This window comes from Dyella sp. AD56 (assembly GCF_002878475.1).
Taxonomy (GTDB): Bacteria; Pseudomonadota; Gammaproteobacteria; order Xanthomonadales; family Rhodanobacteraceae; genus Dyella.
Genome location: NZ_NRDP01000005.1, coordinates 113263 through 170933, shown reverse-complemented (window position 1 = coordinate 170933; position 57671 = coordinate 113263). Strand labels below are relative to the sequence as shown.

The following is a 57671-nucleotide window of genomic DNA, read 5'->3' as shown; positions in this document are numbered from 1 at the left end:
CGGTTGTCCCAGTTCCTCTTCGGGCCACCAGCCGGGCGGGGCGATCACCATCACCTGACCGCGGCACAGCACCCGTTGGCGAAGATTGTGGTGCCCCGTGTCCTGCAGCGTGAGGCCGATGTCGGTTTCGAGCAGCGTCAGCGACTCGCACATCGCCGCCGAATGTTGCGTGGACAATTCAGCCACCACATCGGGAAACGCCTCGCGCAGCAGCATCACCGCCGAAGCCAGTAGCGTCAGCGCCAGCGTCGGCGTGCAGGTGACCCGCAACGGGCAGTTGCCCGGTTGACTCATGTTCTTGGTCAGGTGTTCCAGGTCGTGCACGTCCTGCACGATCTTCTCGATCCTGTCGCGCAGCAGCAGCGCCTGTTGCGTTGGCAACAGGCGTCCCCGCACGCGACTGAACAAGGCAAAGCCGAGCCGGTCTTCGGCGTTCTGCAGCGCCTTGCTGGCCGCAGGCTGCGAGATATCCAACAGCTTGGCCGCACCGGTGATGCTGCCGGTGGTCAACACGGCATGAAAGAGCTCGATATAGCGCAAACGCATGTAGCTTCCGCACCTCTCTCTGTGTCCCGCGATGTCGCCGACCGAATGGCCAACGGCGCGATGGCGTTTCCGCATCATCCGCGTTGCGCATTCACTTTGCAGAATCTTTCGACGTTCCCCTGTCCCCATCCTCTCAAGCTTGCGGGTCTTCGCAAAGGTGCCATTTCTCACAGACGTGCAGCGATGCGTGCGTGGTGTGGTGCCGACTACAACCCTGAGTTATGCCATGTGCGTGTTTTTTCATTGGTGAGCCGCAGGGGCGCGTGGTTATGCTGCCCAAACTGTCTGACGCCGATCAGAAAAGGTGGGAGTCCGGAACGCATGTCTGACCGCAATGAAGCGACCGGCATCCTCCGTTGGGGGCCGCCGTATCTGCTGTATATGGGTGGCGAGGCCGATGACCTGGCCATCAAGACAGCCAGGGGACTGGCCTACTGGCGACCGGAGTGGTGCATCGGACAGTTTCGGCGCAGCAACTGCCCACTGACCCTGGGACTGCCCGACATGAATCCGGTTCAGGCCAAGGCTGCCGGCGCAGACACCATGGTGATCGGCATTGCCAACGTCGGCGGCATGATGGCGCCCGAGGCGGTCGGCGACATCATCGCCGCGCTGGATGCCGGCCTCAATGTGATTGCCGGCCTCCACCAGAAGCTGCGCGACAACAAGGACATTGTCGCGGCAGCCCGCGCCAACGGCAGGGCCTTGTTCGATGCGCGCGACGCCAACCGTGCCATTCCCATCGGCAACGGTCGGCGACGAGCCGGCCGGCGACTGCTGACCGTGGGCACCGATTGCTCCATCGGCAAGATGTACACCACGCTGTCGATCGAACGCAGCATGCGGCGGCGCGGCCTCAGTGCGGACTTTCGCGCCACGGGCCAGACGGGGATGTTCGTCGCCGGCGATGGCATCGCCGTCGATGCCGTCATTGCCGATTTCATCTCAGGCGCCGCCGAAATGCTCTCGCCCGCACGCAACGACGGCGGATGGGATCTCATCGAGGGTCAGGGGTCGCTGTTCCATCCGTTGTACGCCGGCGTATCGCTGGGCCTGCTACACGGCTCCCAACCCGATGCACTGGTGCTGTGCCACGAGCCAACGCGGAAGCACATGCGTGGACTCCCGGATTGCCCGCTCCCGGATCTCAAGCACTGCCTGGAGGCGAATATCACGGCCGCTCGCCTGACCAACCCGGCGGTCAAGGCGGTGGGGGTCGCGCTCAACACGTCAGGCATTGCCGAACACGAAGCGCTCGCCGCATGCAGGGAGATTGAAGACCGACTCGGACTGCCGTGCCAGGATCCGGTCACCATGGGCGTCGAGGCTATCGTGGATCATTTGCTGGCGAGCTGCGTGGACTGAGTGCCACGGGGAAGTTCAGACCGGCATCATCCATGCCGCTGGCACGACGGCACCGATAGGGGAGAACGCATGCGCCGTTTCATCCGATCCACCTTCTGCGCGTCCGCGTTGATGCTGCTCGGGAGCATGGCGCATGCATCTGCGCCTGACACATCCTCTCCAGCGGAGTACGACCGGCTGGTCGACGCCGTGGTGGCCCGCTATCACCTGCCGGGCATCGCGGTCGGGGTTATCGACGATGGCAAAGTGGTTTACACGCGCGCCGAAGGCAAACTTGCGTCCGGCAAGCCCATGGATGCGGACACGCTGTTCGGCATCGCCTCCAACAGCAAGGCCATGACCTCCACCGTGCTCGCGCGACTGGTGGAGAACGGTAAGTTGCGCTGGGACGATCCGGTCACGAAGTACCTGCCGTCGTTTCGCATGTACGACCCGTGGGTCACCGCCAACATGCAGGTAGGCGATCTGCTGGTGCATCACAGCGGCCTGCCTGAAGGTGCCGGTGATCTGATGCTGTGGCCCACGCCCAACCAGTTCACGCCCGACGACGTCGTGGCCGGCCTGCGCTATCTCAAACCTGCCTACAGCTTCCGGGCGGGCTACGCCTACGACAACACTTTGTACATCGTTGCCGGCCAGGTCGCCGCTGCCGCTGGCGGTGCGCCGTATCCCACGCTGCTGCGCCGAGAGGTGTTTCAACCGCTGGGCATGAACCGCTGCCAGATCGGCACATGGAACCGCGATGAGGTGGGCAATGTGGCCGATCCGTACGTTCTGCACGACGGCCACTTCGTTCCGGTACGCGCCGACGGCCCCATCGTGCATCCCGCGACCATGGACGCTGCCGGCGGCGTGCGCTGCAGCCTGAACGATATGCTGACCTGGGCCAGCAACTGGCTGATACCGACCCAGAAGCAACTGGCATGGCTGTCGCCGGAACAGCGCCGCAAGGAATGGACTGCCTATACGCCCATGCCGATCTCGGCACGACGCCACGCCTGGGATGGCACGCTTTTCTTAGGCTATGGCTATGGCTGGCGCATCGCCGATGTCGATGGGCAGATGACCGTGTCGCACACCGGCACGCTGTCGGGCATGTATTCCGCGATGACGCTACTGCCGTTCCGCCGGAGCGGCTTCGTCGTGCTGATCAACGCCGACGCCGAAGACGCACGCAGCGTGTTAATTGAAGTGCTTACCAAGCAGCTCACGGCGCCCGGCAAGGCGCGCAGCGCGGCCAGTTATGCCGAGGAGCTGGAACACGACGCTCAGCAGCAGCGCACGTCCCACGTTCCCGACACCTCGTCCCGGAAGAAGGCGACGCCCACCGAACTCGCCGGCCAACTTGGCGTGTGGCGCGACCCGTGGTTCGGCGAAGTGCAGCTTTGCGCACAAGGCGATACCGTGCGCTTTGCGTCACTGAAGTCGCCATTGCTGACGGGACAGGTCATGCGCGTCGGCGATCACTACCTGGTGCACTGGGATCGCGACGAGATCGAAGCCTGGCTGCGCTTTCCAGAACGCGCTGGCGGTACGCTGCGCATGGCCAAGGTCGATCCCGACGCTGACTTCAGCTCCGACTATGAAGATCTCGCCTTTACCCGCGAACATGCGTGCAAATAAGCAAGTAGCATCCGTAGTGCGAACGAAACGGAACGCCGGAGATACGCATGAATGCGCCGTTTGACGGCCTTGAGCTGGGCTATGACGTACCCGCGTTGCCGGGCATGGATGAGGCGGATATCCAGACGCCCTGCCTGATCCTCGATCTTGATGCGCTAGAGCGAAACATCCGCAAAATGGGCGATTACGCCCGCACGCACGGCATGCGCCACCGCAGCCATGGCAAGATGCACAAGTCGGTGGATGTGCAGAAGCTGCAGGAGCACCTGGGTGGCGCGGTTGGCGTGTGCTGCCAGAAGGTATCCGAAGCGGAAGTGTTCGCGCGTGGCGGTATCCGGGACATCCTGGTTTCCAACGAGGTGCGTGATCCCGCCAAGATCGACCGACTCGCCCGCCTGCCGTCCTGGGGCGCGCGGATCATCGTGTGCGTCGACGACCTGGCGAACGTCTGCGAGCTGTCCGCCGCTGCACAGAAGCACGGCACCACCTTGGAATGCCTCGTCGAGATCGACTGCGGCCAAGGGCGCTGCGGCGTCGACACCCCCGGCGCCGCCACAGCGATCGCACAGGCCATCGCTGCCGCACCGGCCCTGATATTTACGGGCATCCAGGCCTACCAGGGCGGCATGCAGCATCTGGAAAACTATGTGGACCGCAAAGCGAAGCTCGACGAGGCCGTCGTCCGGGTCAAGGCGGTGGTCGAAGATCTGCGCGCCGCCGGGCTCAAGCCTGAGCTCATCTCAGGTGGCGGCACGGGCTCGTACTACTTCGAATCCGGTTCCGGGGTTTACAACGAGCTGCAATGCGGCAGCTATGCCTTTATGGATGCAGATTACGGACGCATCCTCGACAGGCACGGACATCGCATCGACCAGGGCGAATGGGAGAATGCACTTTTCATTCTGACGTCGGTGATGAGCCGTGCGAAGCCCGGTCAGGCTGTCTGCGATGCGGGGCTCAAAGTGCAGTCGGTCGATAGTGGCCTGCCCGTGATTCATGGCCGCGACGATGTGAAGTACGTCAGCGCATCCGACGAGCACGGCGTTATTGAAGATATGCACGATGTCCTGCGCATCAATGAAAAGCTGAAGCTGATCCCCGGGCACTGCGACCCAACCTGCAACCTGCACGACTGGTATGTCGGCGTGCGCAACGGCAGGGTGGAGGTGGTGTGGCCTGTCTCTGCGCGCGGGAAAGCCTATTGACGCGCGCGGCATCCAAGCCGATACGCATTGCCGCGCGATAACGCTGCCTTCTTCAATCCACCAGGACGCCAGCATCACGCAGGCGCTGGCGCAGGGGATCGAGCCGATCACCATATCGCGCACTGCGCGCGGTGTTGCGTAGCAGAGGTTGGCGCACCTGGGCGGCACTCGGCGCGCTACGCACCGCGCGCTGCGTCTTGTGAAAATCGAGGCAGGCGGGGTCGAATGGCAGGCTGCAGAATTCCAGCAAGCGACGGATCACCGTCTCCGGCTCGGCCTGCAAAGCCTCGTATTCAAGATCGAACACTTGTGTGGGATATCGGTCGAGCCACAACCGCGTCAGGCGCAGGAAGTCGATGCAGTAGTCGGCCATTTCATCGAGGTCGCTGCCGAAGCCATTCTTCTCACTGAAGAGTTGGCGGTAGCAGGCCAGACAGGTTTCCACCGGATCGCGCCGAACGATGACCACGCGCGCGGCGGGTAACATGGCCAGCGTGGAGCCGACGAGATACCAGTTGAGTAGATTTTTGTCGGTGAACCGTGGCCTCGCTTCGCGCCAGCGCGCGGTCCGCGCGAGATACTCCTGACCCAGGCGATGCCAATCCTGCGCGGTGGCGTCGGCCGTCCACAAAGGGAACGCAGAGCCACGTCGCTTGGTTTCCGCGTCGATCACCTGGGAAAGATCGCTGATCTCGTTCGCGCCTGTCACCTCCGGATGCGAGGCAAGAATCTGCTCGACCAGGCTTGAACCGGAGCGCGGAATGCTGGTGATCAGAATGACTTCGTGGCCCAGCTTCTCATCCAACGGTGGCGGCATTTCTTTTATGGAGGCCGCGGCGATGGCCTCCACGCGTCTGCGCTCGCCCGCGGCATCCCACGGCGTCCGTTGACGCCTCGAGGTGTTGGCGAGCCGGAAGGCATCAAACGCCCGCGCATAGTCGCCCTGATCTTCCAGCGCCTTGGCGAGGGCAAAACCCAGCAGCTCGCGATGACGCGCTGGCAAGTCACCGCGTACCAGGGCACGCTCAAGGCAGGCTACGTCCAATGCATCGAAGCGCACGGTATTGAGATTCGACAAGCCGAACCATGCTTCGGCGTTGGCGGGCTCGCGTTGCACCACGTCTCTGAAGCCCATGATCGCGGCATCGATGTCACCAAGGCTCGCTTGCGCCTTGGACAGAGACAGTCGCGCGGACACATGTGCCGGATCTATCTCTAGCGCGCGGTGCAAGGCGGCGACCGCTTCCTCGGTGTGCGCCTCCCTCACCAAGGCCTCGCCGAGATTGAACCAAGCCGGCGCCGAGCGAGGCTGCAGTTCACAGGCATGCCGCAGATGCATCAAGGCCTTGCCGATATCGCCACGCTCAAACAGCGCGATACCGAGGCAAACGTGCAGATCGGAGTCGTCAGGCCATACCGCCAGCACGCGCCGAAAGCAGTCGATAGCCCGCACGGCATCACCGCGACGCTGCGCCACCATGCCCAGCATCCGCATTGCTGTCGGCTCATCAGGCGCCAGAGCCAACACGTTGAGTAATGACCGCTCCGCGGCATCGAAGGCACGGTGAGCCCATTCCTCGCGTGCCCTTGCCAACATCCGCTCGGCCATCGGTGGAAGCGTCGGTCGAGGTTCGCTCATGTCGTCACCGGAAGCGGTCGGATCAGCTGACTATACACAAGGCACAAGGGCGAAAAAAAAGCGCCGAGCGAGGCCCGGCGCATGGGGAAATGACGGTGCATCATCAGAAGTCGTAGGCGACGGAGAACCTCACATAGCGGGGCGCCACGGTGTCCTGTACACGTCCGTAGTCTGGATTCGGGCTGGATGTCGTGCCGTAGAAGTCGTTGTAGAACACCGGCGTCTGCTGGTTGAACAGGTTGATGACTGCCAGATTGAAGTCGAGCTTGTGATCTGACCAACCTGGCTTGTAGTCCACGTTGAGGTTGACCTGATGGGTCCATGGCAGACGCCCGAGCGAGCCCGGCGGAACGGGTACGCCACCACACCAGTAATAGGTGTGTGAGCCATGCAGGGCGAGCTGATCCGGGCCGTAGCCACCACGGCAAAGGCGCGGTGTGCCGGATGCCATGTAGATGTTGGCGCCCACCGCCCAGTCTTTGGCGATCTGGTACGCGCCGTAGAACTTGATCTGATGCTTGCGATCGTTGGGCAGGACGCCGGAGGAATACTCCATGCGCTCCGGGAAATCCCACGCGGTGGTGAGTGATTCGTAGGAACCACCCTGCTGCGAATAGGTGCTTACCGGGCCCTCGTCGTTGCCCCAGGTACGGGAGAACATGTAGTCGAACTTGGCAAACCACTTGCCGTCCCACGCGTGTTCCAATGACAGGTCCAGCGAGTAGTAACGGCGTGTCGCTGCCTTCGGAAACCCCTGATCCTTGGCAGTCACCGTCACTGGCACGAGAGCACCACTGGGCGACTGCATCAGTAGCTTGGCGGTCTCCCCCGGATTGACCAGCACCAAACTCTGCGCCCACTGACTGCAGGTATCTGCGGTCATATAGGCATAGCCCTGCGCGCGTCCGGCCGCGCACTCGATCTGGATGTCATCGAAGTCGTCGATGATGCGATCCATGCGCTGATACGTACCAGTGGCACCGAACACCCAGCTCGTTCCCAGCATCTCGAACTGTTGCTGCATGCCCAGCACGTAGTTGTCCGAGAACTCGGCCTTGATGTTTTGCGCGGTGGAAACCCGTGGATCCTTCGCCTGGCCGTACTCGCTATCGATCGATACGCCCGTCGACGGGTTCTGCGGTAGCGGCGTGAAACCGGTCGGCGCGCCCGTGTTCGGATCGATCCCGGTGTAGGTGCCGTACACGCCGGCATTCGTGACCGGAGCGGCGATGGACAGCGCCACCTGTTCCGGCAGCGCGAGGTAATAACGGCCGGCGTTGCCGAACACTTTCAGCGAGGAATCGCCATGCACGTCCCAGCTGAAGCCCAAGCGTGGCGCCCATTGCGGTTTGGTCAACCGGATATAGGGCACGCCGGAAGCGTCGTAGTTGGTGAACTGGTCGTTGCGCACACCCAGGTTCAACAGCAGGTTGGGTGTGACCTGCCAGTTATCCAGCACGTACTGGGCGCGTTGCGCGACACGAACGGAAGCCACACTGATGTCGGTGTGTTGTTGCACGAAATAGCAACGCACTACGCCGGTGGAATCAGGGTGGCACTGCGTCGATGGCGCGACGTAGGGCGGCACATTGGGGCTCACGCCAAAGACGGGCGAGCCTGGGTCGCTCTCCCCATAGATCCATTGATAGCCCGGGCCGGGATCCACGGAACCGTCACTGATGTCGCGAGAGTTGATGTTGTCGATGCCAACCTGAAAATCGTGATCGCCTAGCTTGTAGTCCAGGTTCAGGCGGTAGTTGGTCACCGATTCCTTGTGGTCGGGATCGGCAATCGAGGAGTTGACCTGCGAGTTCGAAATGCCGCCGGGCGGCGAGAATGCCGGATCCTGCTGTGAGTTACTGGCGATGTGCGGCAGCATCGGGTCGTAACCGGGATACCCGGGCTGCCCGGTGTAGTACGTGCCATGCATTTTGCCGACCGTGGCATTCAGGGTCAGGTCGTCGGTGATGTACGAGGTGTAGTTGGCCACCCACACCTTAAAGGTGGTCCGGTTGATCTGGTCAAGGCTGTTGAAGTCACCCTGCTTCAGGGTGTTGTAGTCGAAGTTGTAGATTGTCCCATCAGTCTTGTGGGCGTTCTGCAGGTAGGTCGCGCTCAGGACGTTGCTGTCGTTGATGTTCCAGTTCAGCTTGGTATAGAACTTCGGGTCCTGCACTTTCCACGTTTCAGTGGTGGCGGTGCTGCTGAACTCCGACGTCGTCCGGTAGTTGGTGTTGTCCTGCTCGGCACCCACGAAGAAGAACAGCTTGTCCTTGATCAGCGGACCGCTGATGTAGGCATCGTAGATGTTCTCGCTGCTGCTGTTGTTGTTACGGAAGATGGCCAGATCGCCGGGCTTGTTGCCCGCATTCGTCACCAGCGGATTGGCGTAGTAGAAGTTGTCGGGGTCGGCGCGCATGCTGCCCGGCTGCCACAGGGCACGCACGCCGAAATGCCAGTCGTTATCGCCGCTCTTGCCGATCTGGTTGATCACGCCGCCGATGGAGCGGCCGTATCTGGCGTCATAGCCGCTGGTGAAGGTCTGCTGCTGCTCGATGGCGCCATACGGCAAGGAAATGCCGCCCTGGTTGTTGAGCAACTCAGTGGTGTTCATGCCATCGAGGTAGTAAGCGTTCTCCGCCGTCGACGCACCACCGAACACTAGGTTCGGCGTGCCCAGCGGGCCGCCACCTACCTCAGGCGAGCCCAGGTTGACGCCCGGTGCCAGCAGGGCGATGTTCTCGGCGGTGCGCTGCAGAGGCAGTTGCTGCAACTGCTTGGCGGTGATCGTCGTCACCTGATTGGTGGTGCTCACGTCGATAGGCGGCAAGCTGGTGCCAGTGACGCTGACCGTGCCGAGCGTCTTGGCTCCAGCCGCGGCGGACGATACGGCGAAATCCACCACCACCGAACCCGCCGCCACCGGACTCACGCCGCTGCGTGAGTCCACGACCTTGCCGTCCTGCAGGAGCGACACGGTATAGGTGCCAACCGGAAGGGTGACCGAGTACTTGCCGGATACCCCCACGTCGATGCTGCGATTGAAACCCGAGCCACCGGTGATCTGGATGGTTTCACCCGCAACGGCTGGAACGGTTCCGTAGATGGTGCCGTTCGTCGCCTGTGCCCACGCGGTGCCCGTGATGCCCAGCGTGGCCGAACTGACGGCCAATGCCAGCGCCTTGCGCCGGAGGCCATTCTTTCCATGCAACGAACGCAAGGACGTTACCTTCATGATCTGCTCTCCCCAGACAATGAAACTCAAGTAGCGCTGCCTCGATGAAGTCCTGGCGTGTTGCTTCACGTATCGGCAGACACCCAACGCTTACGGCCATAGCCGCCGCGGCTCCCCAGCCACGGAACGGTATGTCTCCCGAGCATACTCATCGCCCTGAGGAAACCACCAATGAAAAGACCTGCATCCGGCATAGCCTGGAGTTATGGTTATCGTCGTCACGGCGATTCGGAAATAGCCGTCCGTAGTGGTGCCTGGAAAAGGCTATGCGTGCGTCCGTGATGCGCGATGGGTCGGAGACTTGGTGTGCTCTACATGGTGTCAAACGCCATGTACGATGCATGCTCATCGCCAACCGGCGTGCGCCCGTGATCGCACATAGAGCGATGCAGGCATGGAACCCGAGCAGTCCCGTCACGCTGTGCAGAGGGAAGCATGAAACGACTGACACGATGGCTTGGCGTTGTGTTCCTGGCGATATCCGCTCCTTGCATCGCCAAAGCGGGCGACGACGTTCCACCCGGCACCATCGCGTTGACGGTGCGCTTGCCCGATCCCGGCCAGAAACTGCTGTACGTGCACGAGAGCATGCCCGTCAAACCGGGCCCGTTGACGCTCTACTATCCGAAATGGATTCCGGGCGATCACTCGCCTGACGGCCCGATCGAGCAGATCATGGGTCTGGTGTTCACGGCAGGCGGCCAACGCATCGCATGGCAACGCGATGAGCTGGATCGGTTCACCTTCCACCTCACCGTACCGGCTGGCGCGCAGCAGTTGGATATCGACTTCCAATTTCCCGGCACGGAAAGGGTGACGCCAAATCTCATGGGCGTTTCCTGGGATCAGGTGGCGCTGTACCCGGCGGGCCATGCGACCAAGACGCTGATCTATCAACCAACCCTGGTCATTCCTGCCGATTGGCACTACGCCAGTGCGCTGGAAACGGCGACACACGACGATGGGTGGATTGCTTTCAAGCCGGTGCCATTCAACACACTGGTCGATTCGCCAGTGATTGCCGGCAGATACTTTCGGCAAATCGACCTGACGCCGACAGGGTCATCCGTGCACCGCTATCTCGACATGGTGGGCGATAACGCGGCGGCACTCGATCTGTCGGAGCCGCAGATCGCGGGTTTCCGCCAACTGATTGAACAAGCGCAGGCGCTGTTCCATTCCCACCACTACGACAGCTACCACCTATTGCTGACATTGAGCGATTACGTGCCTGTCGGTGGCTTGGAGCATCATCAGTCGAGTGACGATCGTGCACGCAGCGGTTCGAAGATGTTCGCCGATGCCGATCACTTCATGCTCGACGCCTCGTTACTTCCCCACGAATACACCCATTCGTGGAACGGAAAGTTCATGCGCCCAGCGGGGCTGTGGCAGCCTGACTTCGAACAGCCCGAGCGTCCTGGCATGTTGTGGGTCTACGAAGGGCTCACGGTCTACCTGGGCGACGTACTGACCGCGCGCAGCGGTTTGTGGTCGGCCGATACATGGCGCCAGGTACTGGCTTATCGGGCCAGTGACATGGCGTATCGCCCCGGACGCGCGTGGCGGCCTTTGCTGGATACCAGCGTCGCCGTGGATTATTCCGCGCCCACCGCGTGGGGCAACTGGCGACGCGAGAATGACTTCTACCGCGAGGGCGAGCTTCTGTGGCTTGCCGTCGATATGAGGATTCGCGAACTCAGCCACGGCCAGCGTTCCGTCGACGATTTCGCGCAGCTGTTCTTCGACGTCGACGACGGCAGTTTCGTCACCCACACGTACACCTTCGATGACGTCGTCGCCACGCTCAACAAGGTGCAACCATCCGACTGGGCTAGTTTTCTCCACAATTGGACCGAGGGCGTAGGCGAGCAGGTGCCGCTGCTCTCCGGTATCGACGCCAGCGGTTGGCGACTGGCCTATACCGACCAGCCGTCCGCGTACCAGCATGCGATCGAAAACGTCGGGCAGGGCGAACTGGAGATCAAAGGCATCAACGCCATGGCGTCGATCGGCCTGTTCCTCAAAGACGATGGCGACGTCATCGACGTGCTGTGGGATGGACCGGCCTTCAAGGGCGGCCTTGCGCCCGGCATGAAGCTGGTTTCCATCAACGACCGTCACTTCAGCGCATCCGTATTGCACGAAGAACTCGCACGGGCACAGCAGAGCAAGAAGCCGCTGCAACTGCGCATGCAGAACGACGGTGAGAGCGAACTTCACGTAATCCATTACGACGGCGGGCCCAAATATCCCAACCTTGTTCGCACACCTAACAAGGCCGATGTCCTGCAGCAGATCCTCGCGCCAAGGCCGCCCAGCGGCGGTTCGTGAGCGAACACCTGTTCATGACCTGGTCCCGGACGGCGGCCCAGCCGACAAATGCGACGCGCACTTAGACCAGCCGATGCCGGCGAGGTTGAAAACTTAAGCGGAGGAAGCGGGTGTCCCAGGGACCTGGAGACACATGGTGGCTATGGGTGGACTCGAACCACCGACCCCAGCATTATGAGTGCTGTGCTCTAACCGGCTGAGCTACATAGCCTTGGGTGCCGCCTGCAAGGTATGTCGACGTGGCGTCGACCAGGCAGGGCCCGGCAGTTTAGTGGGCTGCGGCTTCCGGTTCAAGTGGTGCGGTTGCCCGGCCTTCCTGGGCTGTGCTTGAATCATCCCGAGCCAGGGCGGATGTGAGTCGTCCGTCGTAACCGCCCGGCTTCAGGAGGCAACATGATCGACGTCGATGGCTATCGTCCGAATGTAGGCATCGTTCTGCTCAATGCAGACGGCCAGCTGTTCTGGGCGCGCCGCGTCAATCGTGATGGCTGGCAGTTCCCCCAGGGCGGCATGCGCAGCGACGAGACGCCGCTGGAAGCCATGTACCGCGAGCTGGAAGAGGAAACCGGCCTGGCCCCGCACCATGTCGAGGTCATTGGCGCCACCCGTGGCTGGCTTCGTTATCGCCTGCCCAGCCGTTATGTCCGCCACCATCAGCACCCGACCTGCATCGGGCAGAAGCAGGTGTGGTTCCTGCTGCGTCTGGTGGGTGCCGAGGAGGACTTGCGCCTCGATGCCTGCGAGAAGCCCGAGTTCGACCACTGGCGCTGGGTGGATTTCTGGTACCCGGCTGCCCACGTGGTCAACTTCAAGCGCCAAGTCTACGAGCGTGCCTTGCGCCACTTTGCGCCCTTGGTGGAAACGCTGTTGAGCGTTGAGCTGGGCGAGCTGCCGCACCCCGACCGTGGCGACGGCTCGCGCAAGGGCAAGGCAGCGGCCTAGACCGGGGCGCCTTCCGGGCGATTTGTGCGCACCCGCTCTTCAACTAACCGGACGGCGCCTGAACAAGCGGCCCCGAACACTACCCCGTCATTAGTTGACAATCATTCGCATTTGCGTTCCCATATACACCCATGTATATCTGCATGTGCAACGCCGTGACCGACGGCGACATCCGCCGAGCCGCCTCCGAGGGCGTCCATCAGTTCGCCGAGCTGCAGGCTCGCACGGGCTGTTCGGACTGCTGCGGATGCTGCGAGCAGGAAGCCCGCGCCACGCTGGATATGGCTGTGCAGCAAGTGCTGACGACCTTGCCGTTGGTTGCCGTGGCCTGACTCCGGCCCACCTCGATGTACCCCGCGACGCGCAGCCCTGGCTGCGCGTTTTCGCATGCGCAACTCCTATTCATTCTCGTTACGGCATGTGAAAAACAGACGCCGTATAGTCGCTTGCCACGCAGCAAGGAGACTTCCCATGAAGGGCGACGCCAAGGTCATCGAGTTCCTCAACAAAGTGCTCTACAACGAGTTGACCGCCATCAATCAGTACTGGCTGCATTACCGCATGTACAAGGACTGGGGCTACAACGAGCTTGCCGAGCACGAGCACAAGGAATCCATCGAGGAGATGAAGCACGCCGATCATTTGATCGAGCGCATCCTGTTCCTCGACGGCCTGCCCAACCTGCAGCACCTGGGCAAGCTGCGCATCGGCGAAAACCCGGTGGAATGCCTGCAGGGTGACCTGGATCTGGAAATGGCCGCCGTGAAGGATCTGCGCGAAGCCATTGTCTACAGCGAGAGCATCGCCGACTTCGTCAGCCGTGACCTGTTCAAGGGCATCCTCCACGACGAGGAAGAGCACATCGACTGGCTGGAAACCCAGTTCAGCCTGATCAAGGACCTCAGCGCCGAGCGCTACCTGCAGTCCAAGATCGACAGCTGACCGTCCCCGCGGGAACGGTCGCAAAGCGTGCCACCGTTCCTTGACGCTCTCTGCACGCCGGGGCTATACGTTGCTTTTCCCTGGGAAAGCCACGTATGGCTTCACGTCCACCACCGCGCTTCGTGGTACGTCCGCACGACGCGTTCGTCGGACGTCGGCGACTGTGGCTGGGCGCGGCCTGGGTCGCCAGCCTGCTCATCGTGGGGCTGGTGGTGGGTGGCATTGCCCACCACGGTACCCCGGTGGCCGCCGAGGAGCGCCAGCTCAAAGCGCTCACCCGGCAGAACAATGATCTCCAGCAGCAGGTGGCCAACCTGCAGCGCGCAGGCCAAGTGGCGGACATCGCCAACAGTTCGTTGCGCAAGACGCTGTCCGAACGCGAGGAGGAGATCAGCGGCCTGAGGGCCGACCTGGGTTTCTATTCCCGCCTGACCGGCGGCGACGCCCAGCGCGAAGGGCTCAAAGTGCAGGAAGTCCGCCTGCAGCCGGTCGAGAATTCGCACGCCTGGAACCTCACGCTCAGCCTGACCCAGAACGCCAAGCGCGGTGACGACGTCACCGGCAATGCCACGGTCAGCATCGAAGGCTTGCGCGCCGACAAGGTGGTGCAGCTCGATTGGCCGTCGCTGGGCGACACCGCCCAGCACGAAGGGATTCCCTTCCGTTTCAAGTATTTCCAGCAGCTCCACAGCACCATTGTGCTGCCCGCCGATTTCCGACCCACCCGCCTCGTCATCAAGGTGCAGCCGGCTGGGGACGATGCTGTGACGCGCGCGGTCGCCTGGGGCGAGGCGCTGTCTGGCCACCTCACACCGACTCAAGGGGAACAAGATGCTCAACCGTAAGCGCAGCGAGCGTGCGCCAGCCCATCCGGACACCAGCCTGATCGCACGCGGCACCGTCATCCAGGGCGACGTGCGTTTCAGCGGCGCGTTGCATCTCGACGGCCAGGTCGTCGGCTCGGTGCTGGCTGAGGAGCAGGGCGCGGTCTTTACGCTTAGCGAGAGCGGCCACGTGGAGGGCGAGGTCCGCGTGCCTCACGCCATCATCAACGGCCATGTCCGCGGCGACATCCACGCCGCCGAGCGCCTGGAACTGGCGCCGGAAGCCCGCGTGGTTGGCGACGTGCATTACCGCACCCTGGAAATGGCCGCCGGTGCCCAGGTGAACGGGCGCATGAGCCACCACTCCGCCGAGGCTCCTCGCGAGCTACCGGCACCGACGCTGGCCGACGCGGAAGCCCTACCCGCCTGATCGCGGTATCCTTGCTTACAGGTTGCCGCACCCCCACTTGAGTCCCATGGATACCGTCGTCTCTCTCCCCATCGTTCCCGACTACCGCAGCGCCGGCACTCCGCTGGTGTTCACCGAGGCTGCGGCCCGCAAGGTGCACGAGCTCATTCAGGAAGAGGGCAATCCGGAGCTCAAGCTGCGCGTGTACATCACCGGCGGCGGCTGTTCGGGCTTCCAGTACGGCTTCACTTTTGACGAAGCCCAGGCCGAGGACGACTACGCGATAGCGCGCGAAGGCGTCACGCTGCTGGTGGACCCGCTGTCGCTGCAGTACCTCACTGGCGCCGAGATCGACTATTCGGAAAGCCTGAGCGGTTCGCAGTTCGTTATCCGCAACCCCAACGCCAAGACCACCTGCGGCTGCGGCTCCTCTTTCTCCACCTGAGCCTGGCCACCGCATGGATCGCACCGCCCCGCCGCGACACAACACGTTCGCGGGACTCAGCCTGATCCTCGACCGCGTCGCCGAGCGGCGCGATGAATCCATGTGGATCAACGAGCTGGCGGCTTCCGGCAGTGCGCGCTACGTGCTGATCGATCCACTGGGGCAAACCTACCTGCGCGCGGAAGGCCCTGCGCTGCGCTGGCTGGACAGTGCCGAACGCGAGCGCCTACTGGGCGATGCGAAGGCGAGCTTCCTCGGTCTCACCGGCGAGCGGCCGAACTTCCTCATTGCGCTGGATGATGACCAGCGCGCGGCCGACCTGGAGCATGCGCTGGGCGCACGCCGCGGCGGGCTGCGTGAGGTGGGCCTGCTATTGCCAGAGGACGAAGCCGGCCTGTTCGCCTATGGCAAGGGCCTGGCGCACTGGCAGCGCGAAACGCGCCACTGTCCTTATTGCGGTTCGCCGCTGGTGTTGGTGGCGGCCGGTCATCGCGCGCAGTGCACTAACAACGACTGCGGCCGCATGCAGTTCCCGCGCACCGACGCCGCTGTCATCGTCATCGTGGAACACGAAGGCGCCTGCCTGCTCGGCCGCCAGGCGGGCTGGCCGACGGGGCGTTATTCGACGTTGGCAGGTTTCGTCGAACCGGGCGAAGCGCTGGAAGATGCCGTGCGCCGCGAGGTTGCCGAAGAATCCGGCGTGGTCGTGGGCGAGGTGCATTACCACTCGTCACAGCCATGGCCACTACCGCAATCGCTGATGGTCGGCTTCACCGCCAAGGCGTTGGACCGCAGCATTCGCTTGCGTGATCACGAACTGGAAGACGCGCGTTGGTTCACGCCGCAGGAGATTGTCGACGGCATGGCCGACGGCAGCTTCCTTCCTTCACCGCCGCTATCCGTGTCCTATCGCCTGCTTGAGCATTGGTTGCGCCAGCAGGCGGGGCTTGAACTGGATGAGCTGGTGAAGCGTTACAAAGGCTGAAGCGAGCTTTGCAACTCCCTCGACGTCATTCGGCTTTCGACGATATGACGAGCACGAGCGTCGCCGCATGACAGGGCGATAACCCGTCACGACCTTGCCCTACAATGCGGCCGTCGACAGGAGATTCGCATCCATGGCTGTCAGCTTGCTATCCGCACTCATCGCACTCGGCCTGGTGCACGTCATGCCGCAACTCGCGCATTGGCGTGGCGATGGCGGATTCCGCCGTTGGGTGGCACAACTGGGGGACACCGCTGGTCCCGCACGCGTTGCCGTAACGCTCGGCGTGCCGGTGGTGTTGTGCATCATCGCCCTTTGGCTGATTGGCTTACTGCCGGGCAGCGAACTGTTCCGCCTGGTGTTCTCGTTCGTAGTGCTGCTGTACTGCTTTGGCCCGCACGCCTACGAAGCGGATCTCGAAGCCATCATCAAGGCGCCCGATCAGCCTTCGCGCGAAGCCGCGGCCCAAGCCTTGTCGGATGACGGCGACCCGGTCGCCTGGAGCGCCGTATCGCTCGGCGAGGCCACCGCCTACGCGGCCCTGCATCGCCGCTTTGGCGTGCTGCTTTGGTTCTTCTTGCTGGGCCCGGTCGGCGCGCTGCTCTATCGCCTCGCGCAGACGCTGGGCCGCGACCAGACCTTGCGCCTGGACACGCCCGCACGCACCGCGGCGCGCTCCTTCGCCAACGTGGCCGACTGGCTGCCGGCGCAACTGATGGTGTTCACGCTGGCGCTGGTCGGCCATTGGGATGCCGTGATCGGCGCCTGGAAGCGCTGGCACCAGCAGCAGTCGCCCAACAGTTGGTATGTGGAAGGCCCCGGCTTCCTCGGCGCCGCTGCGCGTGCGGATGTGCAGGTGGATATCGAAGCGGGTGACGGCTATGCGGAAGAACGCATCGATACGTTAGCCGAGCTGATCCGCTTGCGTGGTGCGTTGCTTCGCGCGCTGCTCGCGTGGCTCAGCGTGGTAGCGCTGGTGGTCATCGCGGGCTGGATGGCCTAAGAGCCGCTAAGCGTAAACATCAACGCACGCCCCGCTGGGCGTGCGTGCTCCACATGAGGTAACCGGAGCTCAGGCCATATCGCCGCGCAGCTCGCGCACGCGGGCCTCGAGCGCATCCATGCGAACGTCCTGCGGTGCGATCGGCGCGCTGCCGACCAGTTCCACGCGCGCACGGAAGCGGCGCGGCAGGCGAGCGCGGTGCATCATCGAGTCGCGGCGGCTCCACACGCTGCCCCACAGGCCGCGCAACGCCAGCGGCACCACCGGCACCGGACGACGTTCCAGGATTCGCGACACGCCCGGACGGAACGGCCCGATATCGCCATCCTTGGTCAATCCGCCCTCGGGGAAGATGCACACCAGGTCTCCATCGGCCAGCGCCGCATCGACTTCTTCGTACGCTCGATTCAGCACCTCCGGATCTTCCTTCTGCCCGGCGATGGGAATCGCCTTGGCAGTGTGGAACACGAACTTCAGCACTGGGATGTTGAAGATCTTGTAGTACATGACAAAGCGCGCGGGCCGTCGCAAATTCGCCATCAGCAGCAGCGGGTCCATGAAACTGACGTGGTTGCACACGAGCAGCGCGGGGCCTTCTTCCGGGATGTTCTCCAGCCCGTCGACGCGCACGCGGTACAACGTGTTCACCAGCACCCAGGTGATGAAGCGCATCAAGAACTCTGGAACGATGGTGAAGATGTAAACCGCCGCCACTACGTTGAGCAGCGCCACGGCAAGGAAGATCTGCACCGCCGTCAGCCCTGCCGCACCCAGCCCCAGGCCAAACCCCGAAGCCATGCAGATGAAGAGCGCGTTGAGGATGTTGTTGCCCGCGATCACGCGCGACAGACGATCACGTGGCGTACGCGCCTGCACATAGGCGAACAGCGGCACCACGTAGAAGCCGCTGAACACGCCGATCAACGTGAGATCCATCACCACGCGCCAGCTTCCGGCGGAATGCAGGAAGGCAAGCCAGTCCAGGCCATGCACGGTGGCCAGATGCGGATGGGCGAAAAACAGATCCACACCGAACGCGGTAAGGCCGAACGCGCCCAGGGGCACCAGCCCCACCTCTACGCGGCGACCCGACATGCGCTCGCACAACAGCGCGCCAATGCCCGTGCCCAGCGAGAACAAGGTAAGCACCAGGACTCCGACCGAGCCATCACCACCCAGGTTGAGGCGCGTGTAGTTGGGCAACTGCGCGACAAGCACCGTGCCGAAGAACCAGAACCAGGAGATGCCGAGCACGGCGTTGAACACCCGCCGGTCGGCCTTGGTGATGCCGAGCACACGCGCGGTCTCCGTCACCGGGTTCCAATTGAAGACAAGATCAGGGGCGGTGGCTGGCGCGGGAGGAATGCGGCGACTGACAAGGTAACCGAGCACGGCAATGGCGATGGTCGCAGCCGAGGCGGCGATGGGCCCATGGCCATGGATCATCATCAGCGAGCCGCCGGCGATCATGCCGATCAGTATCGCCAGCTGCGTACCCATCTCCACCAAGCCGTTACCGCCTACCAGTTCCTCCGGCTTCAGCGCCTGCGGCAGGATGGCGTACTTGATGGGCCCGAAGGTTGTGGAGTGCAGCCCCATCAGGAACAGCACTACCAGCAGAAGCGTGGTGTGATGCGTGTAGAAGCCAATCGAAGCGACCACCATCGCGGCGATCTCGAACAGCTTCACGTAGCGGATGATGCGCGTCTTCTCGTACTTCTCCGCCAGCTGCCCTGCGGTGGCCGAAAACAGGAAGTAGGGCAGGATGAACAGCGCTGGCGCCAGATTGGTGTAGAGCGACACCGATTTGTCATCCAGCCCCATCTGGAATGCCACCAGCGTGACCATGGCATTGCGGAACGCGCTGTCGTTGAACGCGCCCAGCGCCTGTGTCCAGAAGAAGGGCGCGAAGCGGCGGCTTCCAAGCAGGCTGAATTGGCTCATGCGGATCCCTTGCGTGTCGTGGCGGCAAGCCTAGCGCGAAAGCCCCTGCTCATCGCTATAGGCCGTTGCTGTTCTTGTTGAAAGCCCTGGTCGATCGATCTAGTGGCGCTACCAGCGTATGCGGAATCGAGACTCGACACGCCGCCATGACCCAGTTTGCGTTATGGCTTAGGGCAATGTCCCTTGGCCGACGATTCAGCCACTGCCGTTCGGCGCAGCACACAGGTCACTGACCACAGCGCGTGGTGGAAACCAGCAACATCCGGGAGGCACCTTCGGGGAACATGAGGTGCCATGTCGAAATGGAAGCGCTTTCTTCGTCGCATAGTCGATCACTCCTTGAAGGACAACAAACCATGTCGAAACTTCGTGTGCAGAGCTTCGCCGTTTCCCTGGACGGCTTCAGTGCCGGCCCGAATCAGGACCTGGAGAACCCGCTGGGCGTCGGCGGCCCCGCACTTATGGAATGGTTCTTTGCCACGCGCATGTTCCAACGCATGTACGGAAGCGGCGATGGCGAGACAGGTGTCGACAATGGCATAGCGGAGAAAGGCTTTGACGGTATCGGCGCATGGATCCTCGGGCGCAATATGTTCGGACCGGTACGCGGACCATGGCCGGACGACAGCTGGAAGGGCTGGTGGGGCGATGAGCCGTCGTACCACGTCCCCGTGTTCGTGCTGACACATCACGCACGGCCGCCGCTCACCATGGCCGGTGGCACCACGTTCCACTTCGTCACCGAGGGCATTCACGCTGCGCTCGAACGGGCGCGCGCGGCGGCCGGCAAGCAGGACGTGCGCGTTGGTGGTGGCGCCGCCACGGTACGCCAATATCTGCAGGCAGGATTGCTCGACGACCTTCATCTTGCCGTGCGCCCGATCCTTATGGGCCGCGGCGAAGCGCTGTTTGCGGGCCTGGATCTACCCGCGCTCGGGTATGAAACCGTAGACAGCGTGCCCGGCGAGCGGGCCACGCACGTCTTCCTACGCAAACGCGCCTGAACGTGCGCGTCGAAATGGAGCTACTTCGTTCGTCGAATCCATAACAGGCCGCACGAGCTTGTTCATTCCTTCCATGGAGCACTCGCATGACCACCGGAACCGTCACGCTTCATCGCGTCCTTCGCACCACGCCTGAGAAGATCTATCGCGCCTTTACGACCCCGGACGCCATGGCACGCTGGCTGCCGCCGCATGGCTTTACTGGCAAGGTGCATCAGATGGATGCCAAGGTGGGTGGCACCTATCAGATGTCCTTCACCAACTTCACGAGTGGCAACAGCCATTCGTTTGGTGGCACGTATCATGAGCTTGTTCCGGGCGAACGCATCCGCTACACGGCACGCTTCGACGATGCCAATCTGCCCGGCGAGATGCAGACGACGATCACGCTCAAGAAGGTTTCCTGCGGCACGGAACTGCATGTTGTGCAGGAAGGCATTCCTGAGGTGATTCCCACCGACCAGTGCTACCTTGGCTGGCAGGAATCGCTGATCCATCTCGCGCAATTGGTCGAGCCAGAGATCCCGGGTTGACGCTCGCGCGGAACACGATATAAAAAAGCCCCGGACGTCCGGGGCTTTTCGAAACGAGGCGATACGCCCGGCGAATCAGCTGCGATGCAGCGCGCGATGCGCGATGTCCCGGCGACAGAACGCGCCTTCGTAATGAATCTTCGACACTGCCGCATAAGCATTCTCGCGAGCAGCGGCGATGTCCTTGCCAAGCGCGCAAACCGTGAGCACGCGGCCGCCGGCTGAAACAACGTGGCCCTGAGCATCCAACTGCGTACCGGCGTGGAACACCTTCGTGTCCGGGCCGAAATCGCTATCCAGCCCGCTGATGACATCACCACTACGCACCTTGCCCGGGTACCCGCCCGCCGCCATCACCACGCCCAGTGACGGGCGCGCGTCCCATTGCACGTGGGTGTGGTGAAGTTCGCCGTCGAGTGCAGCCTCGATCAGCTCCACCAGATCCGATTTCAGGCGCAGCATGATCGGCTGCGTTTCCGGATCGCCGAAGCGCACGTTGAACTCGATGACCTTGGGCATGCCGCTCTTATCGATCATGAGGCCTGCGTAGAGGAAGCCGATGAACGGTGCACCTTCCATCGCCATGCCACGCAGCGTCGGCTCGATCACTTCCTTGAGGATGCGCTTCTCGACTTCCGGCGTGACCACCGGCGCGGGCGAGTAGGCGCCCATGCCACCCGTGTTCGGTCCCAGGTCGCCTTCGTCGCGACGCTTGTGGTCCTGGCTGCTGGCCATCGGCAGCGCGTGCTGGCCGTCGCTCATCACGATGTAGCTGGCTTCCTCGCCATCAAGGAATTCCTCGATCACCACGCGCGCGGAAGCGTCGCCAAACTGGTGTGCCCCCAGCATGTCGTGCAGCGCCTGTTCGGCATCCGCCAACGTCAGCGCCACCACCACGCCCTTGCCTGCCGCCAGGCCGTCGGCCTTGATGACGATGGGAGCGCCATGCTTGCGTACATAGGCAAGGGCAGGGTCGAGCTGCGTGAACACGGCATAGCGCGCGGTGGGAATGTTGTGGCGGAGCAGAAAATCCTTGGCGAACGCTTTGGAACCCTCCAACTGCGCCGCGATCGCACGGGGACCGAAGCAACGCAGGCCAGCGGCGCGGAACTTGTCGACCAGACCCGCCACCAGCGGTACTTCCGGACCCACCACGGTCAGCTCGACCTTCTCGTCCTTGGCCAGCTTGAGCAGGCCATCCAGGTCGGTCACCGCCAGATTCGCGTTGCGCAAGCCCTTTTCGCGCGCTGTGCCCGCATTGCCCGGAGCCACGATCACTTCGCTTACGCGCGGCGACTGCTTGAGCTTCCACGCCAGCGCGTGTTCGCGCCCGCCGCTGCCGATGACCAGGACTTTCATGGGGACTCCAACTGCTGAAGATGGTGCGCCGAGGGCGGCGTAATGGGGCATTGTAAGGGGAGGGAGGGGATTTCGCAGCGCAGCATGGGTGGGGGATTCAGGCTGGTTGTCGCTTGCGTTGTTGCGTTGTCGCGGTCTGGCCGCCTACGCGGCGGGCGTTTCGACCTCCTACCGGAGGCCGAGTTACTTTCTCTTGCTTGCCCAAGAGAAAGTAACCAAAGAGAAGGGCACCCCCACTTGGCGCTGGCCGGTGAAGCCGGCCAGTTCGTGAGGGGCAGCCGGGCTTTTCGACAGGGCCTCCTGCCCTGGCGAAAAGGGATCGGCATCCGTGCCGATCCCCCTGCGGGCCTTCTCGTCCACCCCTCACCGCCGCACAGGGGGCCCGGTAGATCAAAAGCAGCAAGTGCACGGCTCGTGCAGCTTTGCTGCACATCGCACTGATGCGGAGAGGACTTGAAGCGAGCTTCACTACACTTTTCAATTGCTGGGGCTAGGGAAAGGGAAAGGGAAAGGGACGCTACGCTTCCCGACCGGTGCGGGGAACTCGATGCGTGATGCGTAACGGCATGGCTTTTCCCTTCTGCCCTGGCTTTGTGCCGTAGGGCAGGAGCAACGCGACCCACCGCGATGCGATGTGCAGCAAAGCTGCACGAGCCGTCTGCTTGCTGCTTTTGATCTACCGGGTCCCCGTATGAGGCGGCGGGCGGGTGGAGAGAAGGCCCCACAGGGGTGGCTGGCACGGATGCCAGCCACTTTTCGCCGGGGCAGGAGCCCCGTCGAAAAGCCCGGAACCCGCACGCGTACCTGGAGGGCGATAGCCCGGAAGGCGCCTCATCCGGGGTGCCCTTTCTTTGGGTTACTTTTCTTTGGGCAAGCAAAGAAAAGTGACTCGCCCTCCGGCAGGAGGGTGAAACGCCCGCCGCGTAGGCGGCCAGATTGAGGCCACGCGACAATCAAGCGCAAAGTCACTGGATCCCGGCCTACGCCGGGATGACGACTCAAACGGTGACGCGAGCACCCATCCCTCACCCCAAAGGGGAGAGGGAGCAAAGGTCAATGACCGGCTACAGCAAGGCCAACAACGCCGCCCTCGGCAACTTCCCCGTCTCATTGCGCGGCAAGCTATCCACCAACTTCAACGGCCGCGGCAAAAACACCGGGTCCACCGACTCGCGAAACGCATCGAGAATCGTGTGCTCATCCAGCCCCGGCGCTACCGCCACCGCAGCAATGCGATGCACGCCCAATGCGTCTCCGCTTTCCAGCTGGAACACCACGCCATCCAATACCCCAGGAATAGCCTGCAGTCGCCGCGTCAGATCGCCCAGCGACGCCCGCTTGCCAGCGATGTCCAGCAAGTCTGAGTGGCGACCGCACAGGCGGAAGCGACGGCCGCCGTCGTGCAGCGTAACGATGTCCGCCAGCGCCATCGGCTGCGCCAGCTGCGGCGCACGTACCAGGGTGCCGTCGGGCTGGGGATGCAACTGCACGTCGTCGTACAGCGACCAGGGTTCGTCGAAGGCGGAGCGGCGGCTAGCGAACACGCAGGTCTCGGTCGAGCCGAACACTTCCAGCAGCGGCGCGCCGAAGCGTGCTTCGGCCGCCTGAGCCAATTCCACGGGCATCGGGGCGGTGGCAGAGACCATCGCATCGATCGGCGGCAGCGTCACGCCTGATTCGATCAAGGCACGCAGATGGACCGGCGTGGTCACCAGCACGCGGGGCTGCGGTACGTCGGCCAGCGCCGCCGCCACATCGGCCGGCAGCAGCGGGCGGCCCGCATGCACGGCAACGTCGCCGAGCAAGGGCATCAGCACCGACATCTCCATGCCGTACATGTGCTGCGGCGGCACCGTGGCGACCACGTGGAAGTGTTCGCCAACGGTTCCCTGCAGTGCGCGCGTGTTGCCGGTGTTGCTGGCGTGGAAGCTGCCCCAGGTCTTGGGATTGCCCTTGGGCACGCCAGTCGAGCCGGAGGTGTAGCCAATGGCCACGACTTGGTCGACCGGAAGCAGCGGGATCTCGAACACGCCCTCGATGTCGGCCGGCGGATCCATCAGGCCAGGCAGGTGGCGGTAGTGGGCGGGCGGCGCGTCCAACTCCTGCTCACCCAGCGCATAGCAGCCGGGGTGAGCAGCCATCACCTCGGCCACGGCCTTGGGCGCGCGGGACGAGGGCAGCAGGTTGGTCTGGCCACGCAGGGCGATCGCGCAGAACGCCACCAGAAACGCGTAGCGGTCCTCGCACAGGTTCACTGCAGCAGAGGCTGCGGGAAGCTGCCCGGCGACTGCCTGCACGTGCGCCATAAAGTGTGCGGCGCTCACCGGCCGAGCCCCACGCCACACGACCGGGCGCTCCGGCGCACCAGCCGCCAGCAGGGGCCGACCCGGCGCGGACCGTTCGAGCTGGAGGTTTTCAGAAACGATTGCCAAGGTGTTCTCCGACAACAGCAGTCAGCCCTTCCGGTCCGGTGTATGCCGGCCCGACGTGCGGACAGAAAATAAAGAGAGCCCGCGCGGTTCCCATCCTCGCGGTAGCCACTGAATCACTCCCTACCGGGAGCCTGCGGCGTGTGGAAGCCGTTCATGCTCGCCAAGAAATAACGGCGAGTCGACCGGCTTCGGTCAGGCGCGAATGATAGCGCCCGAAAGGGCGTCCCGTATGACCGTCGGCCGCTGCTGGCCACCGACCGGAGCATCCAACACCCCCTCCAGCGCCTCGCCGAAATAGCTGACCGCCATGTCGGCACTGCGGGCCGGAGGCTCACCGTGGGGGTTGGCACTGGTGGAAACGAGGGCCGCACCATAGGCACGGCAAAGGGCAGCAGCAGGCTCGTGAGCCGTCACACGCAAAGCGATGCCGTCATGCGCGCCGGCTACCCAGTCAGGTACCAGCGAAGACCGCGGAAAGATCCACGTGTGGGGCCCAGGCCAGCTTTCGCGCACTTGGACCAACACGTCCGCAGGCACGGCGGTGAGGTCGATATAAGGCTCGACCTGTGCAAAGTCGGCCCCGATCAGCAGCACGCCCTGGGTGGGTGGCCGCTGCTTGAGTGCGAACAGACGCTCGAAGGCCGAACGATCATGCGGGTCGCAACCCAACCCATAGACCGCTTCCGTCGGGTAGGCCAGCACGCCGCCGTCGCGTAACAACGCGGCGGCGGCATCCAGCTCGCCCAGGGTGAAGCGCGCCGTCACTTACGCGTCCGCCGGCTTCTTGGCGGCAGACTTCTTGGCGGCGGTCTTGGTGGTGGCTTTCTTCGCAGCGGTCTTCTTAGTCGCTGCCTTCTTGGCGGTCGTTTTCTTGGTGGCCGTCTTCGTGGTGGACTTGGCAGCCGCTTTCTTCGCTGCCGGCTTTTTCTCGGCAGCAGCCTTCTTTGCCGCGGTCTTCTTCGCAGCGGTCTTCTTGAAGGCCCCGCGGCCCTTCTTCACCGGTGCAGCCGCCAGCAGTTCCGCGCACTGTGCCTCGGTCAGGTCCTTCGGTTCCTGGTCCTTGGGAATGCGCGCGTTCTTCTCGCCATCGGTGATGTACGGGCCAAAGCGGCCGTTGAGCACCTGCACGCCGTTGCCGAAGTCCTTGATGATGCGGTTAGCCAGCATCTCCAACTTTTCCTGCACGATCTGCAGGGCGCGCGGCAACTCGATGGTGTACGGGTCGTCTTCCGGCTTTAGCGAGGCATAGGTGCTGCCCTGCTTCACGAACGGGCCAAAACGGCCCACACCCACCGACACCTCGTCACCGTTCTCTGCTTCACCGAGTTTGCGCGGCAGCTTGAACAGCTCCAGCGCGTCTTCCAGGGTGATGGTGTGCATGCTCGTACCCGGACGCAGCGAAGCGAACTGCAGCTTCTCGTCCGTGTCCTTGTCGCCGATCTGCGCGTACGGCCCGTAACGACCCAGGCGCACCGACACCGGCTTGCCGGATTTCGGATCGGTCCCCAGTTCGCGCGCGCCGGTGGCCTCGCTGCGATCGACGGTCTCGGTTTTCTCGTCCACCTGCTGTTTGAAGGGCTGCCAGAAGCGCTCCATCAACGGCACCCACGCCTCTTCGCCACGGCTCACCGCGTCCAGCTCGTCCTCGAGCTTGGCGGTGAAGTCGTAGTCGACGTAGCGGGTGAAGTGGGCGGTGAGGAACTTGCTCACGGCACGGCCCACGTCCGTCGGCTTGAAGCGGCGGCTATCGAGAAACACGTATTCGCGATTGAGCAACACCTGGATGATGCTCGCGTAGGTCGACGGACGGCCGATGCCATGCTCTTCCAGCGTCTTCACCAGGCTTGCTTCGGAATAGCGCGGCGGCGGCTCGGTGAAATGCTGGTCGGCCAGGATGTCCTGCAACGCCACGCGCTCGCCCACATCGAGCTTGGGCAGACGGCGGCCTTCATCGTCGTCCTCGGCGGTCTTCTGGTCGCGGCCTTCCTCGTACACGGCCAGGAAGCCCGGATCGACCACGGTGGTGCCGGTGGAACGGAAGGAAGCATCGCCACCCTTCACATGCGGCACGGCGAATTCCACTGACACGGTGTTGAGTGTGGCGTGGATCATCTGGCACGCAACGGTGCGTTTCCAGATCAGTTCGTAGAGCTTGCGCTGTTCGTCGTTGAGGTACGAAGCAACCTCGCGCGGCGTGCGCATGGCCGAGGTGGGGCGAATGGCTTCGTGCGCTTCCTGCGCGTTCTTGGACTTGGACTTGTAGGCCTGCGGATGATCCGGCAGCGCCTTCTTGCCGAAGTCGCGCGTGATCAGTTCGCGCAGCTCGCCCAGGGCATCCTCGGACAGCGCGACGGAGTCGGTACGCATGTAGGTGATCAGGCCGACGTTGCCTTCGGTGCCCAGCGATACGCCTTCGTACAGGCCCTGCGCCACCTTCATCGTACGGCTGGTGGAGAAGCCCAGCTTACGCGCGGCCTCTTGCTGCAAGGTGGACGTGGTGAACGGCGGAGCGGGGCGGCGCTTGCGCTCCTTGCTGCCGACCTCGCTGACGGTGAGGTGGCCGCGCGCGGCCTCCTTCAGCGCATGGCGCGCGGCCAGCGAATCATGTTCGTTGGTGAGGTCGAACTGCTCGAACTTCTTCCCGTTGAGCTTGGTGAGGCGGGCGGAGAAGTCGCCTTCCGGATGGCGCAGCGAGGCTTCGATGGTCCAGTACTCGCGGGCGACGAAGGCTTCGATCTCCTCCTCACGCTCCACAATCATGCGCAGCGCGGGTGACTGCACGCGACCAGCCGAAAGGCCGCGCTGCACCTTGCGCCACAGCACCGGCGACAGGTTGAAGCCGACCAGGTAATCCAGCGCACGGCGCGCCTGCTGCGCATCCACCATGTCCAGCGACAGCTCGCGCGGACTGGCCACGGCCGCCTTGATCGCCTTGGGCGTGATCTCGGAGAACACCACGCGGTGGAGGTGCTTGCCCTCGGTAAGCCCGCGCTCCTTCAGGATCTCGCTGATGTGCCAGGAGATCGCCTCACCCTCGCGATCCAAGTCGGTCGCGAGATAGATGTCGTCGGCCAACTTGGCGGCCTTGGCGATGGCGTCGACATGCTTCTCGTTGCGGTCGATCACCTCGTAGGCCATGGCAAAGCCGTTGTCGGGGTCCACGGCCCCTTCCTTTGGCTTCAGGTCACGGACGTGGCCGTAGGAAGCCAGGACCTGGAAGTCCTTGCCGAGGTATTTGTTGATCGTCTTCGCCTTGGCTGGCGACTCGACGATGAGCAGGTTCTTTGCCATGAAGCTCGCTATCCGCCATCTGTGACCGGCCTGTATGAGCCGGTTTCTATATTTAGTTAAAGGCATGCCGGCCTGACGGCGTCAAGCTGAACCATGTGAAAGCGCGCTGCACGTCGACTTTCGCTAGCCCGGAAGCCGCTGGTAGCGGTTGCCGGACAACGATTCGACCTTGCCCGCCAGCTCCAGTAGCAACAGCGCAGACGCAAGCTCCGCGACAGTTTTGCCAGTGAAGGTGACCAAGTCCTCAAGCGCGACCGGCCCATGACCCAGCGACTCAAGCAGCGCCAGGACGGATGGATCGGCCTCGAATGCTGTCTCTTGAGTGGGTGCGACGGCGGCCCGATCAAGGCGTACCGACAACTCACGCCCCAGTGCGACAGCAGCGGGAGCAAGCACTTCCACGATTTCAGCAGCCGTTTCGACCAGCCGCGCGCCATCGCGAATAAGCCGATGGCAACCGTGAGCCAGCGGATTATGAATGGAACTGGGCAGGGCGAACACCTCACGCCCTTGTTCGGCGGCCAATCGGGCCGTAATCAACGAGCCGGACTGCAAGCTCGCCTCGACCACCAGGGTTCCCAGCGACAGGCCAGCAATGAGCCGATTGCGCCGGGGAAAGTGATCACTGCGCGCCGGCGTCCCCGGCGGAAACTCGCTGACCATCACCGCCTCGGCCACCAGCCGGCGCGCCAGCGCCCGATGCTGGGCGGGGTAAACCCGGTCCGGCCCTGTCCCGATCACCGCGACAGTCGGCAGGCCGGCGTCCAGGGCGGCCCGATGCGCCGCGCCGTCGATGCCGTCGGCCATCCCGCTGGTGATTGTGAACCCTGCCAACCCAAGCTCCTGGGCAAACCCGCGCGCGTGGGTATGGCCGCTGAGCGTTGCTCCGCGCGCACCGACGATGGCCACTTGGGCATGCAGCAACAGGCTGGCGTTGCCCGCCACGAAAAGCGCGACGGGCGGCTGCGGAATCACCTCCAGCAGTGGCGGGAAATCTTCGTCGGTAGCCAGCAGCAGGCGATGGCCGGGCTGCGCCAGCCAAGCGAGATCGTCATCGAGGCGCCGCTCCAGCCAGCGGCGGGTATCGGCAGGCAGGGTGGGCAGGCGTTGCCGGAGCGCGTCGAGCACGCTCTCGACGCACCCGTCATTGGCGGCGAGTTGCTCACGGATGGCGCCTGGACCAAGTCGCGGCGCGCGCAGCAGGGTCAACCAGGAGCGAAGTGGGGTGGGTGCATTCATGACTGCCCAGCGTACGGGCAATCCCAAAAAAAACGGCGCGGGGTTGGCCGCGCCGTTCTGTCGTCCCGTGCCGCTCGCGGCTTATTCCGGCAACTCGAGCTTGTCGTGTTTATGGACTGGGCGCAGGCCGTCCATGATCAAACCGTAGCTGACCCGATCGAACGTGCGGAACACCATCACGTGGCCCACGAACTCCTGCGGCAGCGTGACCTGCTTGCCGGTGCCGCGATCCCAGCTGTCGCTGGCGACGTCGTCCGCGATGGTTTCGCCCGGCTGGTAGATCGAATAGGTCTGGCCGTTGTCCACGCCATCCTGCGCGCCGATGTTCAGCGCCACCACCTGATGCGGACCCACCGCGTCATAGGCGTCCGCGAACGCAATCACACGGCCGTTGTTCGGCAGCGACTTGGGTGCGTGCGGGTAGTAGTAGGCGTCATACGGCTTGTCGTCGATCGGCAGCAGACGGTCGCCCTTGTTGATCTCCATGGTGGAGTCGAGCAAGAGCAGCGTGGTCGGATCGCCGGTACGCAGCACCTCGGCACGACCGATCACAGTGACCTCGGTGCCGATGTCCTCGCCATGGCCGTAGTGGCCGTCGGCGCGGAAATCTTCCTTCCACGGCGTGCGGACCACCGACACGTTGCTGTCGATCGGGTGGGCGACCAGGTCCGAACCGTTGTCACGACCCTTCTTGGCATCGAAGTCGCGGAAGGTCTGGGTGGGACGCACGATCGCAAAACGCTGACCGGGCTCGGCCGAGAGATTGCGCACGTAGACGTTCTTGCCCACGGTGCCGCGCAGGTCCGCTTCCTCGAAGCCGACCACATACGGCAGCGACTTCACCTCATTGGAATTGAGGACGCGCATTTCCTTTAGGAACGTCTGCAGTTGATCCAGCGGAATGGCCGGCACCGCATCGCCCTCGGCACGCACGCGCGGCTGCAGGCCCAGGCGCGGCCCATTGGCAAACGAAAGATTGAGCACGTCACCTGGATAGATGAGATGCGGGTTCTGTACCTGCGGGTTGGCCTGCCAGATCTCTGGCCACAACCACGGCTTGGAAAGAAAACGCGCGGAAATCGCCCAGAGCGTGTCGCCCTTTCTTACCGTATAGGTATCGGGATGATCGGCACGCAATTGCGCGCCCGCAGCGTAAACAGCCACCGTGACCAGCATGCCGGCCAGCAGCCCAATGGACTTTCTGATCATAAACGGGAATCCCCCATCCCCCCGACGCTCGGGCGAGTGTAACCGAACAACTTGTTCACGCAACCGTGACCAGTTGGCAAAACAGCATGCCAGACACGGGCTTGGCGGCGTACAATAAAGGCCATTCTAGATCGCGCCGGGGCTTGGTTTTCACCGATTCGCCCGCACTTTTGGCGCCAAGGTAAAAGCTTATGTCCATCCTGACCATTATCGAATTTCCCGATCCTCGCTTGCGCACCAAGGCCGAACCCGTGCGCGTGTTCGACGCCGAACTCAAGCAGTTCGTGGCCGACATGTTCGAGACGATGTATGACGCCAATGGTGTCGGTCTGGCCGCCACGCAGGTCAACGTGCACCAGCAGGTGCTGGTTGCCGACATGAGCGACGAACGCAATCAGCCCATCGCTCTGATCAATGCGCAGATCCTCGAGAAAGATGGCGCACAGGTTTACCAGGAAGGCTGCCTGTCGTTCCCCGGCATCTATGCCGACGTCACCCGCGCCCTCAAGGTGAAGGTCAAGGCGAACGACGTCGACGGCAACGAAGTCGTGCGCGAGTTCGAAGGTCCGCTGGCTGTGTGCATCCAGCACGAGTTGGATCATCTCTCTGGCAAGGTGTTCGTGGACTATCTGTCGCCGCTCAAGCGCTCCATGCTGCTCAAACGCATGGAAAAACAGCGCAAGCAGGCGGCCAGCGCTTGAAGCTCCGCGTCGTTTTCGCGGGCACCCCCGAGTTTTCCGTTTCCTGCCTTGAAGCCTGCCGCGCCAGCGGCGTCGAGGTGGTGGCCGTCTACACGCAACCGGATCGCCCGGCTGGCCGCGGCCGCAAGCTGACGCCCAGCCCGGTGAAGCAGGCCGCTATGGTTGCCGGCATCCCAGTCGAGCAACCCGAGTCGCTCAAGTCGGACGAAGCCCGCGCCACACTGGCCAGCTATGCACCTGACTTGATGGTGGTGGTGGCCTACGGCCTGATCCTTCCTCGCAAAGTACTGGCGATTCCCCGCCTGGGTTGCTGGAACGTGCATGCCAGCCTGCTGCCGCGCTGGCGTGGGGCGGCGCCGATCCAACGTGCCATCCTCGCCGGCGATACCGAAAGCGGGGTCGACCTGATGCAAATGGAAGCCGGGCTGGATACCGGCCCCGTGCTGCTCGAACGTCGCACGCCGATCAACCGCGACGACACCGGCGGTACCTTGCACGACCGCCTGTCCGCGCTGGGTGCGGACGTACTGGCCGAGGGCCTGGCCCGCGTCATGGCGGGCGAAACCCCCGCACCGCAGCCGCAGCCTGAGGAAGGCGTGACTTACGCGCATAAGCTGGACAAGGCTGAGGCGCGACTCGACTTCACCCGCCCCGCCATCGAGCTGGAACGCCAGGTGCGCGCTTTCGATCCCTGGCCGGTCGCCGAGGGCGAGATGGGCGGTGAAACGCTGCGCATCTGGGCAGCGCGCGCCATTGAAGGCGTGGGTGCCCCAGGTACCGTGCTCGGCATGAGCCGCGACGGCATCGATATCGCCTGCGGCGAGGGCGCGCTACGCGTGACCGCACTGCAGCGCTCCGGTGGCAAGCGGATCACCGCCGCGGACTACCTCAACGCCATGAAGACGCGCGGCGCCTGACCATGCCGTTGCTCCCGGCCCGCACCCAAGGGTGCGGGCCAGAAGACACGTAGACATCCGCACGCCTCTACGCCGCTTCGCACCTCCATCCACTACCTTCTCCCCCATGACCGACACCCGCGCCCTCGCCGCTCAAGCCCTTGCCGACATCGCCTTGCGCGGAACCTCGCTGCGTGACGCGATGGAACGACACGCACCGAAGCTGGCCGACTCGCGCGATCGCGCGCTGCTGATGGCACTGCTCAGCGACGGTGCGCGCTGGTGGCTTCGCTTCGACGCCGTGCTCGACCGCCTGCTTGAGAAGCCGCTGCGCCAGAAGGAGCCCGCGGTCCATGCCTTGCTCGTACTCGGCCTGGTGCAGTTGGAAATCCTGAAACTGCCTGAGTACGCCGCCGTTGCCGCCACCGTGCAGGCCACGCGCGCCATGCAGCGCCCCCGCATGGCTGGTTTGGTTAACGCCGTGCTGCGCCGCTGGCAGCGCGAACGCGAAACGCTGCTGGCAGCACTCGACGCCAAGCCGCAGACGCGCCATGCCCACCCGGCGTGGCTGGCGAAGGCACTGGCGCACGACTGGCCGGAGCAGTCCGACGCCGTGATGGCGGCCGACAACGTCGAACCGCCATTGATGCTGCGCGTGAACCAACGCCGCACGACGCGTGAGTCGCTGGTCGATCGCCTGCGTTCGGACGGCTATACGGCCGATGCGCATACCTGGCTCGCGGATGGCATCGTGCTGCCGCACAGCACCGACGTCACCCGCCTGCCCGGCTTTGCCACAGGTGAGTTCGCCGTGCAGGACGGCGCGGCCCAGATCGCCACTGATCTTGCCGAGCTTAGCGACGGGCAGCGGGTGCTGGATGCCTGCGCCGCGCCGGGAGGTAAGGCCTGCCACTTGCTTGAGCGAGCCGACGTGGCGCTGACTGCCCTGGAGTTCGATGCCAGGCGTGCGCAACGCATCACTCAGAACCTGGAGCGACTGGGGCTTTCGGCCAACTTGGTTATCGGCGATGCCGGCCAGCCGTCCGATTGGTGGGATGGCACGCCCTTCGACCGAATCCTGATCGACGCCCCATGCTCCGCCACCGGCGTGCTGCGCCGGCGACCCGACGTACGCCTGCATCGCCGCGAAAGCGACATCGCCACGCTTGCCGCGCTGCAACGCCGCATCCTCGATGCGCTATGGCCATTGCTCGCACCGGGCGGGCGACTCATTTACATCACTTGCTCGATGCTGCGCGCGGAGAATGACGTCGTCGTCGGCGAGTGGCTGAAAACACAAGCGGATGCCCGTGCCATCGCCTTCACCTTGCCGGTAGGCCAGTCCGCAGCAGTGGGTTGGCAGGTGCTACCGGGCGAGGGCGATCTCGACGGCATGTACTATGCCGTCCTTGAGAAGGCCTGAACCCACCCTCCGGCACACGCGGAAGCGTGACGTACAGGGCGGCGCCATCGGCCCCGATGCTTTGCGACGCGGCCTCGCCGCTTCCTCGGAATCCACGCATGTCCGTTTTTGCTGAAGCCACACCCCTGGAACGCCGCCGCTTCTGGCTGTTGATGCTGATCGCACTCATCGTGATCGGCGCCGGCATGGGCTTGCGCGATCCTTGGCCGTCCGATGAGCCGCGTTTCGCGCTCGCCGCCAAGCAGATGGTGGAAAGCGGTGACTGGTTGTTCCCGCATCGTGGCAGCGAATTGTACTCGGACAAGCCGCCCATGCTTTTCTGGCTCGAGGCCGCCAGCTACACGGTACTTCGCAGCTGGCGCCTCGCCTTCCTGCTGCCCTCATTGTTGGCCGCGCTCGGATGCCTGACGCTGGTGTACGACCTGGGCCGCCGCCTGTGGAGTCGACAGGTGGGCATATACGCCGCATCGGCGCTGCTTATCACCTTCCAGTTCGTCTACCAGACCAAACGCGCGCAGATCGACCCACTGGTGATGTTTTACATCACCGCGGCGAACTGGGGCCTGCTGGTGCATATGCTGAAGGGGCCAAACTGGCGAGCGTTCTGGTTCGGCTGCTTCTGCGCTGGGCTCGGCATCATCACCAAGGGCGTGGGCGTGCTCGCGCTGCTCCTGCTCGTGCCCTATATGGTTGCCGCATTCGGACAGTGGAACGGTGTGTCTCGTATGGGCGAGGGCGCCTGGTGGCGCTGGGCGCTGGGGCTGCTCGCTCTGCTGCTAGCCATGTCGCTGTGGCTGGTGCCGATGCTGCTGGGCGCGAAAGCACACGCGGGTGACCTGGCCTATGCCGCCTACGTCAACGACATCCTGTTCCATCAGACCGCAGGGCGTTACAGCAAGTCGTGGGACCACCACCACAACACGCTGTACTACGTGCCCATCGTATTGTTCACCTGGCTGCCGCTGTCGCTGACCTATCCGGGCACGCTGCCACGATGGTGGCGCGCGCTGAAGGCAAAAGATGCGCGCATCTTGCTGCCGCTGGGCTGGATCGTGTTGCTGCTGGTGTTCTTCTCGATTCCCAAGGGCAAGCGCGACGTGTACATCATGCCGGCCCTGCCGATGCTGGCGCTGGTGACCGCACCCTATCTCGGGGAGCTGCTGCAGAAGCGCTGGCTGCGCATCGCCGGCCTCGTATTCATCGGTGTCATGGGTGCGGCGATGCTGGGCGTAGGTGCCGCTGCACTCGTTGCTCACCCCAAGTTCGCCACCGAGTTTGCTACCGCGCGCGGTTTCGAAGATGGCGGCCACTCGCTGTGGTGGATGGCCATCGCCATCGGCGCGATCCAATTGCTGCTGATCGCCACGCTACGTGCACGCCGTGCAATCGCGGCCGTCGCTGCAGGCATGGCCGCGATGTGGTTGGTGTGGAGCCTGTGGGCCTATCCCATCCTCAACGACTCGAGCTCCGCTGCGGGTTTGATGCAAGACGTGCGGGAGCGGCTGCCGGCAGGTGATCAGCTAGGCCTGATCGCGTGGAAAGAGCAGAACCTGTTGATGCTCGACCATCCCGCGACTGATTTCGGGTTCACCAAGCCTTGGCATGATCAGTATGCGGCTGCGGTGAAGTGGCAGGCAGAAGACGCTGCGCATCGCTGGTTGTTCGCTCTGGATGGCGTTATGGCCCATTGCGTCGATCGCAGCAAGGCGATCAGTTTGGGTCATGCGAACCGGCGTGAGTGGTGGATGTTCAAGGCGGACGCGGTTATTCCGGGGTGTTTGCCGAGTGAGGATGTGGATCGGGTGTCGGCGGCGGCGCAGGAGGAGTGAGGGGGCGATTTCGCCTCACCGCTTGTGTCCTCATCCCGGTGTCGGCCGGGATGACGGCATGGAAGAAACGACAAGGCTAGATTGACCCCTCACCCCAACCCTCTCCCCGGAGGGGAGAGGGAGTAAAGCTGAGGCATTCAACAACGCCATCGCAACATCACGCGAACAAACCTATTGACTACCGCAACCCCAAAAGCCGCTCGTACGCCTCTTCCGTTCGCCCCACAAACAACGGCAAACCGAACTCCCGCTCTGCATGCTCCCGCGCTGCCACACCCATTGCGGGCAACGCATCCCGCTGCTCAACCAAACGCTGGACCGCAGAAGCAATGGCCGCCGGATCCCTCACCGGCACCAGCCACCCATCCTTCCCTTCATCGATATTCTCAGGAAGCCCTGCATAGTTCGTCAGCAGGACAGGCTTACCCATCGCCATCATCTCGCGGCATGCAAACGAAATGGTCTCCACGTCGTACGAGAGCACGAAGCCCGCATCGAGCGACGCCACCATGCCGCGCGCATCGGCCAGCACGCCGGGAAACACCGCCTGTCTGGCAAGACCGAGTTCAGCCACACGCTCCAGCTCCGCCGCTTTCGGCGGCACGCCAGCGATGAGTACGCGCACACGGCTGCGTACATCATCAGGAAGCAGGGGCAGTGCTTCCATCAGGTCCATCCAGCCTTTGTAGCTGGCGGTTCCCGCGTTGCTGCCGAACAGGAACAGGCTGTCGTCGCCTCCATTCCAGCGGACGCGCTCCGCCGTTACCGCCTCGCGCGTCCACGGCGCCCAGCGCGCAATGTCTACGCCGTTGTAGACGGTTTCCAAGCGGCAGCGGCGATAAGCGGTGTGGAGCAACTCCCGCCGCGTGTAGTCGCACACCGCGATCACTAGATCCGTGCGTCGTGCGCGCAGTGCGTTGCCGATACCGCGAACGGGCTTGGAGTTGTGCTTGGTCCACACCAACGCGGGACGCTTCGTCGGCATCGCCGACAGCACCAGGCGATGATCGGCTGAACCGTTGACGTGCACGATGTCGAAGTTCTGCTTGTGCAGATAGGCGGCGAGCTGCGCACGCGCACGGCGCCTTGCCTTCCATTTGTTCAAACCGTTGGGAAACGGCTGGTCCAACACGAACACGCCGGGCAAGGCGTGTGCCTCTCGGTTGAGACGGCTGCCGGGCGGCGCAGCCACGTGTACCTCGTGGCGCGACGCCAACGCGGCCGCTAGCTCTCGGATGTACGTGGTGTGGCCACCACCGTCGCCGCCATGGAAGTTCGTGTAGAGCAGCTTCATGCGGCGTCGAGTAGATCGGCGTGCTGGTCGATACCACGCTCGCACCAGGTGATGCCTTGCGTGCGCGTGGCGTGGAACAGGCGATTGTTCGGCAAGCTCATGTCATCCACGTCCGGCGGCGAGCGCGAGTTGTGCCACAGGTGCACGGCGAGCGCAGCCCATTTGAGTGGACGGCGTTTCAGGCCGGCGTTTTCCAATCGCGCTGCCAGCTCGCGGTCCTCGGCGCCATAACCTTCCATGCGCTCGTCGAAGCCGTTCACGCGCAGCAGGTCGTCGCGCCAGAAGCTCATGTTGCAGCTCATCACGCGGCCGCCATTGCGCGAACGCGCTTTCCAGCGGGCCAATAGGGGCGCGCGAAATGCATAGAGCCGGCGCGTGCCGTCGAATTCATCGAAGTTGGCCGTGGACCACGGGGCAAATACAGGTTCCCCGCCGCCCAGCAGGCGCTGTGATTCCTCGGGCGTTGCCTTGATGCGGCCGCCCTGCAAGAAGAACCCGCGCTCGGCCAGCATGAGGTGATCCGCGATGAAATCCGGGTGCACCAGCATGTCGCCATCAAGCAGGATCACGTAGTCGCCACGACTCGCCGCGATGCCGCGATTGCGCGCACGCGCGGCGCGGAAGCCATGATCTTCCTGCCATACGTGGCGCAACGGCACGGGATACGTAGCTGCCATGCGCTGTATCAGCGCGGCGGTTTCCGCCGTCGAACCGTCATCCGCCACCACGACCTCGTATGGCAGACAGGTTTGCGCGGCAACGCTGCGCAACATGCCTTCCAATGCACCGGGCCAGTTGTAGGTAAGGATGATCAGCGAGACGTTCATAAGCGCTCCGTCGCGTCCTTCGTCGTCTTGCGCCCAAACGACATTCCCAGCGCCAGCGGCAACCAGGTGAGGAGCCAGCCAGGACGGGGGCTATCGAGCAGATGCGGCAAATCGAACTGCACCATGACTGTGCCGAACACCCATATGCCAAGCACGATCAAACCCCGCGTATCGTGCCGATGGCGCCACGCGCGCCATCCCAGCACGAGCCAGATGCCCGTCCACAGCAACAGGCCCGGCAAGCCCAGTTCGATGGCCAACTGGCTAAACATGTTGTGCGCATGCATCAACAACAGACCGTCGGCATGCAGTTCGAATGGCGAGCCTTGACCCATGCCACGCAACGGATGCTGCTCGAACAGATGCATCGCTGCCTGGAAAATCTCGGGGCGCGCCGACCACCCTCGTGCCATCAGGAAATGCGCGCCGATGACCGCACAGGCCGCGCCCAGCGCGATGAGCAGGCCGGCATACAACCAGGCCCGGCGACCACCTTGGCTCAGCGCGACCACAACCAGCGCCATGAATAGCGCTCCCAGCGCACTGCGCGTGAGCGTAAGCACGATGAATGCCCCAAGCGTCGCGATCGCCAGCCACTTGAGCACACGCCAAGCCGTATGTTGGAGGCGCCACGGCCACAACCACATCAGCGCCGCGCCCATGCCGCCTGCTGCCAGGTTCGCGTTGGACATGGCGCCGAATCCGACCAGCCTGCCATCCAGATCGGGACTGGGTTGGTCCGCAATGATGGCGCCAAGGGCGACAACCGCCATAGCCAGACCACATCCCACGAGCAGCCGCTTGCATCGCTCCTCGTCGCTGCCGATGCATTGCTGCCACGCAAACAAGAACAACAAGATGCTGACGTTGTGGCCAGCCTCATCAAATGGACGCGTGGCGTGACTCCAGGCCAAGGACACGCAGCCCCAGACCAGGAGCAATAGCACCCAGGGCACCAGCGGCTGGCGCCAGAACACCAGGAAGCGACCGGGCCGGGCTATCAGCAGGACCAGCGTCGGCAGAAAGAGTGTGAGCCCGAGTCCGTACTGGAAAATCTTGCCAGGGCTGTAGGACATGCCGGCAGGCAGCACGGACATGCCGATGATCAGCCACACCATGCCAAAGGTGACCCAGGTCTTGAGCCATCGCGGCACCGGATGCGCGTCGATGGGTGTGCCTGCGAGGTGTCCGTCCTGCTTATGTTCCACCGGCCTCATTCCGCAGCCACCGCCAGCTTGCGCAGGTCCTTCGGCGGCTCCGTGAAACTGGCCAAATGGGTATCCACGCCGTACTCGGTGCGAATCAACCGTGCATCCCGGCTGGCATGCAGCAACTTGTTGTTGGGAAGATCGGGATCGCTGGGATCGGGCGGCGCCACGCTGCGGTGTTCCAGGTGCAGCGCAAGCGCGGCGAACTTGACCTGGCGACGACGCAGGCCGGCATTGCGCAGGCGGATGTCGATTTCCAGATCTTCGCTGCCGTAGCCCTGCATCCGCTCGTCGTAACCATTCACGCGCAGCACATCCTCGCGCCAGTAACTCACGTTGCAGCCCATGGGGTGGCCACCGGCGCGCGCCTTGATACGGGCCAGCCAAGGCAGACGCAGGGTGTGGTGTCGGCGTCCGAAATGGTAGGTGCTGCGGTCGCCTTCCTCGCGAAAGTAAGCGTTCACGAACCATCCGAAGCGCGGTTTGCCACCCGCCAGCAAGCGCGCGGTCTCGGCATCCGTGGTGCGGATGCGCGTGCCCTGCAGAAAACTGCCCGGCCGCGCCAACGCGAGATGATCGGCCACGAAATGACGATGCAGGATCATGTCCCCGTCGACCTGGATCAGATAGTCGCTGGTAGCCGCGGCGATGCCACAGTTGCGACTGCGCGCCAGGCGAAAGCCGTCGTCGGGCTGCCAAATGTGGCGCAGCGGCACGGGAAAGTCCTTGGCGACCCGATGCAGCACGTCCGCGGTATCCGGGCGCGAACCGTCGTCGGTCACGATCACCTCGTCGGGGAGCCGGGTTTGCCCGATCACGCTACCCAACACCAACGCCAGCGCCTCCTTCCAGTTGTAGGTGGAGACCATCAGGGAAACGCTAGGCTGGGACATATACTTCTCTGGCATCAAATTGGACCCGTCCCGCACGCCGCCGCGGGGCCGGCTGTATACGATCGCCCGAACGAGGCGCAAAAACAGGGTTGATCTGCCCAATTATTGACCGACGTTCAGGTAGAAGACGGCTCGGGAAGCCGTCCAGGTCGTGAAATCCGTTCTAAAGGTTCCCGTTCCGGCTCACGCGAACGTGAGGACAGCGTCTATGATCTCGCGCGGAGAGTAGACGGAGCAAGACATGAGGGTTCTGGTGTGTGGCGGCGCGGGCTATATCGGCTCGCACATGGTGCGGCAACTGCTCCGGCGCGGACAAGAACCGGTCGTTTTCGACAATCTGTCCACCGGGCACCGCGCTGCCGTGCAGGGTGCGCCGCTCATCGTGGGCGATGTGACCGACCCAGCCAGCCTGGCCGAGGTATTTTCCAACGGTCGTTTCGACGCCGTGCTGCATCTGTGTTCGCTATCGCTGGTCGCCGAATCGACGATCAAACCCTACGCGTATTACCAGGTGAACGTCGCGGGCACGCTCAATCTGCTGGAGGCCATGCAGGCGGCCGGCGTGTCGCGCATCGTGTTCTCGTCGACGGCGGCCGTTTACGGAGTACCGCTCACACCATTGATCGACGAAACCCACCCTACCGAACCTATCTCGCCCTACGGCGCCAGCAAACGCATGGTGGAGCAGATGCTCGCCGATGCCGCCCACGCGTATGGCCTACGCTCGGTCACGTTCCGCTATTTCAACGCGGCGGGCGCGGATGCCAGCGGCGATATTGGCGAGGCGCACGAGCCCGAATCGCATTTGATCCCCAATGTGCTGCGCACCGCGCTGGGCCAAAGTAGCGGGCTGAAGGTGTTTGGTATCGACTACCCCACGCCCGACGGCACCTGTGTGCGCGATTACATCCACGTCGACGATCTTGCGTCAGCACATTTGAAGGCGCTGGAATTCCTCGAAGACAACGAGGGTGCGCACATCTTCAACCTTGGCAGCGAGTGCGGTTTCAGCGTGCAGGAGATCATCCACGCCGCGGAACGCGTCACGGGCCGTAGCATTCCCCGCGACATCCTGGGCCGCCGCGCCGGCGATCCGCCGGTGCTGGTTGCCTCCAACGCAAAAGCGCGCGACCTGCTCGGCTGGCAACCCGAGCACTCCGACATCGACACCATCATCGCGTCAGCCTGGCGCTGGCATCAGCAGCGGAGTTACTGAGCCGCCGCTCGCGCCTCTTCAGCGGGAGAACCGGACCGCGAAGGCTTCGACCAGGGCAGGGTGGCGGTCATACTGGTGCACGATGGGGGCGACCCGGCCATCCTCGTTGAGCAGCACGCCGTCGGCGGTGAGCTGGAACACCGACGAATTCATCACGCCCACCGTAGCGATCTGCGAACTCAGCGGCTGGCACCAGGTGGTGGTGGCCGTGAGGTCATGGCAGTACAGCAATTTGTTGTGATGCGCCTGATCGTAATTGCGGTTCTTGGTGATGCGGAACGGCAATCGCAGGATCTCCAGCAGCATCTTGTCGATGTACTCGCGCATCGCCTGCGCATCACCGATGACCACGCCGGCGCAAGAAATCTGCCGGTCGCCGATCTGCTGCAACATGGCTTCGCCGTACGCGCCAAGGATCCACTCGCGGTCGTACGTCTCGGTGGCGAGGGTCAGGGCGTCACTTTCCATGCCCACGCACAGCCCGCCTTCGAACTGGCCGAAGGGCTCGTCCTGGAACACCACGTCGCGCACGTCGGTGAGCATCACCTGAGTGAAGCCGGGGTTCGCGCGCAGGTAGTCGTCGTAATGGAAATGCCGTGTCACGTGCGGCATGCCCTGGAAACGCAACATGCTGCGCTTGAGTGCCGGCGACATCTCCGCAGGCATCATCGCGAACAGGCGCTTGAAGCACGACCGCCAGAACCGGGCGTAGCGACGAATACCGTCGACCACGATCAGATCGAGGTCCAATGCCGGCGCATGGAGCTGCGCCATGGCCCGGATCGAAGCGACCTGTCCGCGATAGACGAACAGCCCCAGGCGACCCTGAAAGCCGCTCATCGCCAGGCTCTGTACGAAGGGACGCAGGTCCTTGGCGGCATAGCCGGTGGCCATGCCGAGTATGAGATTGCCTTGCCCTGCCATGCTGCCCTCCAGCAGATCGCCGGTGCGCTATGCGCAGTCGGCGGGTCAGACTTTTTCACCTTCCGAGAACGCCGGGGAGAGCTTCCCGGGAAGATGTTGCCCACGGCCCCGTGCCGCGTGCAGCCCCGGCATCTTACCGAAACGGGCTCTGGTTTAGCGTTACGGAGGCCTCCCCGTCGCGCCACGCCTGAGCCGCACCCACTAGAATGACGGGATGCAAACCTTCCCGCTCACCCTTGTCGTCATCACCTTTAACGAGGCCAACAGCATCGCGCGTTGCCTCGACAGCGTGCCGTTCGCGACCGAAAAACTCGTGATCGACAGCGGCAGCACCGACGACACCGTAGCCATCGCGCAGGCGCACGGCGCGCGGGTAGTGCATCAGGACTGGCTGGGCTTCGGGGCGCAGCGCAATTTCGCCACCACGCAATGCACCCATGACTGGATCCTTGCGCTGGACGCCGATGAGTACCTGTCGCCCGAATTGACGGCCGAACTGGAAGGTCGCCTGGCCGCGCTGATGGCGAGCAATATCTGCGCCGCCTACCTGCGCCGCGCCACGATCTTCATGGGCGCGCCGATGCGCTGGTACCTGCCCGCGATGGGCGAGAAGATGGCCCGCCTGTTCCACCGCGACCGCGCACGCTGGGCGGACGTGCGGGTGCACGAATCACTGCGTTTCGACGGCCCCTCGGTGACACTGAAGGCGGCCTTCAACCACGAGAACAACCCCAGCCTGCCCCAGAAGCAGATCAAGGTGCTGCGCTATGCGGAGCTGAAATGCCGGGACTGGCTGGAGAAGGGCAAGCCGGTGCGCATGTGGCAAACGCCATTCGTGTATCTGCTGGCCTTCATCAAGGACTATGTCCTGCGGCTGGGCTTTCTGGACGGGTGGCGCGGGTTCGTGATCGCGGAAACCTCCGCCTCCTACGCTGCTTACAAGCGCATGCGCTACTACGAAATGCGGCGCAATCCCGCCTCTGTGCAACACGGTGCGGACGCTTTGATCCGCCACGGCATTGATCGATGACCAAACAGCATTACCTTCTTTACGGTTCCGAACGCTACGCACTGGCCATTCTTCGCCCGGTTCAGGACGCCATCCGCGCACGCGGCGACGAGGCCGCCTGGTTCTTCGACGGCCCGGGCGCCGAGGACCTGGAGGAAGGCGAGCGCCTGCTCACCGTGGACGAAGTCCGCGCGTGGAAGCCACGCGCGGTCATCACCTCCAGCAACGCGGTGCCGCACTTCTTTCCCGGCGTGAAAGTGGAAACCTTCCACGGCTTCGATGCCGGCAAGCCCCGCCACATCTACGTCCGCGGCTTCTTTGATCTGTACTGCACCACGGGTCCTCGCGACACGGCGCAGTTCAAGGCGATCGCCGACCGCGTGGGGCATTTTTCCGTGGTGGAAACGGGCTTCCCCAAGATCGACCCCTTCATGAAGCAGATCACCGGCCCGATCCCGCCGGTGCGCCAGCCGCCCGTCATCCTTTACCACTCCACCTTCTCCCCTTCGTGGAGCGCGGCGGAAACCTTGTACGAGGAAGTGAAGCGCCTTTCGCGCGACGGCCGCTGGCGCTGGATCGTCACCTTCCATCCGAAGATGGACCCGGAAACGGTGGCCAAATACAAGGCGCTGCAGAACGAGTACCTGACGTTCGCGGAGAACGACAACATCCTCGAGCTGTTCCCGCAGGTCGACATGATGTGCTCGGATACCTCGTCCGCGCTCAACGAATTCTTGCTGACCGGCAAGCCCGTGGTGACCTTCAAGAACCGCCGGCCCGGCCCACAGCTGATCGATATCGACGACCCCGCCCAGTTCGAGCCGGCCGTCGAGCGCGCCCTGGCACGGCCGCCCGAGCTGATGCAGGCCATTCGCGAGTACGGCGACGCCATCCACCCCTACCGCGACGGCCACTCCAGCGAGCGCATCCTGCAGGCCATCGACGGCTTTATCGCGGCAGGCGGGCGCAATCGGCGCCGTAAGCCGTGGAATCTGTGGCGAAAAATCAAGCTCCGCCGCCGCATCGGGTACTGGGGTCCAGCCCACTGGTGAGGCACCACCGCCCCCGGCCACGACCGGGTCAGCGTGGAGCAGGCGTGGCTCGGGATAGAATCCGTCTCAATCCCATCAAGAAGACTGCCCGTGGCATCCAGCAGCTATAGCCGCTCCGAACACCTGCGCTCCCTCTGGCCCTGGCTGCCACTGTGGACGCTGGTCGCCCTGCTGGCGATCTTCTCGCATGGCCCCATGCCCCTTTACTCCACGCGCACCCTCGCGGTGGCGTGGGAGATGTTCAACCATCATTACTGGCTGGTGCCACACATCAATGGCGCGCCTTACAGCGAAAAGGTGCCGCTGCTGTTCTGGCTGATCCACGCTGGCTGGTTTGTGTTCGGCGTGAACGACGTATGGCCGCGTGTGCTCGAAGTGATCTTCGGCGGTGCGCAGCTGGTGCTGGTGTCCGTGCTTGCCCAGCGGCTGTTTCCGAACCGCCCGTGGGTAGCCAAGGGTGCGCCGTGGATGCTGTTGGCGCTGGGTTACGCGTTCCTGTTCGGCCTGCAGATCATGTACGAGGTGATGCTGGCCGTATGGGTGCTGGCCGCCCTGCTGTGCCTGACACCCAAGCCGCAACGCGCCGAGCCACGCTGGGTGCTGTTCGGCTTGTGCGTGGGCGCGGGCCTGCTGACCAAGGGCCCGGTGATGTTCCTCCACGTGGCCTTCCCGTTCCTGTTGGGTCCGCTGTGGAACGACTGGGCCCGCGATAACCGCGTGCGCTGGTATACACGCGGCTTGGGCGCGCTGCTGCTGGGCGGCGCACTGCTGCTAGCGTGGGCGCTGCCGGCCGGCTTCAGCGGTGGCGAGGCGTATCGCCAACGCCTGTTCTTCACCCAGACCGCCGGTCGCGTGGTGAATGCGTTCGACCACGCCCGCCCGTTCTGGTGGTACCTGCCGGTGATCCCGGCGCTGCTGTTCCCCTTCAGTGGTTGGCCGCGTGCATGGGCCGCGCTGATTACCCTGCGCCGCCCGCTGGACGCCGGATTGCGCTTTGCGCTGTGCTGGCTGGTGCCGGTGATGGTGGTGTTCTCCTTCATCAGCGGTAAGCAGCTGTACTACCCGCTGCCCGAGTACGCAGGCGCCGCTTTGCTGGTGGCCGGCGCCGTCGCGGTGCTGCGCGACCAACGGCCAGCGCTCGCCAACAACCCATGGCTGGGAACGTGGCCACTGGGCGTGGGCGGCATTCTGTTCGGCATCTTCCTGTTCGTGCTGCCGGTGCTGGTAGCGCACAACGATCTGCACGGCGAGTGGTTCGACACCACGCAGCGCTACAGCCGTTTCTTCAGTGTGGTGTTTGTGTTGCTGGGCGCGCTGCTGCTCTTGCGCGGCCGCGGCGAGATGCGCCGTCTGGCCTTTGCGGGCTTGGTCGGTACGCTGGCGCTCAATACGCTGTTCACGCTGACCATGTGGCAGAACTTCGACCTGCAGCCATCAGCCCAGTTGCTGGGCGCAGCCGACGCGGAGAACCGCACCATCGGCATCCTCGGCAACTACGAGGGGCAGTTCCACTTCGCCGGTCGCCTGACCCATTCCATCGATCGCGTGTTCGAGGGTGAGTCGCTACAGGAGTTTTCGCAGGCACATCCCAACGGCCTGATCGTCGAGCACCCGGACAAACTGAGCAACGATTCGCTGCGCTACGCACTGCTGGTGCAGCCGTTCCGCTCGGGCTGGGTAGTGATCTGGCCGGCGACGTCACTGGCCGATCTGCGCGCCGGGCGTGTGCCCGCGGAGCCAGCACAGCCAACCCGGGTCTATAAAGTCGACGAGTGGCGCGTCCGCGCCCTGCAATGAATGACGCACTGATCGCCAACCTGCGTGCGCAGTGTGGCGGGCCGCGCGATGGCGCGTTGCTGCGCTTTTCGCTGGGCAACGCGCTGCTCAACGCGGGCGATGCCGCCGCGGCGATCCCGGAGCTCCGCCAGGCCGTGGCCTTCGATGCCGGCTATTCCGCCGCCTGGAAGCTGCTAGGGAAGGCCTGCCTCGCCGTCGATGATCTAAGCGGTGCCGCAGACGCGTGGCGCCAAGGCATCAGCGCCGCTCAGGCGCGTGGTGACAAGCAGGCTGAGAAGGAAATGACGGTCTTCCTGAGGCGTCTGGACAAGTCCTGACGCCTCAGGAAGCAGCGCGTCAGCGCCAATGCGTGTCGATGCTCTGCGCGCCAACGCCGACCTGCAACCAGTCTTCGATGTAGTTGTACGCGGTGTCGTCATTCGTGTTGGTCAGTACATCGTGCACCACGCGCACTTCGTAGCCCGTGTCGTGGTGGCGAATAGCCAGATGCACATTTTCATCGCTGATCTTGATCGCACCCAGCCTGGTGCGCTTCGCCACCAGCTGACCGCTCTTCAGGTCAACCAGCGCCAACGTCAGTTGCGGAAAGTTCGGGCGATCGTCGGCGGCCAGCCACAGCAAGATCCGTCCGTCGCCGGCCGGCGTCGCCACCACGCTGTCGCATCGGTTGTCGGCGTTGCCGGTCAATGCCACCGGTAGATACCAGGCCGGTGGTAGCGCCAGCTTGACCTGTTTGCCGCCAGCGAGGACCAGCATCACCTGCATGTCGTCGTTGGTGGGGTCCGGGCTATCAGTGTGGAAACGCAGCACGAATGCCTGACCGCCCGGCAGCGTGCAGTGCGCCTGCCAGTCGGGCGAAGCGGGGGGCTGCTGGTTCTGGGCCACCGCCGTTGGCAGCCAGAGGGCGAGCAAGACGAAGAGCAGTAGTCGCATGATGATCCCTATCGTGGTGACGTCCAAAGATGGAACGCGCGTGCCCTGAAAGATCAATCGTAAGGGCTACGCCACGTATCCGATGAGTAGCGCTTGTAGTGCCACTGGTACTGCGAAAAAGCCAGTTCTACGCAGTTTTCGACGCCCTGATTGAGCGCACGGCAAGCCACGGACAAGTCCGCGTCGGCCAGCCCGTCGGGTGCCGGCTGCAGGTGGATGCGGTAACCCTCGCCTGTGGGCAAGCGTTCGGCAAACGCGAACAGCACCGTCGCCCCCGTGCGTGCCGCCAAACGGGGCAGTAGAACCATGGTCAGGGCGTTCTGTCCGAAGAACGGGGCAACCTCGCCCTCGCCGGCGCGCGGCTTCTGGTCCGGCAGGATGCCTACCGTGCCGCCCGCCGCCAGCCGCTTGTACAACGTGCGCACACCGGCACCCTCGGCACGTACCTGCTCGGGCGCCAGCGCGCCACGCGCCTTGCGCAGCAGGCCCTCGATCGCGGCGATGCGCGGCGGGCGATACAGGATGGCCATCGACGTCTTGCGGCACAGCCAGTAATTGAGCAATTCCCAGCAGCCCAGGTGTGGCGCAGCGATGATCACGCCTTTGCCGGAGGCCAACGCGGCATCGAACAGCGCCTCGCCACGCACCTCACGCACCATGTCCAGCGCGCGCTCGGCATCGTTACCCCAGATCTTGGCGATCTCCGTGGCCGAACGGCCGCTGTCTTCCATCACCTGACGGAGCAGGGCAGCGTGCGCGCCTTCATCCAGCGATGGCCGCACCAGCTTCAGATTGATCGAGGTGGTGTGCGCCGTACCGCTGCGTAGCGCCAGCGAAAGACGGCCGATGCCGGCACCGAGCGCGTGCAGCGCGCGCAGGGGCAGCAATCCGAACAGGCGCAGGAGAAGGTAGAGGAGGTAGATATCGGGTCGCATGAGCGACGCAGTGTAACCGCCTGTGGAGGGGCTTCACGGGTCAACGACAAGCCGCCTGTTTTCGTTTCCCGCTCTGAACGCTACCGCCCCCCGGCGGCGAGGTCCTAAGCTTCCGCCCCCTTTAGCCGTTACCGATTCCATGATCGCCCTGATCCAGCGCGTACTGTCCGCTCGTGTCGATGTCGAAAACACCACCGTGGGTGCCATCGGGCCCGGCCTGCTGGCACTGGTCGCCGTGCAGCCCGGCGACGACGAGGCGCGCACCAAGCGAATGCTGGAACGCTTGCTCGGCTACCGCGTGTTTGCCGACGAGCAGGGCCGCATGAACCGTTCCCTGGCCGACAAGGGCGGCGAGCTGCTGCTGGTCAGCCAGTTCACCCTGGCGGCGGACACCCGCTCGGGCATGCGCCCCAGCTTCACCAGCGCGGCGACGCCAGAAGAAGGCCGCCGCTGGTTCGATCGATTGGTCGAATTGGCCCGGGCAGCGCACCCCAGGGTGGAAATCGGGCGCTTCGGTGCCCATATGCAGGTGCATCTGGTCAACGACGGCCCGGTCACCTTCTGGCTGGAGACTCCATGATCGTCATTTGCCTCGGCGCATACCGGCCAACTTCGACAAAATCACCGGAAGATCCGGATTTGGCGCGATTTTTGCGTACCTATCTTCCTCGTTCCCTTACTTGAAAACTGGTCAAAAAAGCATCACATGGGTATACTGATCGGTTCCTGCATACGCGGCGGTAGGTATGAATAGCAAAGCTCCTGAGCAACAGTCTGAAATCAAGGCGCTCATCTCCAAGGGTCTGGAGCAGGGCTACCTGACCTACGCCGAGATCAACGACCACCTGCCCGACGACATCGTCGATCCGGAGCAGATCGAAGACATCATGGCGGTGCTCAAGGGCGTCGGCATTGAAGTGCACGACGCCGCACCGGATTCCGATCCGCTGTCGGACAACGCGCCCGGCGCGTCCACCGACGATGAAGCCGCCGCGGAAGAAGCCGTGGCGCTGCTCTCGGCGGTCGACTCCGAAGTGGGTCGCACCACCGATCCCGTCCGCATGTACATGCGTGAGATGGGCACGGTCGAGCTGCTGACCCGCGAGGGCGAAATCGCCATCGCCAAGCGCATCGAAGAAGGCCTGGGCCAGGTCCAGACCGCTTTGGCCAGCTTCCCGCTGACCATCGAGCTGCTGCTTGAGGAATACGACCAGCACCTGGATGGCAAGCGCCGCCTGAGCGAAATCCTGGCCGGCTTCGCCGACCTGGAAGAGGCCGCCGACGCGGCCCAGGCTGCCGCGGCCGATGCCGAGGTGGATGACGCCGCCGCCGAAGGCGAAGAAGAAGAAACCGAAGAGGGCGCGACCGAGGAAGAGGAAGCCGGTCCGACCGGTCCCGATCCGGAAGAGGTCAAGCGCCGCATGGAACTGCTGCGCGACTACTACGGCAAGTTCCAGAAGGCGGCCCCCAAGGCCACCGATATCAGCGACAAGAAGGTCACCAAGCTGCGCGACCAGATGGCTGAGGAGTTCCTCAAGCTCAAGCTGCCGTCCGCGCTGATCGACAGCTTCGTGCGCAAGCTGCGCGACGTGGTCAACGACATCCGTCACCACGAGCGCGTGCTGATGGACATCTTCGTCAAGCACGTGAAGATGCCCAAGGCTGAGTTCCTCAAGACGTTCCCGAGCAACGAGGGCAACCTCGAGTGGGCGAACGAGCTGGGTCGCAAGCGCCAGAAGTGGTCGCCCAACATCAAGCCGTTCAAGGAAGTGATCGACGCCGAGCAGGACAAGCTCGGCTCCATCGAGCGCAAGCTGTTCCTGCCGCTGACCGACATCAAGGAAATCAACCGCACGATGTCGATCGGCGAGGCCAAGGCCCGTCGCGCGAAAAAGGAAATGGTCGAGGCTAACCTGCGTCTCGTCATCTCCATCGCCAAGAAGTACACCAACCGCGGCCTGCAGTTCCTCGACCTGATCCAGGAAGGCAACATCGGCCTGATGAAGGCCGTGGACAAGTTCGAATACCGCCGCGGCTACAAGTTCTCCACGTACGCCACGTGGTGGATCCGCCAGGCCATTACCCGCTCGATCGCCGACCAGGCGCGCACCATCCGTATCCCGGTGCACATGATCGAGACGATCAACAAGTTGAACCGCATTTCCCGCCAGATGCTGCAGCAGTTCGGCCGTGAGCCGACGCCGGAAGAGCTGGCCAAGGAAATGGATATGCCTGAGGACAAGATCCGCAAGGTGCTGAAGATCGCGAAGGAACCGATCTCGATGGAAACCCCGATCGGCGACGACGAGGATTCCCATCTGGGCGATTTCATCGAGGACTCCAACGCGGCCTCGCCGATCGAGTCGGCCACGGAAACGGGCCTGATGGAAACGGTGCGCGACGTGCTCGCCGGCCTCACCCCGCGTGAAGCGAAGGTGCTGCGCATGCGCTTCGGCATCGACATGAACACCGACCACACGCTGGAAGAAGTGGGCAAGCAGTTCGACGTGACGCGCGAGCGCATCCGTCAGATCGAGGCCAAGGCCCTGCGCAAGCTGCGCCATCCGAGCCGCTCGGAGCAGCTTCGCTCGTTCCTCGATATCGACTAAGCACTACGCTGGTGCAAGTTGCAGGGAGCCCCGCGAAAGCGGGGCTTTTTGTTTGCATCGCCCGCGTCGCCCTGCGGCTTGGTCCGCTCGACAACGTTGTGTCGTGGCTAACCGCCAGCGTCGTAGAAAAACTGCTCGCTGACGATCTTGTCGTCCTTGACGTGATAGACGCAGATCTCCGTCATGGTCATACGGCCGTACTCCTTCATCGTCACGTCCATGGTCATGACGACGCTGAACCAGTTGCCGGCGATGAGCGGTTCGGTGACCTCGAGGCCATGCATCTGCACGACGCCGGCTTGGAATCGCTTGCCCTTCTCTAGGATGGCCTCGAGACCGCTCACGTTGCCCAAGGGGCCATTCGCCATGGCGGCGGGTTCGATGCTCACCGCATCCTTGGCATACAACTCGTGCTGCGCTTCTTCGAATTGACCGTGGCGGCACATGGCTACCAGGCGTTTGGCGACGGCTTCGGTGCTCATACGGAACCTCCGGCTGGCGAGGGTCGCGAGCGTAGCGCTGGCTGCGGTATGCAGGCGTGAAGGTGCGCCGCAACCGGCGCACCTCCGTCGCCATCATCAATGCTTGCCGACGTTGTCGGTGTCCTCGATAAAACGGGCCACGTTGTCATGCAGTTTCTTCAAGGAATCTTCGTGGGCATACACCATGTGACCCGACGGATACCACGCGTAGGAGATGTTCTTCTCCAAGTTCGCCGGAATCGGCATGTGATGCATCTCGTAGTCGGCCGCGAAGTAGGGCGTGGCGAGATCGTAGTAACCACCGTTGAGCGAGACGCGCAGCCCCGGGTTGGTCTTCATCGCGGTAGCGAGGTCCGGCATCACGTTGGTCGACTGCTGCAGTGCCTCGGTCGAACCCGGTGCTTTGTGCGCAAAATCCCAATGATCGATGTCCGCGAAAAGACGATAGGTCTGCCCCTCGCCGAACTTCAACTGGCGACGCACGTAGTCGTTGAACGCTGCCACGTAGGCGGAACTGATCGCGGACGACTGCGGGTCGTACTCGGACGATTTGCTCAGTGGATCCAATGAGGGTCCGGAGAAGCGCGAGTCCAGACGGCCCGTCGTGATGTCGCCATCGGCTTGCAGCTCATGTTCGAACATGCCGCCGTCCACGCGCAGGTTCGCCTTGAGCAGATAAGCCACCGGAAGGCCCGTGTACTGATGCAACTTCTGCGCAACGGCCTGCTTGCGCGCCTCGTCGAGGTGAGTGCCCTGCATCAACGCGGAGGCGTACTCACCCATGGCGTACTGCTCCACTTCGCTCAGGAACGGCTCCAGCGCCGCTGGCTGCTGCGGCAACTTGTGGTGGTAGTAAGCGGTGGCGGCAAACGTGGGCAGGCCCACCACGTACGGCAGGTCCACGCCGGGGTTGTTGCCCGCGCCGTCGATGCTGGTGTCGAAATTGAGGATCTGCGACAGCAGGATCACACCATTGAGGTCGACGCTGTCCTCGTTCTCCAGAATGTTGGCCACCACCGCTGAACGCGTGGTGCCGTAGCTTTCGCCAAACAGGTACTTGGGCGAGTTCCAGCGGTTGTACTTGGACAGGAACTGCGTGATGAACTGCGCGAAAGCGTGACCGTCACCATCCACACTGTAGACGGCCTTCTTGCGGTCCTTCATCTGCTCTTCGCGCTTACCCTTGTCGGCGTCATCCGCGATCAGGCGGCTGAAGCCCGCTCCAGGGGCGTCGATGAACACGATGTCCGTGGCGTCCAGCAGGCTGTAGTCGTTGTTCACCAGGCCATAGGGCGCGGCCGGGGTGTGTGAATCGTCACTGGTCACCACGCGCTTGGGGCCGAATGCGCCCATGTGCAGCCACACCGTGGCCGAACCCGGGCCACCGTTGTAGATAAACGTGATCGGCCGCTTGCCCGGCTCCACGCCTTTCTTGAAGTAGGCGGCGTAGAACATGCTGATCTGCGGCTCGCTCTCTTTGTCGCCACTGCCGTGCAACACCAACGTGCCCGCCACGGCCTTGTAGTCGATGCTTTTGCCTTCCACCTTTACCGTGCCCGACGTCTCCGACGATTGCGGCTTGAGCAGTGCAGCGTCCGGCTTGTCCTCGGGCTTGTCGTTCTTCTCAGGCTTGTCGGCGGCGTAGACGCCGGTGGTGAGCATCAGCGCGGCAATAGACGCGGCGAGGGCGAGCTTGCGCATACGGTGAAACCTCTGGAGCAGGCGCGGTGGCCGAATGCTCCAGCTTAGGCACCGGACTCGATGGGTTTCATACGCCAGAAGTCATTGGTTGCGCCTTAAATGCATCCACTTAGGGCGAAGCGCCGACTATCGCCTGCTCCAGCTCGGCATGGGCGTCATCGACCTTGCGTTGGCGGTCGGCGATCTTCTGAGCGCTCTTGCCCTGGTCCTTGGCGTCCTGCAGTTCCTTCTCACGGTCGGCAAGCTTCTGTTGCGCCTTGGCCACCTTCTGCTCGGCATCGCTACGCAGAGCTGCATCGGTGCAATGGGCATTCACCTCGGAAAGGGCCTTCTGAAGGCCTTGTACGCGTGCCGCGTTGCCATGGGCCTGCGCGTAGGTGATTTCTTGCTGGATGGACGCGCGTTTGGCGTCACAACCACCGGACTGAGCGAGGGCGAACAACGGGAACAGGCTCGAACCCAGCACCAGCACCCTAACCAAGGTCTTCATAGGCGACTCCGCGCGTCGTGACTCTGAATCGATTGATCATGCGCCTTTGAGCGGCAAATCGCAGCCGTCGTCAGGCGGCAGCGATCACGCCAATCGCCCCTAGCGCCAACAACACCCCCACCGCATTTACCCAGCTCAACCGCTCCCGGAACGCCACCGTTCCCACCAGCGCCCCCAACGCCACCACCCCCAGATTCATGCTGGCAAACACCAGCGAAGGATGATCAGGCAAGGCGCGATGCCCGCGCAGGTAGAACACGATATTGCCGAAGTTCGCCGCGCCCAACAGCAGGCCCGCTACCGCGTCGCGCAAGGTGAAGAAGGTGCGATCGTGCCAACGCCGCCACAGCAGGATCGCCAATGACACGACAAAGGCCAGCGCAAACATCGCCTGCAACGACGCCTCGAACGGTGCACCCGCCACTGCCACGCGCTTGAACAGGATGTCGATGACGCCGAAGCCCACAAACACCACGCAAGGCCACAGCCAGCTGCGCTCGCCTTGGGCAGCACCGTCCGGCGTAGCACGCCACACCATACACAGCAGCGCTGCCAAGCCCAGCGCAATGCCAACGCCCTTGCCGATACTCAAGGCTTCACCGAACAACAGAAAAGCGGCCAGCAGCGAGATCAGCAGCGACAATCGCTGCGCCGCATCTGTACGCACAATGCCCGCGCTGCTCACCGAAGCGGCCAGGGCGAGGAAGATCAAGGGCAGCAGCAGGCCGAGCCCGATGAAACCCAGCCAAGGTGCTTGCGGGCTGGTCAGCACCGACAGCGAAGGATGAAACACCATCGCCGTCAGCACGCTGGTGGCGACATAGTTCCAGGCGATGGCCTGTCCCACGTCGACCGATAACCGTCTGGCAAGCTTCAACAGCACCGAAACCAGCACGCTGCAGACGACGCTCAGCAACACGTAAACCATGAGAAATCCTTGTGGATGGCGGACGACGCGCCCCGCCGATATACCGAAGCTTGATGTCAGCCGTCCTGCGGTCGGCCGACCGACGTCACCGCTGGTGGGTAAAGCGCTCGCGATAACGGGCCGGGCTCAACTGCAGTTGCTGGCGAAAGTGGTGCCGTAGGGTATCCGTGCTCCCGAATCCGCACACCTGCGCCACGCGATCCATGCCCATGCCGCTGCCCTCCAGCAATTCGCGCGCACGGCCGAGGCGCTCGCGAATTAGCCATTGCTTGGGCGAGCAGCCCGTGGCTTCCTCGAAGCGCCGCAACAAGGTGCGCTCGCTCATGCGTGCGCGTTCGGCGAGCAGAGCCACGGACTGTGGCTGATCCAGATGACGGCGCATCCAGTCCAGCAGCTTGCCCAAGCCGTCGCCTTGCACGGGCAGCGGGGATTGGATGAACTGCGCTTGCCCGCCATCGCGATGTGCCGGCACCACCGCACGACGGGCCACGGTGTTGGCCACGTCGGGGCCGTAGTCGCGACGGATCAGGTGCAGGGACAGATCCAGCGCAGCCGCACTGCCCGCCGACGTGAGCAGTTGGCCCTCGTCGACGTAGAGCACATCGGGTTCGATGTGGATACGCGGATAGCGCTGCGCCAACGCGTCCACATAACGCCAGTGCGTGGTGGCGCGTCGGCCGTCCAGCAAGCCGGTGGCGGCAAGCACGAACACGCCGGAGCAGTACGACAACAGCCGCGCACCACGGGCATGCGCTGAGCGCAGGGCCTCCAGCAGCGGCTCGGGCGGCGTGGCGTCCACACCACGCCAACCCGGCACGATGATGGTGCCAGCCGTGGCCAGCCCCTCCAGCCCGCCATCCGCCAGCACGCGCATGCCGCCCGCCGCGCGCATGGGCCCGCGATCGACGGCACAGAGCCGGAAGTCATACCAGTCGGCCAGCTCTGGCCGCGGCAAGCCGAACATCTCGACGGCGATGCCGAACTCGAACGTGCACAGACCGTCGTATACCAACGCAGCCACTTGCCGATTGGGTGGGCCGGATGGACGTCTGGATCGCTTTGGCGGATTCTTCATGGTGAATGGCATTCTTGCCAATGTTCACCAGCAACGCCAGTGCCGATACTGCTGTCACCCAACCACTGGAGCGAACCCATGAACAGCGTGGTGCAACGTGTTCCCGCCGCCGACAGCACTGACTCGCTGGCGCATTTCCAAGCCCGCCTGGGTTTCGAGACCGACTGCGCGGACGTCTATTACGCGACCCATCACGAAACCAAGGATTTCGTGCTGCTCGATGTACGCACGCCCACGCTTTATGCCGCCGGGCGCGTGCCAGGTGCCATCAATCTGCCCACGCGCATGATCAGCGAACAACGGATGGCCGAGTATCCGGCCGATACCTTGTTCGTCGTGTACTGCGCCGGCCCGCACTGCAACGGTGCCAACAAAGCCGCGGTGAAGCTGGCACAACTGGGGCGACCGGTGAAGGAGATGATCGGCGGCCTCACCGGATGGATCGACGAAGGCTTCGGCCTGGAACGCTGAGATGATCGACGACCTCGTCGTTGGGCGCGCCGGCAGCGCGGAAGTCACCACGCTGCTCGCGCTGGGCGCGGAACATGCAGCCTTTGAACACCTCCCTTGCCGGGCCAGCCAACAGCCATCCGCGCTGGCTGCCGCACTCGAAGGCGATTCCCCGCTGCTGTACGCGTGGATAGCCAACCTCGGTGACGAGGCCTTGGGTTACGTCAGTGCCACGCTGGATTTCTCCACGCTGGACGGCGCCCACTATTTGCACATGGACTGCCTGTACGTTCGTGACGCCTGGCGTGGGCAGGGCGTTGGCCTTCGCCTCTGGCAGGCCGTGCATGCGTTTGCGCAGGCACATCATTGCGCCGCCATCCAATGGCAAACGCCATGGTGGAACGTGGACGCTGCCCGCTTTTATCGACGGCTTGGTGCGAACGAGGCACCCAAACTGCGCTACTGCTTACCGCTGGATCCGGGCTGACGCTCCTGCGCCAGCGATCCTGCAGTGCGATCATGCGGCCTATCTAATGGCCACTGGGAGCTTTCATGTTGGAACTTCGCCCCACCTGCGAGCAGTGCAACAAGGCGCTGCCACCTGCCTCGACCGAGGCCATGATCTGTACGTTCGAATGCACCTTCTGTCGCGATTGCGTGGAGGCGCTGCAGAACGTCTGCCCCAACTGCGGTGGTGGCTTCTCACCACGCCCCATCCGCCCGGCTCACGCCTGGAGGTCGGGCGTTTCGCTGGTGAATCATCCTGCCATCCGCACCGTCACCCACAAACCGGTCGATCTGACCGCGCATGCCACCTTCGTCGCACAACTGGGCGGACTGCCACCGGAGCAGCGCTGACGCCACGCAAGGCATCGAAGGGGAGTGATCTATTCGCGAGCCGCGAGCGCTCGATTGACGCGCAGCGCCAGCAAGGTGCAGATCACGCCCGACAGCAGATAGGCACTCACCGCGACCAGTCCGAACCGCACCGACAAGCCCAATGCCACCAACGGTGCGAATGCTGCGCCGATCAGCCACGCGAAATCCGTGGTGAGTGCAGCGCCGGCATAGCGCAGACGCATATCGAAATTGGAGGTAACGCTGCCGGCCGCCTGACCGTAAGACAGGCCCAGTCCCCCAAAGCCAAGAATGATGAAGGCATCCTGGCCCAACTTGCCGCCGCCAAGCAGCCAGGGCGTGATGATCGCGAAGATGGCGATCAGCGCCGCCATCAGGCCCAAGGTTGTGCGCCGGCCGATGCGGTCCGCCAGCAAGCCGGAGATGATCATGCCGAGGATGCAGGCGCAGGCACCGATGATCTCTGCCACCAGCACCGCATTCACCGACTGCGATGAACTCAACACGATCCACGACAGCGGGAAGATCGTCACCAGGTGGAATAACGCATAGCTCGCCAGCGCGGCGAACGCGCCAATGAAGATGTTGTAGCCCTGCGTGCGCAGCAACTCGACGATGCCGATGGGTTCCAGCTCGCGCTCTTCCATCGCGACGGTGTATTCCTCCGTCACCACCAGGCGCAGGCGCGCGAACAATGCCACCACGTTGATAGCGAACGCCACGAAGAACGGATAACGCCAACCCCAGTCGATGAAGTCCTCTTCGCTGAGGCTGCTATGCAGAAACAGGAACAGCGCACCAGCCACCATGAAACCGATGGGCGCGCTGAGCTGGCCGAGCATGGCGTACCAACCACGACGTTGTGGCGGTGTGTTGAGCGCCAGCAAGGAGGGTAGGCCATCCCATGAGCCACCTAGCGCAACGCCTTGCAGAATGCGGAACAACACGAGCAAGCCGATTGCCCAGTCGCCAATCACCTTGTAGCCGGGCAAGAAGGCCATGCCTGCCGTGGCACTCCCGAGCATGAACAAGGCGATGGTCAGCTTGATGCCACGACTCCAGCGACGCTGGAAGCTCATGAATAGCGCGGTACCAAACGGACGCGCGATGAAGGCCAGTGAAAAGATCGTGAAAGCGTAAAGCATCCCGTCGAGCGGACTAGCGAACGGAAACAACAGGGATGGAAAGACCAGTACGCAAGAAATGCCGAAGACGAAGAAATCGAAGTGTTCGGAGGTTCGCCCGATGATGACGCCGATGGCGATCTCGCCCGGCGCCACCTTCGCATGCGCCTGGATGCGCTCGATATCCTCTACCGTGTGGCCAGCGCCGTGCTCAGGGAACGTGCTTGACATAGTCATTACTCGGGAAGAGGGAGGATGACGTGGCCACACTATGGCACCACCACGCCTGTCGCGTCACTGGGAATGTTGCCTGTTCCTGTTTCGCGCCGAACGGCGTACCGTTTCCCAAACTGGTCGCGCCGTCGGTATGTCTATGAAGGCTTTCCGTGGACTGCTCGTATCTGTCGCCATCCTGCTTGCGGGTTGCCAATCCGTATTGATGTCGCCATCCGGCGACCTCGCGGTGCAACAGCGCAACTTGATCATCACCTCGACGGTGCTGATGTTGC

Annotated in this window: 52 protein-coding genes and 1 tRNA gene (2 of these 53 only partly in view); 29 read left to right on the top strand and 24 right to left on the bottom strand. The window is 63.6% G+C overall.

Annotation, left to right across the window (positions count from 1 at the left end; translation table 11 throughout):
• Positions 1-546: the 5' portion of a LysR family transcriptional regulator gene (locus tag DyAD56_RS05225; protein WP_102301685.1), read on the bottom strand. The gene continues 357 nt to the left of window position 1, outside the view; only the first 546 of its 903 coding nucleotides appear in the window; it begins with the start codon at positions 544-546; its stop codon lies off the left edge, out of view.
• 321 nt (positions 547-867) lie between these two features.
• Here DyAD56_RS05225 and dgcN point away from each other — a divergent pair, with 321 nt between their 5' ends.
• The 3 genes from dgcN (at position 868) to bhcC (ending at position 4739) form a co-directional block, all read left to right on the top strand.
• A complete protein-coding gene (dgcN, locus tag DyAD56_RS05220; protein WP_102301684.1) occupies positions 868-1911 on the top strand; it encodes an N-acetyltransferase DgcN in 1044 nt (347 codons plus the stop codon).
• Between the two features lie 69 nt (positions 1912-1980).
• Positions 1981-3534, top strand: a complete 1554-nt coding sequence (locus DyAD56_RS05215) for a serine hydrolase domain-containing protein (RefSeq protein ID WP_233202292.1) — start codon at positions 1981-1983, stop codon at positions 3532-3534.
• Between the two features lie 47 nt (positions 3535-3581).
• Positions 3582-4739, top strand: coding sequence for a 3-hydroxy-D-aspartate aldolase BhcC (gene bhcC, locus DyAD56_RS05210; RefSeq protein WP_102301683.1), 1158 nt, complete (start codon positions 3582-3584; stop codon positions 4737-4739).
• 52 nt (positions 4740-4791) lie between these two features.
• Here bhcC and DyAD56_RS05205 read toward each other — a convergent pair whose 3' ends face one another.
• The gene (locus DyAD56_RS05205) at positions 4792-6378 is read right to left on the bottom strand and encodes a sulfotransferase family protein (RefSeq protein WP_102301682.1); all 1587 of its coding nucleotides are present in this window, start codon (positions 6376-6378) and stop codon (positions 4792-4794) included.
• Between the two features lie 103 nt (positions 6379-6481).
• Positions 6482-9613 carry a TonB-dependent receptor gene (locus DyAD56_RS05200; RefSeq protein ID WP_102301681.1) on the bottom strand — a complete coding sequence of 1044 codons (3132 nt, stop codon included), beginning with the start codon at positions 9611-9613 and terminating at the stop codon, positions 6482-6484.
• A 435-nt stretch (positions 9614-10048) separates the two neighbouring features.
• On the opposite strand from DyAD56_RS05200, the gene DyAD56_RS05195 reads away from it, so the two are divergent.
• Positions 10049-11947, top strand: a complete 1899-nt coding sequence (locus DyAD56_RS05195) for a M61 family metallopeptidase (RefSeq protein ID WP_102301680.1) — start codon at positions 10049-10051, stop codon at positions 11945-11947.
• Between the two features lie 134 nt (positions 11948-12081).
• On the opposite strand, the gene DyAD56_RS05190 is transcribed toward DyAD56_RS05195, so the two are convergent.
• Positions 12082-12158 (bottom strand) — tRNA-Met (locus DyAD56_RS05190).
• Positions 12159-12340: 182 nt separating this feature from the next.
• Here DyAD56_RS05190 and DyAD56_RS05185 point away from each other — a divergent pair.
• From DyAD56_RS05185 to ampE, 8 genes are all read left to right on the top strand, one after another.
• The gene (locus DyAD56_RS05185) at positions 12341-12889 is read left to right on the top strand and encodes an RNA pyrophosphohydrolase (RefSeq protein ID WP_102301679.1); all 549 of its coding nucleotides are present in this window, start codon (positions 12341-12343) and stop codon (positions 12887-12889) included.
• A 131-nt stretch (positions 12890-13020) separates the two neighbouring features.
• Positions 13021-13221: a (2Fe-2S)-binding protein gene (locus DyAD56_RS05180; protein ID WP_102301678.1), complete on the top strand. Its 201-nt coding sequence runs from the start codon at positions 13021-13023 to the stop codon at positions 13219-13221.
• A gap of 139 nt (positions 13222-13360) precedes the next feature.
• Positions 13361-13831 carry a bacterioferritin gene (gene bfr, locus DyAD56_RS05175; protein WP_102301677.1) on the top strand — a complete coding sequence of 157 codons (471 nt, stop codon included), beginning with the start codon at positions 13361-13363 and terminating at the stop codon, positions 13829-13831.
• Between the two features lie 95 nt (positions 13832-13926).
• Complete coding sequence (locus tag DyAD56_RS05170) at positions 13927-14676, top strand: DUF6776 family protein (protein WP_102301676.1); 750 nt, start codon at positions 13927-13929, stop codon at positions 14674-14676.
• On the top strand, positions 14663-15085 hold the full coding sequence (locus tag DyAD56_RS05165; RefSeq protein WP_102301675.1) for a polymer-forming cytoskeletal protein: 423 nt from the start codon (positions 14663-14665) through the stop codon (positions 15083-15085). The genes DyAD56_RS05170 and DyAD56_RS05165 overlap by 14 nt, the downstream gene beginning before the upstream one ends.
• A 46-nt stretch (positions 15086-15131) precedes the next feature.
• Complete coding sequence (gene erpA, locus DyAD56_RS05160; protein ID WP_102301674.1) at positions 15132-15509, top strand: iron-sulfur cluster insertion protein ErpA; 378 nt, start codon at positions 15132-15134, stop codon at positions 15507-15509.
• 13 nt (positions 15510-15522) lie between these two features.
• Complete coding sequence (nudC, locus tag DyAD56_RS05155; protein ID WP_102301673.1) at positions 15523-16494, top strand: NAD(+) diphosphatase; 972 nt, start codon at positions 15523-15525, stop codon at positions 16492-16494.
• Between the two features lie 133 nt (positions 16495-16627).
• Complete coding sequence (gene ampE / locus DyAD56_RS05150; RefSeq protein WP_102301672.1) at positions 16628-17497, top strand: regulatory signaling modulator protein AmpE; 870 nt, start codon at positions 16628-16630, stop codon at positions 17495-17497.
• Positions 17498-17566: 69 nt separating this feature from the next.
• Here ampE and DyAD56_RS05145 read toward each other — a convergent pair whose 3' ends face one another.
• A complete protein-coding gene (locus DyAD56_RS05145) occupies positions 17567-19441 on the bottom strand; it encodes an MFS transporter (RefSeq protein ID WP_102301671.1) in 1875 nt (624 codons plus the stop codon).
• A 356-nt stretch (positions 19442-19797) separates the two neighbouring features.
• Here DyAD56_RS05145 and DyAD56_RS05140 point away from each other — a divergent pair, with 356 nt between their 5' ends.
• Entirely contained in the window at positions 19798-20445 is a 648-nt protein-coding gene (locus DyAD56_RS05140) for a dihydrofolate reductase family protein (protein ID WP_102301670.1), read from the top strand.
• An 86-nt stretch (positions 20446-20531) separates the two neighbouring features.
• Positions 20532-20978: an SRPBCC family protein gene (locus DyAD56_RS05135; protein ID WP_102301669.1), complete on the top strand. Its 447-nt coding sequence runs from the start codon at positions 20532-20534 to the stop codon at positions 20976-20978.
• A 75-nt stretch (positions 20979-21053) separates the two neighbouring features.
• On the opposite strand, the gene purD is transcribed toward DyAD56_RS05135, so the two are convergent.
• The 6 genes from purD to DyAD56_RS05105 all read right to left on the bottom strand — a co-directional run bounded on the left by purD (position 21054) and on the right by DyAD56_RS05105 (position 30508).
• Positions 21054-22337 carry a phosphoribosylamine--glycine ligase gene (purD, locus tag DyAD56_RS05130; protein WP_102301668.1) on the bottom strand — a complete coding sequence of 428 codons (1284 nt, stop codon included), beginning with the start codon at positions 22335-22337 and terminating at the stop codon, positions 21054-21056.
• A 1064-nt stretch (positions 22338-23401) separates the two neighbouring features.
• Entirely contained in the window at positions 23402-24769 is a 1368-nt protein-coding gene (locus DyAD56_RS05125) for an AMP-binding protein (RefSeq protein WP_102301791.1), read from the bottom strand.
• A 192-nt stretch (positions 24770-24961) separates the two neighbouring features.
• Positions 24962-25534 (bottom strand): Sua5/YciO/YrdC/YwlC family protein, encoded by a 573-nt coding sequence (locus DyAD56_RS05120; protein WP_102301667.1) that lies wholly within the window; start codon positions 25532-25534, stop codon positions 24962-24964.
• A complete protein-coding gene (locus DyAD56_RS05115; protein WP_102301666.1) occupies positions 25535-28060 on the bottom strand; it encodes a DNA topoisomerase I in 2526 nt (841 codons plus the stop codon).
• A gap of 123 nt (positions 28061-28183) precedes the next feature.
• Positions 28184-29299, bottom strand: coding sequence for a DNA-processing protein DprA (gene dprA, locus DyAD56_RS05110; protein WP_102301665.1), 1116 nt, complete (start codon positions 29297-29299; stop codon positions 28184-28186).
• 81 nt (positions 29300-29380) lie between these two features.
• Positions 29381-30508, bottom strand: coding sequence for a LysM peptidoglycan-binding domain-containing protein (locus DyAD56_RS05105; RefSeq protein ID WP_102301664.1), 1128 nt, complete (start codon positions 30506-30508; stop codon positions 29381-29383).
• Positions 30509-30699: 191 nt separating this feature from the next.
• Between DyAD56_RS05105 and def the strand changes: the two genes are divergently transcribed.
• From def to DyAD56_RS05085, 4 genes are all read left to right on the top strand, one after another.
• A complete protein-coding gene (gene def, locus DyAD56_RS05100; RefSeq protein WP_102301663.1) occupies positions 30700-31209 on the top strand; it encodes a peptide deformylase in 510 nt (169 codons plus the stop codon).
• Positions 31206-32126, top strand: a complete 921-nt coding sequence (gene fmt, locus DyAD56_RS05095) for a methionyl-tRNA formyltransferase (RefSeq protein ID WP_102301662.1) — start codon at positions 31206-31208, stop codon at positions 32124-32126. Before def ends, fmt begins: the two co-directional genes overlap by 4 nt.
• A 106-nt stretch (positions 32127-32232) precedes the next feature.
• On the top strand, positions 32233-33528 hold the full coding sequence (gene rsmB, locus DyAD56_RS05090; protein ID WP_102301661.1) for a 16S rRNA (cytosine(967)-C(5))-methyltransferase RsmB: 1296 nt from the start codon (positions 32233-32235) through the stop codon (positions 33526-33528).
• Between the two features lie 98 nt (positions 33529-33626).
• Positions 33627-35357, top strand: a complete 1731-nt coding sequence (locus DyAD56_RS05085) for a glycosyltransferase family 39 protein (RefSeq protein WP_102301660.1) — start codon at positions 33627-33629, stop codon at positions 35355-35357.
• A gap of 178 nt (positions 35358-35535) precedes the next feature.
• Here DyAD56_RS05085 and DyAD56_RS05080 read toward each other — a convergent pair whose 3' ends face one another.
• Genes DyAD56_RS05080 through DyAD56_RS05065 form a run of 4 tightly spaced genes read right to left on the bottom strand, consistent with a single transcriptional unit; the run spans position 35536 to position 39579 of the window.
• Entirely contained in the window at positions 35536-36651 is a 1116-nt protein-coding gene (locus DyAD56_RS05080) for a glycosyltransferase family 4 protein (protein WP_102301659.1), read from the bottom strand.
• Positions 36648-37478, bottom strand: a complete 831-nt coding sequence (locus tag DyAD56_RS05075; protein ID WP_102301658.1) for a glycosyltransferase family 2 protein — start codon at positions 37476-37478, stop codon at positions 36648-36650. Before DyAD56_RS05075 ends, DyAD56_RS05080 begins: the two co-directional genes overlap by 4 nt.
• A complete protein-coding gene (locus tag DyAD56_RS05070) occupies positions 37475-38686 on the bottom strand; it encodes an O-antigen ligase family protein (RefSeq protein WP_158241260.1) in 1212 nt (403 codons plus the stop codon). The genes DyAD56_RS05075 and DyAD56_RS05070 overlap by 4 nt, the downstream gene beginning before the upstream one ends.
• 5 nt (positions 38687-38691) lie before the next feature.
• A complete protein-coding gene (locus DyAD56_RS05065) occupies positions 38692-39579 on the bottom strand; it encodes a glycosyltransferase family 2 protein (RefSeq protein ID WP_102301656.1) in 888 nt (295 codons plus the stop codon).
• Between the two features lie 241 nt (positions 39580-39820).
• Here DyAD56_RS05065 and galE point away from each other — a divergent pair, with 241 nt between their 5' ends.
• Complete coding sequence (gene galE / locus DyAD56_RS05060) at positions 39821-40795, top strand: UDP-glucose 4-epimerase GalE (RefSeq protein WP_102301655.1); 975 nt, start codon at positions 39821-39823, stop codon at positions 40793-40795.
• A gap of 18 nt (positions 40796-40813) precedes the next feature.
• Here galE and DyAD56_RS05055 read toward each other — a convergent pair whose 3' ends face one another.
• Positions 40814-41719: a hypothetical protein gene (locus DyAD56_RS05055; RefSeq protein WP_102301654.1), complete on the bottom strand. Its 906-nt coding sequence runs from the start codon at positions 41717-41719 to the stop codon at positions 40814-40816.
• Between the two features lie 214 nt (positions 41720-41933).
• On the opposite strand from DyAD56_RS05055, the gene DyAD56_RS05050 reads away from it, so the two are divergent.
• The 4 genes from DyAD56_RS05050 to DyAD56_RS05035 all read left to right on the top strand — a co-directional run bounded on the left by DyAD56_RS05050 (position 41934) and on the right by DyAD56_RS05035 (position 45894).
• On the top strand, positions 41934-42749 hold the full coding sequence (locus DyAD56_RS05050) for a glycosyltransferase family 2 protein (protein WP_102301653.1): 816 nt from the start codon (positions 41934-41936) through the stop codon (positions 42747-42749).
• On the top strand, positions 42746-43780 hold the full coding sequence (locus tag DyAD56_RS05045; protein ID WP_102301652.1) for a CDP-glycerol glycerophosphotransferase family protein: 1035 nt from the start codon (positions 42746-42748) through the stop codon (positions 43778-43780). The genes DyAD56_RS05050 and DyAD56_RS05045 overlap by 4 nt, the downstream gene beginning before the upstream one ends.
• Positions 43781-43870: 90 nt before the next feature.
• Positions 43871-45577 carry a glycosyltransferase family 39 protein gene (locus tag DyAD56_RS05040; protein ID WP_102301651.1) on the top strand — a complete coding sequence of 569 codons (1707 nt, stop codon included), beginning with the start codon at positions 43871-43873 and terminating at the stop codon, positions 45575-45577.
• On the top strand, positions 45574-45894 hold the full coding sequence (locus tag DyAD56_RS05035; RefSeq protein ID WP_102301650.1) for a hypothetical protein: 321 nt from the start codon (positions 45574-45576) through the stop codon (positions 45892-45894). Before DyAD56_RS05040 ends, DyAD56_RS05035 begins: the two co-directional genes overlap by 4 nt.
• A 19-nt stretch (positions 45895-45913) precedes the next feature.
• Here DyAD56_RS05035 and DyAD56_RS05030 read toward each other — a convergent pair whose 3' ends face one another.
• Complete coding sequence (locus tag DyAD56_RS05030; RefSeq protein ID WP_102301649.1) at positions 45914-46510, bottom strand: hypothetical protein; 597 nt, start codon at positions 46508-46510, stop codon at positions 45914-45916.
• A 53-nt stretch (positions 46511-46563) separates the two neighbouring features.
• On the bottom strand, positions 46564-47445 hold the full coding sequence (locus DyAD56_RS05025; protein WP_102301648.1) for a lipid A biosynthesis acyltransferase: 882 nt from the start codon (positions 47443-47445) through the stop codon (positions 46564-46566).
• A 139-nt stretch (positions 47446-47584) separates the two neighbouring features.
• On the opposite strand from DyAD56_RS05025, the gene dtd reads away from it, so the two are divergent.
• Together dtd and rpoD are read left to right on the top strand one after the other, a co-directional pair.
• The gene (dtd, locus tag DyAD56_RS05020) at positions 47585-48025 is read left to right on the top strand and encodes a D-aminoacyl-tRNA deacylase (protein WP_102301647.1); all 441 of its coding nucleotides are present in this window, start codon (positions 47585-47587) and stop codon (positions 48023-48025) included.
• 166 nt (positions 48026-48191) lie between these two features.
• The gene (gene rpoD, locus DyAD56_RS05015) at positions 48192-50054 is read left to right on the top strand and encodes an RNA polymerase sigma factor RpoD (RefSeq protein WP_102301646.1); all 1863 of its coding nucleotides are present in this window, start codon (positions 48192-48194) and stop codon (positions 50052-50054) included.
• Positions 50055-50161: 107 nt separating this feature from the next.
• On the opposite strand, the gene DyAD56_RS05010 is transcribed toward rpoD, so the two are convergent.
• From DyAD56_RS05010 to ftrA, 5 genes are all read right to left on the bottom strand, one after another.
• Positions 50162-50536, bottom strand: coding sequence for a nuclear transport factor 2 family protein (locus tag DyAD56_RS05010; RefSeq protein ID WP_102301645.1), 375 nt, complete (start codon positions 50534-50536; stop codon positions 50162-50164).
• 96 nt (positions 50537-50632) lie between these two features.
• Positions 50633-52237 carry a peptidase S10 gene (locus DyAD56_RS05005; RefSeq protein WP_102301644.1) on the bottom strand — a complete coding sequence of 535 codons (1605 nt, stop codon included), beginning with the start codon at positions 52235-52237 and terminating at the stop codon, positions 50633-50635.
• 109 nt (positions 52238-52346) lie between these two features.
• A complete protein-coding gene (locus DyAD56_RS05000) occupies positions 52347-52727 on the bottom strand; it encodes a DUF1090 domain-containing protein (RefSeq protein ID WP_102301643.1) in 381 nt (126 codons plus the stop codon).
• 70 nt (positions 52728-52797) lie between these two features.
• A complete protein-coding gene (locus tag DyAD56_RS04995; protein ID WP_102301642.1) occupies positions 52798-53655 on the bottom strand; it encodes a hypothetical protein in 858 nt (285 codons plus the stop codon).
• An 85-nt stretch (positions 53656-53740) separates the two neighbouring features.
• Complete coding sequence (gene ftrA / locus DyAD56_RS04990; RefSeq protein WP_233202290.1) at positions 53741-54730, bottom strand: transcriptional regulator FtrA; 990 nt, start codon at positions 54728-54730, stop codon at positions 53741-53743.
• Between the two features lie 78 nt (positions 54731-54808).
• On the opposite strand from ftrA, the gene DyAD56_RS04985 reads away from it, so the two are divergent.
• From DyAD56_RS04985 to DyAD56_RS04975, 3 genes are all read left to right on the top strand, one after another.
• Positions 54809-55201: a rhodanese-like domain-containing protein gene (locus tag DyAD56_RS04985; RefSeq protein WP_102301640.1), complete on the top strand. Its 393-nt coding sequence runs from the start codon at positions 54809-54811 to the stop codon at positions 55199-55201.
• A 1-nt stretch (position 55202) separates the two neighbouring features.
• A complete protein-coding gene (locus tag DyAD56_RS04980) occupies positions 55203-55667 on the top strand; it encodes a GNAT family N-acetyltransferase (protein WP_102301639.1) in 465 nt (154 codons plus the stop codon).
• 65 nt (positions 55668-55732) lie between these two features.
• Positions 55733-56038 (top strand): DUF1272 domain-containing protein, encoded by a 306-nt coding sequence (locus DyAD56_RS04975; RefSeq protein WP_102301638.1) that lies wholly within the window; start codon positions 55733-55735, stop codon positions 56036-56038.
• A 29-nt stretch (positions 56039-56067) separates the two neighbouring features.
• Here DyAD56_RS04975 and DyAD56_RS04970 read toward each other — a convergent pair whose 3' ends face one another.
• Positions 56068-57393 (bottom strand): MFS transporter, encoded by a 1326-nt coding sequence (locus DyAD56_RS04970; RefSeq protein ID WP_102301637.1) that lies wholly within the window; start codon positions 57391-57393, stop codon positions 56068-56070.
• Between the two features lie 142 nt (positions 57394-57535).
• On the opposite strand from DyAD56_RS04970, the gene cyoA reads away from it, so the two are divergent.
• Positions 57536-57671, top strand: the start of a protein-coding gene (cyoA, locus tag DyAD56_RS04965) for a ubiquinol oxidase subunit II (protein WP_233202289.1). It continues 842 nt past the right edge of the window; 136 of the gene's 978 nt are visible here — the first part of the coding sequence; it begins with the start codon at positions 57536-57538; the stop codon falls past the right edge of the window.

Bases quoted from the DNA above. Each gene is read 5' to 3' on its own strand.
- dgcN (WP_102301684.1), top strand. From the start codon at position 868: ATGTCTGACCGCAATGAAGCGACCGGCATCCTCCGTTGGGGGCCGCCG.
- DyAD56_RS05215 (WP_233202292.1), top strand. From the start codon at position 1,981: ATGCGCCGTTTCATCCGATCCACCTTCTGCGCGTCCGCGTTGATGCTG.
- bhcC (WP_102301683.1), top strand. From the start codon at position 3,582: ATGAATGCGCCGTTTGACGGCCTTGAGCTGGGCTATGACGTACCCGCG.
- DyAD56_RS05205 (WP_102301682.1), bottom strand. From the start codon at position 6,378: ATGAGCGAACCTCGACCGACGCTTCCACCGATGGCCGAGCGGATGTTG.
- DyAD56_RS05200 (WP_102301681.1), bottom strand. From the start codon at position 9,613: ATGAAGGTAACGTCCTTGCGTTCGTTGCATGGAAAGAATGGCCTCCGG.
- DyAD56_RS05195 (WP_102301680.1), top strand. From the start codon at position 10,049: ATGAAACGACTGACACGATGGCTTGGCGTTGTGTTCCTGGCGATATCC.
- DyAD56_RS05185 (WP_102301679.1), top strand. From the start codon at position 12,341: ATGATCGACGTCGATGGCTATCGTCCGAATGTAGGCATCGTTCTGCTC.
- DyAD56_RS05180 (WP_102301678.1), top strand. From the start codon at position 13,021: ATGTATATCTGCATGTGCAACGCCGTGACCGACGGCGACATCCGCCGA.
- bfr (WP_102301677.1), top strand. From the start codon at position 13,361: ATGAAGGGCGACGCCAAGGTCATCGAGTTCCTCAACAAAGTGCTCTAC.
- DyAD56_RS05170 (WP_102301676.1), top strand. From the start codon at position 13,927: ATGGCTTCACGTCCACCACCGCGCTTCGTGGTACGTCCGCACGACGCG.
- DyAD56_RS05165 (WP_102301675.1), top strand. From the start codon at position 14,663: ATGCTCAACCGTAAGCGCAGCGAGCGTGCGCCAGCCCATCCGGACACC.
- erpA (WP_102301674.1), top strand. From the start codon at position 15,132: ATGGATACCGTCGTCTCTCTCCCCATCGTTCCCGACTACCGCAGCGCC.
- nudC (WP_102301673.1), top strand. From the start codon at position 15,523: ATGGATCGCACCGCCCCGCCGCGACACAACACGTTCGCGGGACTCAGC.
- ampE (WP_102301672.1), top strand. From the start codon at position 16,628: ATGGCTGTCAGCTTGCTATCCGCACTCATCGCACTCGGCCTGGTGCAC.
- DyAD56_RS05145 (WP_102301671.1), bottom strand. From the start codon at position 19,441: ATGAGCCAATTCAGCCTGCTTGGAAGCCGCCGCTTCGCGCCCTTCTTC.
- DyAD56_RS05140 (WP_102301670.1), top strand. From the start codon at position 19,798: ATGTCGAAACTTCGTGTGCAGAGCTTCGCCGTTTCCCTGGACGGCTTC.
- DyAD56_RS05135 (WP_102301669.1), top strand. From the start codon at position 20,532: ATGACCACCGGAACCGTCACGCTTCATCGCGTCCTTCGCACCACGCCT.
- purD (WP_102301668.1), bottom strand. From the start codon at position 22,337: ATGAAAGTCCTGGTCATCGGCAGCGGCGGGCGCGAACACGCGCTGGCG.
- DyAD56_RS05115 (WP_102301666.1), bottom strand. From the start codon at position 28,060: ATGGCAAAGAACCTGCTCATCGTCGAGTCGCCAGCCAAGGCGAAGACG.
- dprA (WP_102301665.1), bottom strand. From the start codon at position 29,299: ATGAATGCACCCACCCCACTTCGCTCCTGGTTGACCCTGCTGCGCGCG.
- DyAD56_RS05105 (WP_102301664.1), bottom strand. From the start codon at position 30,508: ATGATCAGAAAGTCCATTGGGCTGCTGGCCGGCATGCTGGTCACGGTG.
- def (WP_102301663.1), top strand. From the start codon at position 30,700: ATGTCCATCCTGACCATTATCGAATTTCCCGATCCTCGCTTGCGCACC.
- rsmB (WP_102301661.1), top strand. From the start codon at position 32,233: ATGACCGACACCCGCGCCCTCGCCGCTCAAGCCCTTGCCGACATCGCC.
- DyAD56_RS05085 (WP_102301660.1), top strand. From the start codon at position 33,627: ATGTCCGTTTTTGCTGAAGCCACACCCCTGGAACGCCGCCGCTTCTGG.
- DyAD56_RS05080 (WP_102301659.1), bottom strand. From the start codon at position 36,651: ATGAAGCTGCTCTACACGAACTTCCATGGCGGCGACGGTGGTGGCCAC.
- DyAD56_RS05075 (WP_102301658.1), bottom strand. From the start codon at position 37,478: ATGAACGTCTCGCTGATCATCCTTACCTACAACTGGCCCGGTGCATTG.
- DyAD56_RS05065 (WP_102301656.1), bottom strand. From the start codon at position 39,579: ATGTCCCAGCCTAGCGTTTCCCTGATGGTCTCCACCTACAACTGGAAG.
- galE (WP_102301655.1), top strand. From the start codon at position 39,821: ATGAGGGTTCTGGTGTGTGGCGGCGCGGGCTATATCGGCTCGCACATG.
- DyAD56_RS05055 (WP_102301654.1), bottom strand. From the start codon at position 41,719: ATGGCAGGGCAAGGCAATCTCATACTCGGCATGGCCACCGGCTATGCC.
- DyAD56_RS05050 (WP_102301653.1), top strand. From the start codon at position 41,934: ATGCAAACCTTCCCGCTCACCCTTGTCGTCATCACCTTTAACGAGGCC.
- DyAD56_RS05045 (WP_102301652.1), top strand. From the start codon at position 42,746: ATGACCAAACAGCATTACCTTCTTTACGGTTCCGAACGCTACGCACTG.
- DyAD56_RS05035 (WP_102301650.1), top strand. From the start codon at position 45,574: ATGAATGACGCACTGATCGCCAACCTGCGTGCGCAGTGTGGCGGGCCG.
- DyAD56_RS05030 (WP_102301649.1), bottom strand. From the start codon at position 46,510: ATGCGACTACTGCTCTTCGTCTTGCTCGCCCTCTGGCTGCCAACGGCG.
- DyAD56_RS05025 (WP_102301648.1), bottom strand. From the start codon at position 47,445: ATGCGACCCGATATCTACCTCCTCTACCTTCTCCTGCGCCTGTTCGGA.
- dtd (WP_102301647.1), top strand. From the start codon at position 47,585: ATGATCGCCCTGATCCAGCGCGTACTGTCCGCTCGTGTCGATGTCGAA.
- rpoD (WP_102301646.1), top strand. From the start codon at position 48,192: ATGAATAGCAAAGCTCCTGAGCAACAGTCTGAAATCAAGGCGCTCATC.
- DyAD56_RS05010 (WP_102301645.1), bottom strand. From the start codon at position 50,536: ATGAGCACCGAAGCCGTCGCCAAACGCCTGGTAGCCATGTGCCGCCAC.
- DyAD56_RS05005 (WP_102301644.1), bottom strand. From the start codon at position 52,237: ATGCGCAAGCTCGCCCTCGCCGCGTCTATTGCCGCGCTGATGCTCACC.
- DyAD56_RS05000 (WP_102301643.1), bottom strand. From the start codon at position 52,727: ATGAAGACCTTGGTTAGGGTGCTGGTGCTGGGTTCGAGCCTGTTCCCG.
- DyAD56_RS04995 (WP_102301642.1), bottom strand. From the start codon at position 53,655: ATGGTTTACGTGTTGCTGAGCGTCGTCTGCAGCGTGCTGGTTTCGGTG.
- ftrA (WP_233202290.1), bottom strand. From the start codon at position 54,730: ATGAAGAATCCGCCAAAGCGATCCAGACGTCCATCCGGCCCACCCAAT.
- DyAD56_RS04985 (WP_102301640.1), top strand. From the start codon at position 54,809: ATGAACAGCGTGGTGCAACGTGTTCCCGCCGCCGACAGCACTGACTCG.
- DyAD56_RS04980 (WP_102301639.1), top strand. From the start codon at position 55,203: ATGATCGACGACCTCGTCGTTGGGCGCGCCGGCAGCGCGGAAGTCACC.
- DyAD56_RS04975 (WP_102301638.1), top strand. From the start codon at position 55,733: ATGTTGGAACTTCGCCCCACCTGCGAGCAGTGCAACAAGGCGCTGCCA.
- DyAD56_RS04970 (WP_102301637.1), bottom strand. From the start codon at position 57,393: ATGTCAAGCACGTTCCCTGAGCACGGCGCTGGCCACACGGTAGAGGAT.